Below are 43,322 nucleotides of genomic sequence, written 5' to 3' on the forward strand. Positions count from 1 at the left end.
GGCAGCGCGTCAGTGGTGTGCGGGACCGCCCTGCCGCAGGACTTCGAGGCCCTGCTCCGGGAGGACCCGGAGATCGCCGACGTGCTGCTGGGGGAGCTGCGGCGGCAGTCGGACACCCTCCAGCTGACCGCCGCCGAGAACTTCACCTCCCCCGCGGTCCTCGCCGCCCTCGGCTCGCCGCTCGCCAACAAGTACGCCGAGGGCTACCCCGGCGCCCGCCACCACGGCGGCTGCGAGCAGGCCGACGCCGCCGAGCGCATCGCCTGCCGCCGGGCCACCGCCCTCTTCGGCGCCGAGCACGCCAACGTCCAGGCGCACTCCGGCTCCTCCGCGGTCCTGGCCGCGTACGCCGCCCTGCTGCGCCCCGGTGACACGGTGCTCGCGATGGGGCTCCCGTACGGTGGACACCTCACCCACGGCTCGCCCGCCAACTTCTCCGGCCGCTGGTTCGAGTTCGTCGGCTACGGGGTGGACTCCGAGAGCGGCCTGATCGACTACGCGCAGGTGCGCGCCCTGGCCCGTACGCACCGGCCCAAGGCGATCGTGAGCGGTTCGATCTCCTACCCCCGCCATCCCGACCACGCCCTGTTCCGGGAGATCGCCGACGAGGTGGGCGCGTACCTGATCGCCGACTCCGCGCACCCGATGGGGCTGATCGCCGGGGGAGCGGCGCCGAGCCCGGTGCCGTACGCCGATGTGGTCTGCGCGACCACGCACAAGGTGCTGCGCGGGCCGCGCGGCGGGATGATCCTGTGCGGGGCGGAGCTGGCGGAGCGGATCGACCGGGCGGTCTTCCCGTTCACCCAGGGCGGTGCGCAGATGCACACGATCGCCGCGAAGGCCGTCGCGTTCGGGGAGGCGGCCACTCCGGCGTTCACGGCGTACGCCCACCGGGTGGTGGACCGTGCCCGGGTGCTGGCGGCGGGTCTGGAGGCGGAGGGCTTCGAGATCACCACGGGCGGCACGGACACCCATCTGATCGTCGCCGACCCGGCCCCGCTGGGTGTCGACGGGCCGGGCGCCCGCGCCCGGCTGGCGGCGGCGGGCGTGGTGCTGGACACCTGCGCGCTGCCCTACGGGGACGCCCGCGGCATCCGGCTCGGGACCGCGGCCGTCACCACCCAGGGCATGGACGAGACCGACATGGCGCGGCTCGCGGTGCTCCTCGGAACGGCGGTGCGGCAGGAGGGCGACGTCCGTGACGAGGTCCGGGAACTGGTCGGCGGGCATCCGCCCTACCCCGGGTAGGGCGGCCCGTCCGGACCGGCCGGGTCCGGACGGAAACCCCCTGGTCGCCCTCCGTGCAACCGTTCGGCCCGGTCTCCGTGTCCTCACCTGTGAGGCCGACGCAGCGCGGCCGTCCGCAACCGCCGGACGGTCTAAGGTGTGGGCTGAGATGGCCGGCGAAATCTATGGGGCAGCCCGTGCGTGATTACCTGCTGACGCTCTGTGTCACGGCTGCGGTGACCTACCTGCTGACCGGCCCGGTGCGCAAGTTCGCCATCGCGATCGGGGCGATGCCCGCGATCCGTGCGCGTGACGTCCACCGGGAACCGACACCGAGGCTCGGCGGCATCGCCATGTTCGGCGGGCTGTGCGCCGGGCTGATCGTCGCGGCCCACCTCCACAACCTCGACTGGGTCTTCCAGCTCTCCAACGAACCGCGGGCACTGCTCTCCGGGGCCGCGCTGATCTGGCTGATCGGGGTGCTGGACGACAAGTTCGAGATAGACGCCCTGATCAAGCTCGGCGCCCAGATGATCGCCGCCGCGGTCATGGTCATCCAGGGTCTGACGATCCTGTGGCTGCCGATCCCCGGCGTCGGCACCGTGGCGCTCACCCAGTGGCAGGGCACGCTGCTCACGGTCGCCCTGGTCGTCATCACCATCAACGCGGTCAACTTCGTCGACGGCCTGGACGGCCTCGCGGCCGGCACCGTCTGCATCGCCGCCGCCGCGTTCTTCCTGTACACGTACCGGCTCTGGTACGGGCACACGATCGAGGCCGCGGCCCCGGCGACGCTCTTCATGGCGATCCTGATGGGCATGTGCCTGGGTTTCCTGCCGCACAACATGCACCCGGCCCGGATCTTCATGGGCGACTCGGGCTCGATGCTGATCGGCCTGGTGCTGGCGGCCGGGGCGATCTCCGTCACGGGGCAGGTCGACCCGGACACGATGAAGCTCTTCACGGGCAGCGAGCGCGAGGCCACGCACGCGATGCTGCCGGTCTTCATCCCGCTGCTGCTGCCGCTGACGATCATCGCGATCCCGGCCGCGGACCTGGTGCTGGCGATCGTGCGCCGCACCTGGAACGGGCAGTCGCCGTTCGCCGCGGACCGCGGCCATCTGCACCACCGGTTGCTGGAGATCGGCCACTCGCACAGCCGGTCGGTGCTGATCATGTACTTCTGGTCGGCCCTGATCGCCTTCGGGGCGGTCGGTTATTCGGTGCATTCGACGTCGCTGTGGATCGTCCTGGTCGTCATGGGACTGAGCGCGCTGGGCCTCGTACTGCTGCTGATGCCCCGCTTCACACCGAAGGCGCCGTACTGGGCGGAACGCTTCCTGCCGCCCCGCTACCGCCGTCGGCGTCGCGGGGGAGACGGTGATCCCCAGGCGTCCCTCCCGGCGGCCTCCGAAGCCCAACAGGGGGCCGCGGCGGGCGAGATGGGGCAGGGCGAGGCGCCGGGGCCGATGGAGCGGACCCCGGTCGTGGTGGGAGTTTCCGGCGTCAACGGAGCGACTGCGATCGGCGATCGAACTCGTTTTTCGGACAGAGGCAAGGCTGAATCCGCACGTTGATGATTCGGTCACAGAGGGCAATACCAGGCAAGATATTGAGTTGTCTTGCTCACATGCGCGGATTCACTCTCACGTGTGACTGTGAGCACACTTTCTTGGTAAAGACCTCATCAAATAGTTTGTGATACCGTTCACGAAGCCCGGTGACGGAGCCGAAGGACTTGTAGTAGCGCGGTCCATCGGCCCGAGGCATCGACTCGGACCGGGCCTACGATCGTCCATGACGACACCCTGCCCACCCCCTGCAAGCGGAGCTGCCGCCATGCCGTCCAACGACGCCCGGACTCTCCTCCAGACCGCCGTACCCACCGCTGTCGCCGGCGCCGTCGCCGTCGCTGTCAGCGCTGGTGTCGCGGGCGGCAAGGGAGCCATCGGCGCGCTCGTCGCGACGCTCGTCGTGGTCCTCTTCATGGGGATCGGCCTGGTGGTCCTGCAGCGGACCGCGCGGTCCCTGCCCCAGCTTTTCCAGGCAATGGGCCTGATGCTCTACACGACGCAACTTCTGCTGTTGTTCGTCTTCGTCGCCGCCTTCAAGGACACGACGATGTTCAACCCGAAGGCGTTCGCGATCACTCTGGTCGCACTGACCCTCGTGTGGATCGGCGCGCAGACGCGCGCGCACATGAAGGCCAAGATCCTTTACGTCGAACCCGAGTCCGACAAGGCGGAGAAGCCCAAGAACACGGGCTCGAAGTCGTGAAGGGTAGGGGCGGGATAAGTGCGGGTTCAAGACCCTGCTATCGTCCGGTTCCAACTGCGGCACTGCGGGCGCGGGCATGTGAGCTGACGCCTGCTCGATCGCGAGGCTCAATGCCTGACTGCCGCTCACACATCCGTAACACCAGTCCAGTGCCGAACCGCGGCTGCGCGCCGCGCCGACACAACGAGGTTGCCGTACCTATGCGCCACGCTGAAGGAGCCCGCGGTGAGTGCTGACCCGACGCAGGTGCTCGCCTTCGAGACCGATTGCCACATCTTCGACGGTTGTGGTTTCCCGGGTCCCGGCTTGCACTCTTTTCTGTTCGAGCCGATCTTCGGTGACGCGGACAGCAACGTCTACTTCAACAAGACGATGCTGCTGGCGCTCCTCGGTACGGTCATCATCGTCGGCTTCTTCTGGGCCGCCTTCCGTAAGCCGAAGATCGTTCCGGGCAAGCTGCAGATGGTGGCCGAGGCCGGCTACGACTTCGTCCGCCGCGGCATCGTCTACGAGACGCTCGGCAAGCGCGAGGGCGAGAAGTACGTCCCGCTGATGGTCTCGATCTTCTTCTTCGTGTGGATGATGAACCTCTGGTCGATCATCCCGCTCGCCCAGTTCCCGGTGACGTCGATCATCGCGTACCCGGCCGCCCTGGCGCTGATCGTCTACGTCCTCTGGATGAGCCTCACCTTCAAGCGGCACGGCTTCGTCGGCGGCTTCAAGAACCTGACCGGCTACGACAAGTCGCTCGGCCCGGTCCTGCCGCTGATCATGGTCATCGAGTTCTTCTCGAACACCCTGGTCCGTCCCTTCACGCACGCGGTCCGACTCTTCGCGAACATGTTCGCGGGTCACACGCTGCTGCTGCTCTTCACCATCGCCAGCTGGTACCTGCTCAACGGCATCGGCATCGCCTACGCGGGTGTGTCGTTCGTGATGGTCATCGTGATGACGGCTTTCGAGCTCTTCATCCAGGCCGTTCAGGCGTACGTCTTCGTGCTCCTGGCGTGCACCTACATCCAGGGCGCTGTCGCCGAGCACCACTGATCGCGCCTGCCCTACCCCCAGTCGTCCGGTGGCCAACCCCCGCCGGTCCGTGAAAGAGAAGGAAGAACTGGCATGTCCCAGACCCTTGCCGCCGTCACCGGTTCCCTCAGCTCCGTCGGCTATGGCCTGTCCGCCATCGGCCCCGGCGTCGGCGTCGGCATCATCTTCGGTAACGGCACCCAGGCCCTCGCCCGTCAGCCCGAGGCTGCCGGCCTGATCCGCGCCAACCAGATCCTCGGCTTCGCCTTCTGTGAGGCGCTCGCCCTGATCGGTCTGGTCATGCCGTTCGTTTACCCGACCTCCTGACCTGGTCGCGAACAGCCCATTCGACGGAAGGCACTGATGTGAACCACCTGGTTCAGCTCGCATCGGAGGGAGCGGAAAACCCGCTCGTCCCGCCGATCCCCGAGCTCGTCATCGGCCTCATCGCCTTTGTCATCGTCTTCGGTTTCCTCGCCAAGAAGCTCCTCCCGAACATCAACAAGGTTCTGGAAGAGCGCCGCGAGGCCATCGAAGGCGGTATCGAGAAGGCCGATGCGGCCCAGACCGAGGCCCAGAGCGTGCTCGAGCAGTACAAGGCTCAGCTCGCCGAGGCCCGTCACGAGGCCGCGCGCCTGCGCCAGGAGGCACAGGAGCAGGGCGCCGTGATCCTGCAGGAGATGCGGGCGGAAGGCCAGCGGCAGCGCGAGGAGATCATCGCTGCCGGCCACGCCCAGATCGAGGCCGACCGCAAGGCCGCGGCCGCCGCGCTGCGTCAGGACGTGGGCAAGCTCGCCACCGACCTGGCCGGCAAGCTCGTCGGTGAGTCCCTCGAGGACCACGCCCGGCAGAGCGGCACCGTCGACCGTTTCCTCGACGAGCTCGAGGCGAAGGCCGAGGCCGTCCGATGAACGGCTCGAGCCGCGAGGCACTGGCTGCCGCACGTGAGCGTCTCGACGCGCTGACCGACAGCACGTCGGTCGACGCGGCGAAGCTCGCCGAGGAGCTGGCCGCCGTCACGGCGCTGCTCCAGCGCGAGGTGTCGCTGCGGCGGGTCCTGACCGACCCGTCGCAGGCCGGCGAGGCCAAGGCGGAGCTGGCAGGACGACTGCTGGGCGGGCAGGTGGGCGGCGAGACCGTCGACCTGGTCTCCGGCATGGTCCGCTCCCGCTGGTCGCAGTCGCGCGACCTGGTCGACTCGGTCGAGGAGCTGGCGAACATCGCCGACCTCACCGCCGCCCAGCGCAGCGGTGACCTCGACGACGTCGAGGACGAGCTGTTCCGGTTCGGCCGGATCGTGGCCTCCGACAAGGAGCTCCGCGCCGCGCTCACCGACCGGTCCGCGTCCACCGCCGCCAAGGGACAGCTGCTGCGCAGCCTGCTCGGCGGCAAGGCGCGGCCCGCCACCGAGCGCGTCATCGTCCGCCTCGTCACCCAGCCGCGTGGACGTAGCCTGGAAGCGGGACTCGAGTCCCTCTCCAAGCTCGCCGCGGAGCGCCGGGACCGCATGGTCGCGGTGGTCACCTCGGCGGTGCCGCTGAGCGATCGGCAGAAGCAGCGCCTCGGCGCCGCGCTGACGAAGATCTACGGCCGCCCGATGCACCTGAACCTCGACGTGGACCCCGCGGTCCTCGGCGGGATCGCGGTGCGGGTCGGCGACGAGGTCATCGACGGCACCATCGCGGAGCGCCTCGAAGAGGCGACCCGTCGCATGGCCGGCTGACCGACGCAGCAAGCAAAGACAGAGCAAGACCAGCGGCCCGGTTGGGCCGTGCAGAAATTGCAGAAGATTCCTGGGGGTCGGCCCCCAGACCCCCTTAAGAAACTTCGGGCCCAACAAGGAGAGCAGGGAACCCAGATGGCGGAGCTCACGATCCGGCCGGAGGAGATCCGGGACGCGCTGGAGAACTTTGTCCAGGCGTACAAGCCGGACGCGGCCTCGCGCGAGGAGGTCGGTACGGTCAGCGTTGCCGGCGACGGCATCGCGAAGGTCGAGGGTCTTCCCTCGGCCATGGCGAACGAGCTGCTGAAGTTCGAGGACGGCACCCTCGGTCTCGCCCTCAACCTCGAGGAGCGCGAGATCGGTGCGATCGTCCTCGGCGAGTTCAGCGGCATCGAAGAGGGCCAGCCGGTGCAGCGCACCGGTGAGGTGCTCTCCGTCGGCGTCGGCGAGGGTTACCTCGGCCGCGTCGTCGACCCGCTCGGCAACCCGATCGACGGTCTCGGCGAGATCGCGACCGACAGCCGCCGCGCCCTCGAGCTGCAGGCCCCTGGCGTCATGGTCCGCAAGTCGGTGCACGAGCCGATGCAGACCGGCTACAAGGCCGTCGACGCCATGGTGCCGATCGGCCGCGGCCAGCGTCAGCTGATCATCGGCGACCGCCAGACGGGCAAGACCGCCCTGGCCGTCGACACGATCATCAACCAGCGCGACAACTGGCGCTCGGGCGACGTGAACAAGCAGGTGCGCTGCATCTACGTCGCCATCGGTCAGAAGGGCTCCACCATCGCCTCCGTGCGCGGTGCCCTCGAAGAGGCCGGCGCGCTCGAGTACACGACCATCGTCGCCGCCCCGGCGTCCGACCCGGCCGGCTTCAAGTACCTGGCGCCGTACACCGGTTCGGCCATCGGCCAGCACTGGATGTACCAGGGCAAGCACGTCCTGATCATCTTCGACGACCTCTCGAAGCAGGCCGACGCCTACCGCGCCGTGTCGCTGCTGCTGCGCCGTCCGCCGGGCCGTGAGGCCTACCCGGGCGACGTCTTCTACCTCCACTCGCGTCTGCTGGAGCGCTGCGCGAAGCTCTCCGACGAGATGGGCGCCGGTTCGATGACGGGCCTCCCGATCGTCGAGACCAAGGCGAACGACGTGTCGGCGTTCATCCCGACCAACGTCATCTCCATCACCGACGGCCAGTGCTTCCTGGAGTCCGACCTGTTCAACGCCGGTCAGCGTCCGGCCCTGAACGTCGGTATCTCGGTCTCCCGCGTCGGTGGTTCCGCCCAGCACAAGGCGATGCGCCAGGTCTCCGGCCGTCTGCGCGTGGACCTCGCCCAGTACCGCGAGCTGGAGGCGTTCGCCGCCTTCGGTTCCGACCTGGACGCGGCCTCGAAGGCTTCGCTGGAGCGCGGCAAGCGCATGGTCGAGCTGCTGAAGCAGCCGCAGTACGCCCCGTTCCCGGTCGAGGAGCAGGTCATCTCCATCTGGGCCGGCACCAACGGCAAGATGGACGACGTGCCGGTCGAGGACATCCGCCGCTTCGAGACGGAGCTGCTGGAGTACCTGCGCCGCGAGCGCAAGGACCTCCTCACCAGCATCCGCGAGGGCGCCAAGATGTCCGACGACACGCTGCAGGCGATCGCCGACGCCGTCGCCGCCTTCAAGCAGCAGTTCGAGACCTCGGACGGCAAGCTCCTGGGCGAGGGCTGATCGATGGGCGCTCAGCTTCGCGTTTACAAGCGCCGCATTCGCTCCGTCACCGCCACGAAGAAGATCACCAAGGCGATGGAGATGATCGCCGCCTCGCGCATCGTCAAGGCGCAGCGCCAGGTGGCGGCATCGACGCCGTACGCCAGCGAGCTCACCCGCGCGGTGACCGCGGTGGCGACCGGCTCCACCACCAAGCACCCGCTGACCACCGAGGCCGAGACCCCGGCACGGGCCGCGATCCTGCTCGTCACGAGCGACCGCGGCCTGGCCGGCGGTTACTCCTCCAACGCCATCAAGGCCGCGGAGCGACTGACCGAGCGGCTCCGGGGCGAGGGCAAGGAGGTCGTCACCTACGTGATCGGCCGCAAGGGCGTCGCCTACTACGGCTTCCGCGAGCGGAAGATCGAGGACTCGTGGACGGGCTTCACCGACAGCCCGTCGTACGAGGATGCCAAGCGGGCCGCGGCCCCGCTGATCGAGGCGGTCACCCAGGAGACCGCCGAGGGCGGCGTGGACGAGCTGCACATCGTCTACACGGAGTTCGTGTCGATGATGACGCAGAACCCGGTGGACAACCGGATGCTGCCGCTCAGTCTCGATGCCACGAAGGAGGAGGGCGGCAAGGGCGAGATCCTGCCGCTGTTCGACTTCGAGCCGTCGGCGGAGGACGTCCTCGACGCCCTGCTTCCGCGATACGTCGAGAGCCGGATCTACAACGCGCTGCTGCAGGCCGCTGCTTCCGAGCACGCCGCCCGCCGCCGTGCGATGAAGTCGGCCACCGACAACGCCGGTGAGCTCATCAAGACGCTCTCCAGGCTTGCCAACGCGGCCCGCCAGGCCGAAATCACCCAGGAAATCAGCGAGATCGTCGGTGGTGCCAGTGCGCTGGCCGACGCGACCGCGGGGAGTGACAAGTAATGACGACGACAGTTGAGACGGCCGTTGCCACGGGCCGCGTCGCCCGGGTCATCGGCCCGGTCGTCGACGTGGAGTTCCCCGTCGACGCGATGCCGGACATCTACAACGCGCTGAACGTCCAGGTGGCCGACCCGGCCGAGGACGGCAAGCTCAAGACGCTGACCCTGGAAGTCGCCCAGCACCTCGGCGACGGCCTGGTCCGCGCGATCTCGATGCAGCCCACCGACGGTCTGGTCCGCCAGGCCCCGGTGACCGACACGGGCACCGGCATCACGGTCCCGGTCGGCGACATCACCAAGGGCAAGGTGTTCAACACCCTCGGTGAGATCCTGAACAAGCCCGAGGCCGAGGCCGAGGTCACCGAGCGCTGGGCGATCCACCGCAAGGCGCCCAACTTCGACCAGCTCGAGTCCAAGACCGAGATGTTCGAGACCGGCGTCAAGGTCATCGACCTCCTCACCCCGTACGTCAAGGGTGGAAAGATCGGTCTGTTCGGTGGTGCCGGTGTCGGCAAGACCGTTCTGATCCAGGAAATGATCTACCGCGTGGCCAACAACCACGACGGTGTGTCGGTGTTCGCCGGTGTCGGCGAGCGCACCCGTGAGGGCAACGACCTCATCGAGGAAATGGCCGACTCGGGCGTCATCGACAAGACCGCCCTGGTCTTCGGTCAGATGGACGAGCCGCCGGGCACGCGTCTTCGCGTCGCGCTGGCCGGTCTGACCATGGCGGAGTACTTCCGCGATGTGCAGAAGCAGGACGTGCTCTTCTTCATCGACAACATCTTCCGGTACACCCAGGCCGGCTCCGAGGTGTCCACCCTGCTCGGCCGCATGCCGTCCGCGGTGGGTTACCAGCCGAACCTGGCCGACGAGATGGGTCTGCTGCAGGAGCGCATCACCTCGACCCGCGGTCACTCGATCACCTCGATGCAGGCGATCTACGTCCCCGCGGACGACCTGACCGACCCGGCCCCGGCCACCACCTTCGCCCACCTCGACGCGACGACGGTTCTCTCCCGTCCGATCTCCGAGAAGGGCATCTACCCGGCCGTGGACCCGCTGGACTCCACGTCCCGCATCCTGGACCCGCGCTACATCGCGGAGGACCACTACTCGGCCGCCATGCGCGTCAAGGGGATCCTCCAGAAGTACAAGGACCTCCAGGACATCATCGCGATCCTCGGTATCGACGAGCTGGGCGAGGAGGACAAGCTCGTCGTCCACCGTGCCCGTCGCGTCGAGCGCTTCCTGTCGCAGAACACCCACGTCGCCAAGCAGTTCACCGGCGTGGACGGTTCGGACGTCCCGCTCGACGAGTCGATCGCCGCGTTCAACGCGATCTGCGACGGCGAGTACGACCACTTCCCCGAGCAGGCGTTCTTCATGTGCGGTGGCATCGAGGACCTCAAGGCCAACGCCAAGGAGCTCGGCGTCTCCTGAGCCCATGGCTCACCGAGGGGGGCGGGTGTGTCCCGTCCCCCTCATCACGCCCCGTAGAATTGACCCAACACCCGGCTCGAACGGCCGGGTGGTGACCCGAGGAGCCACCCTTGGCTGCTGAGCTGCACGTCGAGCTGGTCGCCGCGGACCGCAGTGTCTGGTCCGGCGAGGCCACCCTGGTCGTCGCGCGCACCACGTCCGGCGACATCGGCGTCATGCCCGGTCACCAGCCGCTTCTGGGTGTGCTGGAGTCGGGCCCGGTGACGATCCGTACGAGCGACGGCCGGACCGTGGTCGCCGCTGTGCACGGCGGTTTCATCTCGTTCGCGGACGACAAGCTCTCGCTGCTCGCCGAGATCGCGGAGCTGGCGGACGAGATCGACGTCCAGCGCGCCGAGCGTGCGCTGGAGCGTGCGAAGTCGGACACGGACGCCGCTTCCGAGCGGCGCGCCGAAGTGCGACTGCGTGCGGTGGCGGTGCGCTAGCGCTCCGCGACCACGTAGCTTTACCCTCAGCCGCGGCCCGAGCTGGAGAACCCTCCAGACCGTGTCGCGGCTGAGGCGATGCAGGTGCGGTTGTATTCCTGGTGGTATCCGTTACTCGACGACGCGAGGAGGTCGGTGGAGATGTTCCTCGCGCTGTGGGTGGGCGCCCTGGTCGTCGCACTGATTCTGATCGGACTCTTCGTCTTCGGTCTGCGCCGGCGGCTGATTCAGCGCTCCGGCGGGACCTTCGACTGCAGTCTGCGGTGGAACGTGCCGGAGGAGCCCGATCTCTCGGGCAAGGGCTGGGTGTACGGGGTCGCCCGGTACAGCGAGGACCGGATCGACTGGTTCCGGGTCTTCTCGTACTCGCCCCGTCCGCGCCGCGGCCTGGAGCGTTCCGCGATCGAGGTGGTCGCGCGCCGGATGCCCGAGGGCGAGGAGGAGCTGGCGCTCCTGTCCGACGCCGTGGTGCTCGGCTGTCTCCACCGGGAGACCCGCCTGGAGCTGGCCATGAGCGAGGACGCGCTGACCGGTTTCCTCGCCTGGCTGGAGGCGGCCCCGCCCGGCCAGCGGGTCAACGTGGCCTGAGGACATGAGGGCCTGAGGGCCTGTACGGGGCGGGCCGTTCGGCCCCGTACGACGAATGACGGATCGCCCACGGGGCCCCGGATGCGACGAGCGATCGCACCCGGGGCCGGTCCGCCCCCTGTCTCCCCGGCTTTCGCGTGCCCGCGTGCCCGCGGGGGAGTGCGGATGTGCGGGAGCCCGGGCACGGGGGAGCGCGGGCACGCGGGCACGCGAAAGCCGGGGAGACAGGGGGCGGACCTGTCTCCCCGGCTGCTTCGCGGGGTGTTGCGCGGTGCCGTACGGACTACTTCAGGCCGTTGTGGATGGCACCCACGAGTTCACCGTTGGCGGTGTCACCGCTGAACTCCCAGAAGAACGCGCCTCCCAGGCCCTGGTTCTTCGCCCAGGTCATCTTGGACGTGATGGTGGCCGGGGTGTCGTAGCTCCACCAGTTGGTGCCGCAGTGGGCGTAGGCGGTGCCGGCGACCGTGCCGGTCGAGGGGCAGCTGTTCTTGAGGACCTTGTAGTCCTCGATGCCCGCCTCGTAGGTGCCGGAGGCCGCGCCCGTGGCGGTGCCGCCGGGGGCGTCCTGGGTCACACCGGTCCAGCCGCGGCCGTAGAAGCCGATGCCGAGCAGCAGCTTGGAGGCGGGGACGCCCTTGGCCTTCAGCTTGGAGATGGCGTCGGCGGAGCTGAAGCCGGCCTTCGGGATGCCCTCGTAGGAGGTCAGCGGGGAGTGCGGGGCCGTCGGGCCCTTCGCGTCCCAGGCGCCGAAGAAGTCGTACGTCATCACGTTGTACCAGTCCAGGGACTGGGCGGCGCCGGCGTAGTCGGCGGCGTCGATCTTGCCGCCCTCGGAGCCGTCGGCGGTGATGGCGGCGGTCACCAGGTAGTCCTTGCCGAACTTGGCGCGCAGGGCCGAGGTGAGGCCCTTCAGCGCGTCCGGACCGCTGGTGTCGCAGGTCAGGCCGCAGGCGTTGGGGTACTCCCAGTCGATGTCGATGCCGTCGAAGACATCGGCCCAGCGCGGGTCCTCGACCAGGCCGTAGCAGGACTCGGCGAACGCGGCCGGGTTCTTCGCGGCGTCACCGAAGCCGCCGGACCAGGTCCAGCCGCCGAACGACCACAGGATCTTGATGTGCGGGTACTTCGCCTTCAGCTTGCGCAGCTGGTTGAAGTTGCCGCGCAGCGGCTGGTCCCAGGTGTCGGCCACGCCGTCGACCGACTGGTCGGCGGTGTACGCCTTGTCGTAGTCGGCGTACGAGTCGCCGATCGTGCACTTGCCGCCCTGGACGTTGCCGAAGGCGTAGTTGATGTGCGTGATCTTCGCGGCGGAACCCGAGGTGTCCAGGTTCTTGACGTGGTAGTTGCGGCCGTAGACGCCCCAGTTGGCGAAGTAGCCGAGGTTGACCTTGTCACCCGTGCCCGGGGTGCCGCCGCCACCGGTGGTGTGCACCTTGACCGCACCGCTGACCGGGCCGGTCTGGTCGGCGGTGTCACGGGCCCGCACGGTGTACGAGTAGTCGGTGCCGGCCGTGAGGCCGGAGTCCGAGTACGTGGTGCCGGTGACCGTCGAGACGACCGCGCCGTCCCGCAGGACGTCGTAGTTCTTGATGCCGTTGTCGTCGGTCGCGGCGGACCAGCTCAGCTTGACCGAGGTGTCGGTGACGGCGCTCGCGGTGGGGGTGCCCGGTGCCGAGGGGGCGTTGTCGCCGGGGACGCTGCCGCCGTCGCAGGAGGCGCCGTTCAGCTTGCAGCCGGTGGGGGCGCCGGGGCCGGTGCCGTTGAAGCCGAAGCTGACGGAGGCGCCGGGGGCGACCGTGCCGTTCCAGCCGAGGTTCTTGGCGGTCCAGTGGGTTCCGGAGCTGGTGACGGTGGCGTCCCAGGCGGAGCCGACCGCGGTGCCGGAGGGGAAGTCCCACTCGATGGTCCAGGAGGACAGGGCGGTGGTGCCGGTGTTCTTCACCGTCCACTGGCCCTCGAAGCCGCTGCCCCAGTCGGATTTCTTGGTGAAGGAGGCGGTTGCCGAAGTGGCGGCCTCGGCGGGGGAGGCCAGGCCGACCAGCGCGGCGAGCGGAAGGATCAGGGCGGTGAGGCCCGCGACCGCTCTGGATCTGTTGGCTCTTCCGTGCCCGAATCTGAGTCGGGTACGGCGTAGGGGGGTTTCAGTGCTCAACGGTGCTCCTCGGGTGAGGTCCGGACAAACGGGGGTGGTCCGTGGACTGCAAACCCTGCGCCGCCCTGAGCGCGCCTTGTCATGGCGTACTCACCGCAGTGTGTCCGGTGAGATTAGGAAGGTCTGGACCAATCGTCAAGAGGTCCAGACCAAAGATCGCTTCGCGACCGTTCGCTCAGAGAACGCCCAACTCCTGTGCCAGCACCGCCGCCTGGACCCGGCTGCGCAGCTCCAGTTTGCCCAGCAGCCTGCTGACGTGCGTCTTCACCGTCGCCTCCGCCATGGAGAGCCGTACCGCGATCTCGGCGTTCGACAAGCCCTCGCCGAGGCAGCCGAGGACCTCCCGTTCCCGCCGGGTGAGCGCGTCCAGCACCGAGGGGTCGGGCGTCCTCGCCGGCCGTACGGGAGCGGTTCCGGCGAACTCCGCGATCAGACGCCGCGTCACGGCCGGGGCGATCAGCCCCTCGCCGCGCGCCACCGTGCGCACCGCCTCGATCAGGTCGTGTGCGTCGGTGTCCTTCAGCAGGAAGCCCGCGGCCCCCGCGCGCAGTGCCCCGAAGACGTACTCGTCCAGGTCGAACGTGGTCAGCACCAGGACGTCCGCGAGCTGCCCGGACACCACCTGACCGGTCGCCGACACCCCGTCCAGCCGCGGCATCTGAATGTCCATCAGCACCAGGTCCGGACGCAGTTCGCGGGCCAGGCGCACCGCCTCCTCGCCGTCCCCGGCCTCGCCGACGACCTCGATGTCGGGCGCACTGCGCAGGATGAGCACCAGCCCGGCACGGACGGCCGACTGGTCCTCGGCGACCACCACCCGGATCGTCATGTTCTCGATGTCCCTTCCGTCACGGGCAGTTCGGCCCGTACCCGCCATATTCTCGCCCCGTCGCCGGTGACCGAGGGACCCGCCTCGATGGTGCCGCCCAGCAGCGCCACCCGTTCCCGCATCCCCACCAGACCGGCCCCCGATCCGGGCGCGCGGGGCCCGGGGTGTTCCCCGATCACACTGCTGACCTCGATCGTGAGCACCTGCCCGGCCCGATCGAGCCGCACCTCGACCGGGCCCGGCGCGGCATGCTTGAGCGCGTTGGTCAAGGACTCCTGGACGATCCGGTACGCGGCCAGCTCGACCGGTGCGGGCAGTGGTTCCCGCTCCTCCCGGGTGTCCTCGAACGTGCAGGTCAGCCCGCTCGAAGCGGCGTTCGTACGGGCCTGCTCCACCAGGGCGTCCAGCGAGGCGAGGGTGGGCGATGCGGCCGGTTCCGAGGAGCCCCCGGCGCGCAGCAGCTTGATCAGCCGGCGCATCTCGGCGAGGCCGGCGACGCTGTTCTCCCGGATCACGCCCAGCGCGTCGCGCGAGGTGGCCGGCTTGTCGATGGAGAGGGCGGCGGTGGAGTGGACGGCGATCGCCGACAGGTGGTTGGCCACCACGTCGTGCAACTCGCGGGCCATCCGGGTGCGTTCGGCGGTCACCGCCTGCGCCCGGTCCATCTCGGCCAGCAGCGCGGTCTGTTCGGCGTGCAGCCGGGCCGTCTCGGCGGCGTCGCGGTGGTTGCGGACGCTCGCCCCGGTGAGGGCGGGGCCGAAGGAGATCATGCCGGTGGCGACGCCGATGAGCAGGGACTGCGGGGTGCGGAACCAGGCCAGGAAGCCGATCGTGACCACGACCATGATCAGGAACGTGGTCACCGGGATGCGGCGGGCGGCGGACGGCTTCCCGTACAGCACGGCCGAGTACACGAGGTCCGTGAACATCAGGATCGTCGCCAGGTTCCCGACCGTGAGCTGGTCCGCGATCAGGGCGAGCGTGCCGACGACCAGTCCCGTCTGCGGTGAGGTCCTGCGCAGCAGTTCGAGCCCGGAGGCGACGACGAGCGGCACCAGGCTGACCCAGGGGGCGGTGAAGACCCGGTGGGTCTGGAGGTGCAGTCCGAGCAGCCACAGGAGCATGCCGCCGGACAGCCCGACGACGGCCAGGAGCACGTCGTGGCGGTGCGGGCGGAAGGAGGAGAACACCCTCCCATCCAACACGGCCCCGGGGCCCGGATCGCCCTGCCGGGCCGGGGCCCCGGTACATCGAAGGATGAGACGCCAATACATCGAAGGATGCAGGCCGGGTTCATCATCGCCGACGACGAGTGCGCCCCGGACCGCTGGAAAACTGAAGTGGACCGAAGGGGGAAGTGCCGTGATCGCCGTACTGATCGTGCTCTGCGAAGTCGCCTTCTGGGTGCTGCTGGCCGCGGGACTCGCGCTGCGGTACCTGGCGAAGAAGCCGCGACTGGGTGCCGCCGTGCTGCTGTGCGAGCCGCTGCTGGAGGTGGTGCTGCTGGTGGTGACGGCGATCGACCTGAAGAACGGCACGCCGCCCGACTGGAAGCACGGTCTGGCCGCGGTCTACATCGGCTTCACGGTCGGCCTCGGCCACTCGACGATCCGCTGGGTCGACGCCCGGGTGGCCCACCGCTTCGCGGGCGGTCCGCCGCCGGTGAAGCCGCCGAAGTACGGCATGGCGCGCGCGGCGCACGAGTGGCGGGTCGCGGCGCGGTGGATCGTCGCGGCGGTGACGGCGCTGGCGCTGCTCCAGCTGGCGATCTGGTACGTCGGCGGGAACGGGGACGCGTCGACGCTGCAGGGGTGGCAGCAGAAGATGCTGCTCGTGATCGGGATCAACGTGGTCATCGCGGGGAGCTACACACTGTTCCCGAAGACGGATCCGAGGGCGGAGGCGGAGGCGGAACCGAAGCCGGAGTCGGAGCCGAAGCCGGAGTCGAAGACGTTGAGCTGACATCCGCCCCGACCCCCCGGTTCCCCGGGCCCCGGCAGCCGACTGCCGGGGCCCGGGGTGTTCGCCGTGCGTACGGACGGGCGGGTACCGGTGGGCTACCGCTCGCCGCCCGGCACCCACAGCACGTCCCCGAGTTCCTTGTTCGCCGTCCGCGCGAGGATGAACAGCAGGTCGGAGAGGCGGTTGAGGTACGTGGCCGTCAGCGTGTTCATCGTGTCGCCGTGCACCTCCAGCGCCGCCCAGGTGGACCGCTCCGCGCGCCGGACCACCGTGCACGCCTGGTGCAGCAGCGCCGCCCCCGGCGTACCGCCCGGCAGGATGAAGCTGCGCAGCTTCTCCAGCTGCTCCAGGAAGTGGTCGCAGTCCGCCTCCAGCTTGTCGACGTAGCTCTGCTCGACCCGCAGCGGCGGGTACTCCGGGTTCTCGACGACCGGTGTCGACAGGTCCGCGCCCACGTCGAAGAGGTCGTTCTGCACGCGGACGAGGACCTTCACGACGTCCTCGGAGAGCTGTCCGAGCGCGATCGCGGTGCCGATGACGGCATTGGCCTCGTTGGCGTCGGCGTACGCGGAGATCCGCAGGTCCGTCTTGGCGGTCCGGCTCATGTCGCCGAGGGCCGTGGTGCCCCGGTCGCCGGTGCGCGTGTAGATACGTGTCAGGTTGACCATGCCGTCAGGCTAGTGCCATGCCCCGGCGGGCCCGGCCGGGGCACGGCACGGCTCAGGCCCCGGCCCGGTGGAAGGCCCGGGCGCCCACCGCCACGGCCCCGGCCGCGAGGGCGACCGCGACCAGTGCCCCGTACAGCATGTCCGCGGTGGCGTACGCGCCCACGTACGCGTCCCGCACCGCGTCCACGAGGTGACGCAACGGGGTGAGGCGCGAGACGACGTCGAGCCAGGCCGGTCCCAGGGTCATCGGCAGCATCAGGCCGGAGAGCAGCATCACCGGCATGGTGACCGCGTTGATGACGGGGCCGAACTCCTGCGGTGTCGCGACCTTCATGGCCAGCGCGTAGGACAGCGAGGCCAGCGCGACCGTCAGCAGCCCGACGAACGCGAAGCCGATCAGGACCCCGGGCAGCGGTGCGCGCAACCCCATGACCAGGGCGGCCAGCACCAGCAGCACCGCCTGGAACACGAAGAGCACGGCGTCCCGCAGGACCCGGCCCAGCAGCAGCGCCAGTCTGCTGACCGGGGTCACCCGCATCCGTTCCACCACCCCCGAGGACTTCTCGACGATGATCGAGAAACCGGAGAACGAGGCGCCGAACAGGGCGAGTTGGAGCAGCAGACCGGGGACCAGGACCTGCCAGGAATCACCGGTCGAGCCGAGCGGCAGACCGCTCAGGAGCGGGCCGAAGAAGAGCAGGTACAGCAGCGGCATCAGCACGCCGAAGAGCATCTGGAAACGGGAGCGCAGGGTCTGGCGGGCGTACCGCCCGAAGACGAGCGCGGTGTCGTGCAGGAGCATCGGCGGTCCTAGACGCTAGACGGAGAGGGGCGCGGTGTCGGCGGGCGCGGGGGCGCGGCCGGTGATCGCGAGGAAGGTGTCCTGGAGCGAGGTGGTGGGGGAGCCGGTGTACTCGGTCCGCAGCGCGGCCGGGGTGCCCTCGGCGGCCACCGTTCCTTGGTCGATCACGATCAGCCGGTCGGCGAGCGCGTCGGCCTCGTCCAGGTAGTGGGTGGTGAGGACGACCGTCGTGCCGGAGCCGTCGCGCAGTCCGCGCACCAGCTCCCACAGGTCGGCGCGGCCGGCCGGGTCGAGCCCGGTGGTGGGCTCGTCGAGGAAGAGGACGGGCGGGCGGTGGGTGAGGGCCATCGCGATGTCCAGGCGCCGCCGTTGACCGCCGGAGAGCGTGACGGCCTTCCGGTCGAGCAGCCCGCCGAGGCCGAGCCCGTGCGCCAGTTCCGCGGCCCGTGCGGTCGCCTCCCGCTTGCCCAGCCGGTACAGCCGTCCCTGGGTGACCAGCTCCTCCCGGACGGTGAGGTGCGGGTCGACGCCGCCGGACTGGGCGACGTATCCGCACTTCGCGCGGACCCCGGCCGGGTCGTCGGCCAGGTCGTGCCCGGCGACGGCAGCCGTGCCGCCGGTGGGGGAGAGCAGTGTGGTGAGCATCCGCAGGGTGGTGGTCTTGCCCGCCCCGTTGGGGCCGAGGAGGCCGACGATCTCGCCGGCCGCGACCGTCAGGTCGACGGACCGCACGGCGTGCACCGGCCCGCTCCTGCTGTCGAAGGACCGGGCGAGCCCGGTCGCGCTGATGATTGACATAGTGACCACAAAAACAGAGAGACCCAAAAAATGCAATGACACCAATTTTTCATCGGCTCATGCCCGGCGCCTACGATGGGGAGATGACCGAGGGACTCAGGGAGCGCAAGAAGCGCCAGGCCAGGCAGCACATCTCGGACCTCGCGACCGGGCTGTTCCTGGAGCGCGGTTTCGTGACGGTGACCGTCGCCGAGATCGCCGAGCTGGCGGACGTCTCCGTGAACACGGTGTACAACTACTTCCCCGCCAAGGAGGACCTCTTCCTCGACCGGATGAAGGGCGTCACCCAGCGGGTGGCCCGGTTCGTCCGCGCCCGCGACAAGGGGGAGTCGGCGGCCGAGGCGGTCCTGCGGGAGCTGCGGGCCCTGGTCGTCGCGGTCTCGCCGGAGCTCGGACTGATGGACGGTTACGCCGACTTCATGCGGGTCATCGAGGAGGCGCCCACCCTCCAGGCCCGTCTCGCCCGGCTCCAGGGCGAGGTGCTGGACGCCGTCGTCACCACCCTGCGCGAGGAGACCGGCGCGGCGGCGGACGATCCGCTGCCGGGGCTGGTCGGCGGTCAGCTCGCCTGGATCGAGGGGGCCCTGGTCGGTCACATCGGCCAGGAGATGCTGGCCGGGCGCAAGGCGGCCGAGGTCTCCCGCGACGCGCTCGTCCTGCTCGACGAGATCGAGGAGCTCCTCGGCGAAAAGGTCCTCAACTACGCCCGGCGTGCCGCCGGATGACGGGTCCCGGTGTGATGTCCGTCATTTGAGACGTGACGCGCATCTCTTCGGGGCCCCAGCGCCCCTCACGGGTACTAATCTCCGCCGGAGAGCATGTGAACAACCGTTGAGACCGGCCGTGCAGGGACCAGCTGCAGAGGCGAACAGAAACCAAGGGGTGCAGACGTGGCCAGGAAGCTCGCCGTCATCGGAGCCGGACTCATGGGGTCCGGCATCGCGCAGGTCTCCGCCCAGGCGGGCTGGGACGTGGTGCTGCGCGACGTCACCGACGAGGCCCTGACCCGCGGACGCGACGGCATCAAGGCCTCGTACGACAAGTTCGTCTCCAAGGGCAAGCTGGCGGCGGACGACGCCGAGGCCGCGCTCGCCCGCATCACCACCACCACCGACCTCGACGCGGTCGCCGACGCGGACGTCGTCGTCGAGGCCGTCTTCGAGAAGCTGGAGGTCAAGCACGAGATCTTCCGGGCGCTCGACAAGATCGTCCGCGAGGACACCGTGCTCGCCTCCAACACCTCCGCCATCCCGATCACCAAGATCGCGGCCGTGACGGAGCGCCCCGAGCGCGTCGTCGGCGTGCACTTCTTCTCGCCGGTCCCGATGATGCAGCTCTGCGAGCTCGTGCGCGGCTACAAGACCAGCGACGAAACCCTCGCCACCGCGCGGGAGTTCGCCGAGTCCGTCGGCAAGACCTGCATCGTCGTCAACCGCGACGTCGCGGGCTTCGTCACCACCCGGCTGATCTCGGCGCTCGTCGTCGAGGCCGCCAAGCTGTACGAGTCGGGCGTCGCCTCGGCCGAGGACATCGACATCGCCTGCAAGCTGGGCTTCGGCCACGCCATGGGCCCGCTCGCCACGGCGGACCTGACCGGCGTCGACATCCTGCTGCACGCCACGAGCAACATCTACACCGAGTCCCAGGACGAGAAGTTCGCCGCCCCGGAGCTGATGCGCCGGATGGTGGACGCAGGTGACATCGGCCGCAAGAGCGGGCAGGGCTTCTACACGTACTGATCGTTTTCGGTCCCCCGGGCGCCCGATCCGCCGTCGATCGGGCCCGGGGGCCCGGGGGGCGCCTTCCGGAGACCGTGGATCCACGCGGATCCTGGCCGGGCCTTGGTCACTCCACAGAGTGAATTCGGTATCGGTTCGCTTACAGACGGCAACCTCTCCGTCTCCGCCGCAGTCAGTTGTGGGAGAGACGGAACAGACAGACGAACCTTGCTACGGAGCATTCCGGGGAGCGCATATGCACATCAGGGGCGACCACGCCGAGCTGGTCGTCGGGGGCCGCCTCGACGTCCGAAGCGCGGCGGACGCCCGTACGGCCCTGCACTCGGCCCTCGACGACGGAGTCGGCGACCTGGTGCTCGACCTGACCGAGCTGGATTCCTGGGACGCCACCGGGCTCGGCGTCATCATGGGCGCACACCGCCGCGCCGGACGCGCCGGCCGGCGGCTGGTGCTCCGCGGCGTGCCGCCGCAGATGCAGCGCCTGCTGGTGGCAACCCGGCTGCATCGCATTCTGGCCATCGAGGGCGGAATCGCTGCGGACTCGCTGCCGCGCGTGTAGGACCCGCGCGGACCTCACGTCGGGTGTCGTGTTCACCGCCGTGCGCGGTGGGCCCGCGCCGGACGGACCGTCCGGCGCCCGGCAACCGGTGTGCTCCGCCCCGGCTCCGCGGTCGGTTCCTGCCCCGCGCCCGGCCGTACGGATCCCGGTGCCGCGCCCGGCCCGGAACCGTTGCGAACGAAAGCGTGCAATCCGCATGAGAGCACGCGCTTCGGGCGGCACCACCCCCCGACTGTGCGGGGACCCCGTCCGACGGTCTAGGGTTCGGCCGTCCGCCGATTGACGAACCCACCCGGCGGAAACCGGACCGGAAGCGACAGCGGGGCGTGCGAGGCCGGAGGGGCAATCGTGCGCGACGCGTCTGGGGGCTTTGACGATGGACCCGACACACCGGGAGCCGGAAGAGTTCGGCCGGGACCACGACGGACCCGGTGACGGACCGGACCGCGGCCGTTCCCAGGGCTCCCGGCCCCGCTCGGCCAAGGGTGCCCCGGGGGCTCCGGATTTCGGTCGGCAAACGCCGCAACAGGCCCGCTTCGTCCGCCTCATATCGGGCGACTACCTCCTCACCGTCAACCCGGTCGACGGCAGCGAGGTCGAACTGTGCCCGCCGGGGGAGCAGCCCGCCGCCCCGGTCCGGCGCACCGCGGCCGGGCGCGCCGACCACGAACGCGCCCTCGCCCCGCCCGTGCCGCCGGGGCCGCCCGCCCCGCAGCTCCCGCTCCTGGAGCGCACCGAGGAACGCGAACGACTGGTGCGCCTGCTGTCCAGGGGGCGCTCGGTGCGGCTCACCGGACCGGCCGGATCGGGCCGCACGACCCTGCTGGACGCCGTCGCCGCAGACTGCGCGGACCTCGCGCCGGACGGAGTGGTGCGGCTCTCCGGCTACCGGAGGACCGCCACCGACCTGCTGCACGGGCTCTTCGAGGCCGTGAACGAGGCGCCGCTGTACCGTCCCGACCGCACCGCCCTGCTCGAAGAGGTCCGGCGCATCGGCGCCGTCGTCCTGCTCGACGACCTGGAACTCGGCGGGGCCGCGCTGGAGGAGCTGCTCGACGCCACCCCCGAGTGCGCCTTCCTGCTCGCGACGGCGCCGGACGTCGTCGTGTCCGGCGCGGACCCGTACCTCGAAGAGGTCCTCCTCGCCGGCCTCGGCCGCGAGGCCTCGGTCGAACTGCTGGAGCAGGTCGTCGAACGCCCCCTCACCGAGGAGGAGCGGAACTGGGCGGGCGACCTCTGGTTCGAGTCCGAGGGACTGCCGCTGCGCTTCGTCCAGGCGGGCGCCCTGCTGCGCCAGCGCGACCTGCTGGGCGCCGCCCCCGAGGCGTACGGTGCCGGGGACCGGCCCGCGGGCCCGTTCGGGTCCGACGGGGGCCGCGCACCGCTGCCCGGCCTCGGCGACGGCGCGGCCCCCGCCGCCCTGCTCGCCTCACGGCTGAGCGGACCGGCCCGCGACACCCTGCGCTTCGCCGTGGCGCTCGGCGGCGAGGTGCCGCACCAGGCCCATCTGCCGGCGCTCGTCGGCGACACCCACGCGGACGCCGCGCTCGGCGAGCTGGCCGGCTGCGGACTGCTCTCCCCGGCCGGTCCCCGCTACCGGCTGGCCGCCGGGGTCGTCGCCCAGCTGGAGGCCGCCGGATACGGCGAGGACGCCACCGACCGGGCCCGGACCGCGGCCCAGCACTACGCCTGGTGGGCCGGCCACCCCTCCGTCACCCCCGAGCGGGCGGCGGCCGAGGCCGACGCCGTCGTCGCGGCGATGGCACAGCTGGTGCCCGGCGACGGCGCGGGACAGACCAGCGCGGCCGTGCTGCTGGCCCGCAGCGCCGCCCCGGCCTTCGCGGCGGGACTGCACTGGGGGGCCTGGGAGCGGGCGCTGCGGATCGGCCAGGAGGCGGCCAGGATCGCCGGGGAGGTCGCCGAGGAGGCGTACTTCCACCACGAACTGGGCGTCCTCGCGCTCCTCTCCGGCAACCCGGACCGGGCCCGCGCCGAGCTGGAGACCTCGATCGGCATGCGCGGGGCGCTCGCCGACAAGTCGGGCGCGGTGGCCGGACGGCGCGCGCTCGCCCTGGTCGCCGACCGTTCCGGCGGACCGCTGCCCGGCGCCCTCGCGCAGGTGGGCGAGGACGTGCCGTTCGCGGAACCGGTGGAGCAGGCCCAGCCGCCCGCCCGCCCGATGGCGGCCACGACACAGCCGCTGTCGCCGTCGCGGCCGGACGAGGGCCCCACCACGGTGATGGCGCGCCAGAGCGCCCCCGCGGCCGCGCCCGCAGGGCGGGGCGGCCGGCTCTCGGTGCTGGGCCTCGCCCGGCGCAACCTGGTCGCGACGGCCGCGGGCGTGCTCCTGGCCGGTGTGCTCGGCACCGTCGTGGTGCTGGGCATGACGTCCGGCAGCGACGACGTACCGGCGAACCGGGGCGTCACGAACGAGCAGTCGTCCGGCGAGCAGGACGGCGGCGCGGAGGAGGACCCGGCCGGCGACCCGTCGGACGACTCGGCCTCCGGCTCCACCGCCTCCGGCGGCGGCGGGGCGACGCCCGGCCCGTCGGGCAGCGAGATCACGCCGAGCGGGAGCGGCTCGCCGTCCACCGGATCGACGGGGCCGAGCGACAGCCCGTCCTCGGACCGGCCCACCAGCGGCGAACCGTCCTCGGACCGGCCCACCAAGTCGTCGAGCCCCACCAAGTCCTCCTCCCCGACGAAGTCGGAGAGCCCCAGCCCGACCCCCACGGAGACCGAGACCCCGGAACCGACGGACACGGCCACCGAACCCGAGCCGACCTCGCCCGACACCTCCGACTCGGCGAGCGGACCCTCCTCCTCGCCGGCCTCGGCCGCGGCGGGTCCGGACGGCGGCCCGGTGGCGGCCTGAACCCACCCCGGAACGGGCGGACGCCGGACGCGATGCACACGTCCGGCGTCCGGGAAGACGGGCGGGAAGGGAACCCGCGGGGTCAGAACAGCCGCAGCTTGTCGTCCTCGATGCCGCGCAGCGCGTCGTAGTCCAGGACGACGCAGTCGATCCCGCGGTCCGTCGCCAGCACCCGGGCCTGCGGCTTGATCTCCTGGGCCGCGAAGACGCCCTTCACCGGGGCGAGATGGGGGTCGCGGTTGAGCAGATCCAGATAACGGGTCAGCTGCTCCACGCCGTCGATGTCGCCGCGCCGCTTCAGCTCCACGGCGACGGTCCCCCCGTCGGCGTCCCGGCACAGGATGTCCACCGGCCCGATGGCGGTGAAGTACTCACGGCGGATCAGGGTGTAGCCCTCGCCGAGGGTCTCGATCCGGTCAGCGAGGAGTTCCTGCAGGTGCGCTTCGACGCCGTCCTTGATGAGGCCCGGGTCGACGCCCAGTTCGTGGGACGAGTCGTGGAGGATCTCCTCCATCGTGATGATGAGTTTCTCGCCCGCCTTGTTCACCACGGTCCAGACGTCCGCGGTGTCGCCGGTGCCCTCCTTCAGGGTGCAGGGCGGTGACATCCAGTTGAGGGGTTTGTACGCCCTGTCGTCGGCGTGGATCGACACGCTCCCGTCCGCCTTCACCAGGATCAGACGGGGAGCGGAGGGCAGATGGGCCGTGAGCCGGCCGGCGTAGTCCACGGAACAGCGGGCGATGACGAGACGCATGGTCGGCAACGCTACTCGACGAGGGGCGCTCCACGCGATTCTCCCCCGTCACCCCCATCACTCCGCCCGCACGTTGACGGCCCTCGACGGGGCTTGCCCCTCTTTGGACCCGTTCGTCAATGGCCGGTTGTGTTCCCAATCTCCTGGTGCGGCCAGGACTGCGCCCGTACCGTGTAAGCAGGAGGTCGTCGTCCGTGTACGCTGCGTCGCCGTCCTCCTTCCCTGCCCGTAAGGCCCCGGCCAAGGCGTCGGGGTCGCGAGAGGAGAACCCATGTCGCTCGACGTCTCACCGGCGCTGTTGGAACAGGCCGAGCGAGGCGAGGTCGACGAAGCGGACTTCGTCGACTGCGTCCGGACCTCCCTGCCCTACGCATGGGAGATGATCAGCTCTCTGGTGGCCCAGCTGAAGGTGGACGGCGGAGAGTTCGCCGACAACCAGACGCCCCCGCCGGACGAGCAGACACGTGGTCAACTGCTGCGCGCGCTCGCGAGTGATGCGATCCGCGGCGCGCTCCAACGGCACTTCGGGGTGCGTCTGGCATTCCAGAACTGCCACCGCGTCGCGGTGTTCCCGCTGGACGCCTCGGCCGACGAGCGGCTGGCCCGCTTCACCTCGGTGCGGGGCCAACTGCTCAACCAGTCCCCCGAGTTGCGGGACTGCTAGGGCCTTTCGTCCGGATCGGGCCGGATCGGTGAGCGGGGTCCGGTGCGTGCGCCCGCAAGGCGGAGGAGGGAGCCGGATGGGGCTTCCCCCGCTTCGAGCGGAGCCGACAGCTCGGGGAAGGAGCCCTGGCGACCGACGTCAACGCGGCGGGCGATGGGGGCTCCCCTGCTCGAACGCAGCCGGGGGCTCGGGGAAGTGCCGGGGCACGCGAGCCCGGCATGATCCGGACGAAAGGCCCTGGGGCGTGTTCCGGAAGCTCCGTCGGGCCGGATGCCACCGGCCCGCCCGCGGGCGGACGACGTCGCTTCCGCAGCACGCCCCGGGCCCCGTCCGGCCGGCCGCGGCCGTACGGGGCCCGAGTGCTTCTGCCCGCGGTCCCGGACCGGAGGGGTCCCGGCCGGTTCCGGAGCGGGGTGCGCGTGCTCCTGGCGGGGTGCCGTGCGAGCGCGGGGTGTCATGCGAGCAGCGGGAGCACTTCGGTGCCCAGCCGCGCCACGTTCTCCTCCGTGGCCGCCAGATCCCCCGAGCCCTCCGCCAGGAGCGCGAAGCGGGTGATGCCCGTCCGCTCGGCGGTGGCGGCGAGCCGGTCGGCGGCGAGCCGGGGCGGGCCCACCGGATGGAGGCCGCACAGGAATTCCGTGTACGCGACCGGGTCGCGCATCACCCGGTGCCGTCCGTCGACCGTCACATGGGCGTCCAGTCCCTGTCGCAGCCAGCCGGGCATCGTCTTCACGAGCGTCTCCACGGCGTCCTCGCGCCGGTCGGCGATCTGGACCACCCCGGCGGAGACGTGCCCGGCGGCGCGGACGCTCTCGGGCGAACGGCCCGCAGCGAGGGCGGTGGAGCGCCACAGGGCGACCATGTCGGCCTTCTCCCCGTCCTCGCAGTGCATCCCGAGCAGCATCGGCAGCCCGTTCTCCGCCGCGAGTCGCACCGTCTTCGGCGAGGTGCACGCGACGATCACCTCGGGACCGCCGAGGCCGTCGCCGTTCTCGTCGGCCAGTTCGTCGGCCCGGGGGACCACCGCGACCTCGCGGAAGCCGTACCGCTCCCCGCGCCCGGCCACCCGCGGCTCGCGCAGCCAGTCGAGCAGCAGCCCCAGGGACTCCGGGAAGCCCTTCTCGTACGCCGTCAGGCCGCTCCCGAACACCTCCAGGTCGACCCACGGTCCGCCCCGGCCGACGCCGAGGGTGAACCGGCCGCCGCTGGTGAGGTGGAGCAGCGCGGCCTGTTCGCCGAGCGCGACCGGGTGCTGGGTGGGCAGCACGCTGACCGCCGTGCCCACCCGGATCCTGCGGGTGCGGCCGAGCAGCAGCGCGGCCAGGGTGACGGCGGACGGGCAGACCCCGTACGGCACGAAGTGATGTTCCGCCAGCCAGACCGAGTCGAGCCCGGATTCCTCCGCGACCTCGGCGGACCGGACCGCGCGGTGCAGCGCTTCCCCCGGTCCCTGCCCCGGAAACTGGGCTGCCAGTACGAACGTTCCCACACGCATCGCCAATTGCCTCCTTGCGGCCGACGCGGCTCTCCCCTACAGGCAACAACGTCTGACACGTGCCAAGGGCACGGGCCGGAGGCAGGTTGTTGCGATTTTCCGGTAACTCACCCCCTTCGGGGTGACGCCCCGGAGGGTGCCGGGCACCGCCGTCGGCCGAATGGCCCTACGCTTGGACGGGAACTGCCCGGCCTGTTTTGTGAGGTGTCACGTGTCCCCGCGCCGAAACCGCCCCCGAGGCGGCGAGAGTCCCCACGACAGCGCGGCGGAACCGGGAGCCCGGTACGGCGGCGGCGGACGCACGGAGGAGTGGCGGGGCGAGCAGTGGTCGGTCCGCCCGGTGAGCGGGGCGAGCGCGGCGGGCAAGCACTACCGCTGCCCCGGCTGCGACCAGGAGATCCCGTCCGGCGTCCCGCACCTGGTGGCCTGGTCCGAGTACGGCGGCATCGACGACCGCAGGCACTGGCACAAGGCCTGCTGGAACGCGAAGGACCGCCGCACCACGCAGGTGCAGCGGTCCAGGAACGCCCCCCGTCACTGATGACGCCCCGTCACGGGGGAGGGGCGGAGCCGCTCAGACGTCCCGGCGGTCCATGGAGAGGCAGGCGCAGAACAGCGCCACGGCCGAGACGCCGAGCATGATCCACAGCGGATCCCAGCCGGACGGCCCCGAATCGGTCACCGGGGCCGAGTAGAACGCGCTGAGCTGGTTGGGGATCGAGTACTCGAAGAGCAGCATCCGCAGGTCGGAGAGCGACGACGAGAACATGAACATGCCCAGCACGAGCGGCAGCAGCACCAGGCCGATCATGATCGTGATCGCCCCGGCGGAGTGCCGGATGAGGGCGCCGACCGCGAGCGAGAGCAGGCCCAGCGTCGCGGTGTAGAGACCGACGCCGACCGTCGCGCGCAGCCAGTCGTCGCCGGAGGGCGCCTCGCCGCCGACGATGGCGGTCTGCGCCGCCGCGACCAGGGCGGTGGTCACGGTCGTGATGACGAAGGTGAGGAGGAAGAAGACGATCGCCTTCGCGCACAGCACCCGGTAGCGGCTGGGGCAGGCGGTCAGCGTCGTGCGGATCATGCCCGTGCCGTACTCCGAGGCGATGGTCAGCACGCCGAGCGTGATCACGCAGAGCGAGCCGAGCAGCACCCCGTAGAAGCCGAGGCTGAGCACCGGCATCGAGCCCATGTCGGCATCGGCGGCGTTGACCGCGACCGCGGTCAGCAGCCCGATCCCGACCAGCAGCACAACCATGACGCCGAGCGTCCAGATCGTGGAGCGCACCGAACGGATCTTGGTCCACTCGGAGGCGAGCGCGTCGCCGAGGGTCGCGGCGCGCACCGGGATGGGCGAGGTGTAGGAGCCGAGCGCGGCCGACAGGTCCTGCTCTCGGTACGGTGCCTGCGGGGGCGGCGGCGTGGTCATCGGGCGTCCTCGCTGGTGTCGTGCTTGGTCAGGTCCGCGGGAGCGGCGGGAGCCGGGGGAGCGGTAGTGCTTGCCCGCCGCGCTCGCCCCGCTCACCGGGCTGTCCGGGCGGCGGCGGGGCGTACCAGTTGTGCTGCGGGGCCTCCGGAACCGGCGGCTGCGCGGCCCCGTACCCGTTGTGCGCCGGCTGCTGGAGGCCGGCCCGCTCGTCCGCCGTCGAACGGTAGTCCACGACGCCCTGCGTCATCCGCATGTACGCCTCCTCCAGCGACGCCTGGTGCGGCGAGAGCTCCCACAGCCGGACGTCCGCCCCGTGCGCCAGATCGCTGATCCGGGGCAGCGGGAGGCCGGTGACCCGCAGGGCCCCGTCCGGCTCGGGCATGACCTGCCCGCCCGCCCCGGTGAGCGCGGCGGTCAGCTTCTCGCGGTGCCCGGCGGCCCCGTCCGGAACCCGGACCCGGGCGAAGTCGGCGGAGTTTGCGGAGATGAAGTCGGTGACGCTCATGTCGGCGAGCAGCTGCCCGCGGCCGATCACGATCAGGTGGTCGGCGGTGAGCGCCATCTCGCTCATCAGGTGGCTGGAGACGAAGACCGTGCGGCCCTCGGCCGCCAGCATCTTCATCAGGTTGCGGACCCAGAGGATGCCCTCGGGGTCGAGGCCGTTGACCGGCTCGTCGAAGAGCAGCACCTGGGGGTCGCCGAGCAGCGCCGCCGCGATGCCGAGCCGCTGGCCCATGCCGAGCGAGAAGCCCTTGGACCGCTTGCGCGCCACGTCCTGGAGGCCGACGACACCGAGCACCTCGTCGACCCGGGGGGCCGGGATGCCGGCCAGCTGGGCGAGCGAGAGGAGGTGGTTGCGGGCGCTGCGCCCGCCGTGCACGGCCTTCGCGTCCAGCAGCGCGCCCACCAGCCGCGGCGCGTTCGGCAGACTGCGGTAGGGGTGGCCGCCGATCGTGACATGACCGGAGGTCGGCCGGTCCAGGCCCAGCATCATGCGCATGGTGGTGGACTTGCCCGACCCGTTGGGACCGAGGAATCCGGTGACGGCGCCCGGCCGCACCTGGAAGGAAAGGTTGTGCACGGCCGTCTTCGCGCCATAGCGCTTGGTCAGGCCGACTGCCTCGATCATGCTTCAGCCCCATCGACTCACGTCTGTCGTCGGGGCCGGGCCGAGCGGCCGCACACCCCCGTAAGAGTTAGGAGGATAACCAGCCCCTGACGGTTCCGGCCAAGTCGTTCCGGGGCGTGCCTCCCCCGCGGACCCGGCGGACCGGCGGCAGCCGGCCCCGTACCGACGGCCCCGGCCCTTCGTCAGGCGTCCCGCTTCTTGAGCACGAGATAGCCGCCGAGCAGCGCCGCCGCCACCCAGGCGACCAGGATGCCGAGCCCGCCCCACGGCCCGTACGGCGCCGGATCGCTGTTCAGCGCGTCCGGGACCACCTGCATGATCTTGGAACCGGCCTGGTCGGGGAAGTACCGGGCGACCTTCTTCGCCCCCGGCACCACCGACAGGATCTGGGAGACCAGGAAGAAGAACGGCATCAGGATGCCGAGCGACAGCATGGAACTGCGCAGCATCGTCGCCACGCCCATGGAGAAGATCCCGATCAGCCCCATGTACAGGCCGCCGCCGACGACCGCGCGCAGGACGTTGTCCGCGCCGATGCCGGTGCGGTGCTCGCCCAGCAGGGCCTGGCCGAGGAAGAACGAGGCGAAGCTGGTCGTGATGCCCACCGCCAGGGCCAGCAGACCGGCCACCACGACCTTGCTGAACAGGAACGAACCGCGCTGGGGCACCGCCGCCAGCGAGGTCCGGATCATGCCCGAGCTGTACTCCGTACCGACCACCAGCACACCGAAGACCACCATGGCCAACTGGCCGAGGACCATGCCGGAGAAGCTGATGAGGGTCGGGTCGAAGGTGGCCCGCTCCATCACGGGGAGGTCGTCGAACTGGGCGTTCATCAGGGCGCAGAGCGCCGCGCTCATCGCGACGGTGACGACGAACGCGGAGATCAGCGTCCAGACGGTCGAGGAGACCGTACGGATCTTGGTCCACTCGGAAGCCAGGACCGCGGGTACCGATGCCATCGCCGTCACCCCTCCCCGCCGTCGGTCCCGGCGGGTCCGCCACCGGTCCGCCGGTCCCACTGATCGCCCCAGCCCGGACCCGCGGGCGGTGGCGCCGGGCTGTGGTCCGCGTGCGCGTGGTACTCCACCGACTCCGCCGTCATCCGCATGAACGCCTCCTCCAGGGAGGCCCGCTGGGAGCTCAGCTCGTGCAGCACGATCTGGTGCCGCGCGGCGAGCTCGCCCAGCGCCTCGGTGGTGGCGCCGTCGATCTCCAGCGTGCCGCCGCCCGCCTCGACCACGATCAGCCCCTCCCCGTGCAGCACGTCCAGCAGCCGTTCCCGCTGCGGGGAGCGCAGCCGCACGTAGCTGCGGGAGTTGCGGTGGATGAAGTCGGCCATCGACGTGTCGGCGAGCAGCTTGCCCTGGCCGATCACGATCAGGTGGTCGGCGGTGAGCGCCATCTCGCTCATCAGGTGGCTGGAGACGAAGACCGTGCGGCCCTCCACGGCGAGCGTCTTCATCAGGTTGCGGATCCAGTGGATGCCCTCGGGGTCGAGGCCGTTGACCGGCTCGTCGAAGAGCAGCACCTGGGGGTCGCCGAGCAGCGCCGCCGCGATGCCGAGCCGCTGGCTCATGCCGAGCGAGAAGCCCTTCGACTTCTTCCGCGCCACCGCGGTCAGCCCCACGGTGTCCAGCACCTCCGCCACCCGGCTCTCCGGGATGCGATTGCTCTGCGCGAGACAGAGCAGGTTGTTGTACGCGCTGCGCCCGCCGTGCATCGACTTCGCGTCCAGCAGCGCCCCGATGTACTTGAGGGGCTCCTCCAGCTCGCGGTAGTGCTTGCCGTCGATGCGGACCGAACCACCGGTCGGGTTGTCGAGATCGAGCATCATCCGCATCGTCGTGGACTTGCCCGCCCCGTTGGGCCCCAGAAAGCCCGTCACCATCCCGGGCCTGACCCGGAACGAGAGCCGGTCGACGGCAACCTTGTTGCCGAAGCGCTTGGTGAGGCCATCGAGCTCGATCATGCGTTCACGCTAGAACGGCCGCGCGCCCGGCGCCACAGGGGCGGCACCGGGCACACGAAGAGGGCGTCGAAGATCCCGGCCGAGGGCCGGCCGGGATCTTCGACGCCCTCACTCACACGTGCGGACCCGCCGCAGGGGCGGCCGGGTCAGTGGGTCTGCTGGGCCGGGACACCACGGGTGACCGGCTCGTCGTCGGCGGGGGAGCCGGCGGCGGCCACCGCGGCGCCGGTCAGCGTCGCCAGCATCTCGCGGACGTTGGTGAGCTGGGCGTTGATCGAGTCGCGGCGGTTGGTGAGCGCCGCCAGCTCGCGCTCCGATTCGCTGCGGATCCGGTCGGCCTTCGCGTTCGCGTCGGCCACGATGTCCTCGGACTGGCGCTGCGCGGTCTCCACCGTCTGACGGGCCCGGCGCTCGGCGTCCGTACGGAGCTTCTCGGCCTCCAGGCGGAGCTGCTCGGCGCGGTGCTCGATCTCGGCGAGGCGCTTCTCGGCCTTGGCCTGACGGGACGCGAGGTCGCGCTCCGACTGGTCGCGGCGCTTGGCCAGGTTGGTCTCGAAGTCCGCGGCGGCCTGGGCGGCCTTGGCGCGGGTCTCCTCGAAGAGGGCGTCGGCCTCCTCGCGCTTCTGCGCGGCGTCCTTCTGGGCATCCGTACGCAGCGAGCCGGCCTCCCCCTTGGCCTTCTCGATGATGCGGACGCCCTCGTCCTCGGCCTTCGCCTTGCGCTCGGCGGCGAACGTCTCGGCGTCGTTGCGCACCTGCTGGGCGGCGGACTCGGCCAGCTCGCGGTGCTGCTCGGCGGCGCGACGGGCCTCCTCTCGCAGGTCCTTCGCCTCCTCCTCGGCCAGGCGGAGGATCTTCTCCACACGCGCGCCGAGACCGGCGTACGACGGCTCCGCGTCGTTCACCTGGGCCTGGGCGTTCTGGGTTTCGAGGTGGAGCTCCTCGATGCGCTTTTCCAGAGAGGTGATGCGGGCGAGAGCACTATCACGGTCGGCGACGAGCTTGGTAATGCGGTCATCCACCTGACCGCGGTCGTATCCACGTCGCACGAGCTCGAAGCCGAAGGGGGAGGAAGGGTCGCTCATGGGGTTCCTGTCGAATGAGACCGGTGAGGTGTTAGAGGGAATCCTAGGGGCCCGGACGGCGTGTCACCGAGCGGATGCCCTTTTGATCTGGAGAATGACCCTCCTTTTGAGTGGCTAACCCCCGCAACTCTTGCCACTCGGAGGGTTGAACGTTCCTGACGAAGCACGGGACACGGCAAGGCGACTACCCCTCGGACGACTTGCCACCCGATCGAGTGCCCGCGGAGGCCCCGGCTTTGACACCGCCCGAGGAGCCGCCCCCGCCCTTGCCGCCCGTCGGCGTCTCGAAGGACTCCAGCGCCTCCAGCACGTCCTGGACACGGGAGATCTCGGTGTTGATGTCCGCCCGGCGCCGCACCAGCAGATCGAGTTCGCGCTGCCCCTCGTCCACCATGCGCTTCGCCTCGGCCTCGGCCTCGGTCCGCAGCTTCTCGGCCTCGCGGACCACCGTGGTCTTCTTCTGCTCGGCCTCCTTCAGCAGCGACTCGGCCCGCTTCACCGCGGCGATCCGGACCTTGCTCGCCTCCGAGTTGGCGTCCGCCAGCAGCTCCTTGGCCTTGGCCTCCGCCTCGTCGCGCTGCTCGGTCGCCGCCTTCATCAGGTTGTCGACGCGCTCGCCCGCCGTCTTCATCTGCTCGGCGGTCTCCCGCCGGGCCCGGTCGTGCAGTTCCTCGATCTCGCCCTCGATCCGGGCCCGCAGCTCCTCGGCCCGCTCCCGGCTCGCCGTGGCGTCCCGGCGCGCGCCGACCAGCAGCTCGTCCGCGTCCGTACGGGCCCGCTCCACCAGGGAATTGCCCTCCACGGTCGCCTCCGAGGTGATCCGCGTGGCCTCCTTGCGGGCCGCGCCGACCATCGTGTCGGCCTGCTTCTCGGCCTCGGTGGCGGTGCGCAGCGCCTCCTCCCGGGCCTTGTCGATGAGCTGGTCGGCCTGCTCCGCCGCGTCGGCCCGGCGCTTGGCCGCGGCCTCCCGCGCCTCGTCGAGCAGCCGGTCCGCCTCCTGACGGGCCTCCGCGCGCATCTGCTCGGCCGCCGCCTCGGCGTCCGCGCGCACCCGCTCGGACTCCTCACGGGTACGGGCCGCGTGCTCCTGCGCCGCCCCGACGGCGGCCGCCGCCTCGGCCCGCAGCCGCTCGGCCTCGTCCGCGGCCTCGCCCGTCACCCGGGCCGCCTGCTGGGTGGCCTCCTCGACCAGCGTGGTCGCCTGCTGCGTCGACTCCGTACGGACCCGTTCGGCCTCGTCCGTCGCCTCGCCCACCAGCCGGTCGGCCTGGGTCGCCGCGTCCGAACGCATCCGGTTGGCGTCCTCGCGGGCCTCGGCACGGCTGCGCGCCGCGTCCTGCTCCGCGGAGGCCAGCGCGTCGGACGCCTCGGTGCGCATCCGCTGGACGTACTCCGCGGTGTCCGCGCGCAGCCGCTCCGCCTCGGCGGTCGCGTCGGCCACGGTCCGCTCGGCCAGCTCCTTCGCGGCCTCGGACGCCTCCTGCGCCTCCTGACGGGCCCGCGCCGCGTCCTCGCCGGCCCGCTCCCGCTCCGCGTACGCGTCGGTGCGGACCCGGTCCGCCTCCTCCTGCGCCTCGGCCTTCGTGCGCTCCGCGACGTGCTCGGCGGTCGAACGCAGCCCGGCGATCTCCTCCTCGGCCTGCTCCTGGAGCCCACTGACCGAGTCCCGCACCTGCTGGGCGGTCTGCTCGGCCGCGGAGACCAGCTCGGTCGCCCGGCCGTCCGCCTCCTCGACCAGCCGCTGGGCCTCGGCCTGGGCCTCCTCGACCCGCTTGCGGGCGGAGGCGAGGAGGTCCTCGCTCTGCTCGCGGGCCCGCTCGCGCTCCTGGTTCGCCTCGGTGCGCGCCGCCTCAAGAGTCTCCTCCGACTCCCGGCGGCGCCGCTTGGCCTCCTCCTGGGCGGCGGCCAGCGCCTCCGCGGCCTCCGTACCCACCCGCTCCGCGGCGGCGGCGGCCTCGGAACGCAGCCGGCCGGCGCTCTCCTGCGCCTCCGACTTGAGCCGCTCCGCCTCGGCGGCGGCCTCCGTGCGCAGCCGCACGGCCACCGACTCGCCCTCGGCCCGCGACTGCGAGGCGTCCGCCGCGGCCTCGTCGCGCAGCCGCTCCGCCTCGGTCTCGGCCTGCTCCCGCAGCGCCCGCAGCCGCTCGGCGGCCTCCGTGCGCAGCCGCTCGGACTCCTCGTTCGTCTCCCGCCGGATGCGCTCCGCCTCGGCGCGCGCGTCCGTGAGCTCCTGCTCGGCGGTGGTGACCCTGGTCTCGGCCTCCGTGTGCAGCCGGGACAGCTCCTCGGCCGCCTCCGCATGCCGGGCCGCGACCGCGCGCTCGGTCTCCTCGCGCAGCTCCGCCGCGGCCCGCTCGGCCGCCCCGGTGGTCGAACCGGCCTGCTCCTCGGCGTCGGCGCGCAGCTGCTCGGCCTCGGCGCGGGCGCGCTCCAGCGCCTCCTCGGCCTGCTTGCGCAGCGCGGCGGCGCGCTCGGCGGCCTCGGTGCGGACCCGCTCGCTCTCGGTGCCCGCGGTGCCGCGCAGCTCCTCCGCGTCGGCCTTCGCCCTGGCGAGCAGCTCCTCGGCGGTCTTCGCGCCCTCCTCCAGCTGCTGGACGGCCTCGCGGCGCGCCTCGCCCCGGATCCGCTCGCCCTCGGCGACCGCCTCGGAACGCAGCTGCTCGGCCTCGCCGCGCAGCCTGCGCGCCTCCTCCTGCAGCTCGACCGTCTTGGCGCGGTACTCCTTGGTGTCGTCCTTGGCCGCGCCCTTGAGCTGGTCGGCCTGCTCGGCGGCCTCGCCGCGCAGCCGGTCCGCCTCGGCCTCCGCCTCGCGGCGGATCCGCTCGGCCTCCTCGGCGGCCGACCTGGTGGTGGACTTCGCGTCCTCGGACGCCTTGGACAGCACCTCCTCGGCGGTCCTGGCGGCCTTGGCGAGCTGGGCCGCGGTGTCCTCGGCGGCGGCCGTGCGGGCCTTCTCGGTCGCCTCGGACTTCAGCCGGTCCGCCTCGCCGCGGGCGTCGGCGAGGGCCTGCTCGGCCTCCGCCTTCAGGACCTCGGCCTCCTTGGTGGCCTCGCCGACCAGCCGCGCGATCTCGGACCTGGCCGTACGGGTGCGCTGCTCGTTCTCCGACTCGGCGGAGGCCAGCCGCTTGGCCGCGGCCTCCTTCGCCTCGGAGGTGACCTTCTCGGCCGCCAGCCGGGCCTCGCGCAGCTGGGTCTCGGCCTCCTGCATGCGCTGCTCGGCGGCCCGGCTCAGCTCGGCGGTCTGCTGGCGGGCCTGCTCGGTCTCGGCCGTGGTGGTCGTGCGCAGCCGCTCGGCGTGGCTGGTGGCCTCCTGCGCCTGGCTGGAGGCCGCGTTCAGCATCCGCTCGGCGTCCTTGCGGGCGCGCAGCAGGAGCGCCTCGGCCTCGGCACGGGCCGACTCCGCCTCGGAACCGAGCCGCTGCCGGGTCTCCTCCGCGACCCGCTCCGCCTCGGTGCGCGCGGTCGTCAGGGCCTGCTCGGCCTCCGCCCGCGACTCCTCCAGCAGCCGACGGGCCTGGGACTCCGTCCGGGCCCTGAGCTGCTCGGCCCAGGCGACGTTCTCGTTGACGTGGGACTCGACGGTCCGGCGGCGCTCCGCCAGTTCCTGGTCGAGCTGCTGACGCCGCTGCACCGCCTCGTTGTGCAGCTCGGCCTGGAGCCGCGCCTGGTGCTCGGCGTGCTCCTGCAGGATGCGCTGCGTCTGCGCGCGGGCGTCCCGCAGCTCCCGCTCGGCGTCGGTCCGCAACTGCTCCGCCTGGACCTGGGCGTTGCGGAGCAACTGCTCGGCCTGATAGCCGATGTCCGCGCTGTCATAGGCGGGACGGGTCGCGAGATTGCGCCGAGCCTCGTGCAGCTTGGCGCGCAAGACCTCGACCTGGTAACCGAGGTCCTCGGCGTGCTGGACGGCCTTCTCCCGGTCGGTCTTCAGCCGGTCCATCTCGGCCTCGAACCGCGAGAGATGGTCGTCTTCAGCCCGGTGGCTCTCCTGGCGTTCGTAGCCCCGCACTGCGCGGTCCCATCCTTCCCCGAGCTCTCAACCTCGTTCGAGCGGGGGAGACCCCAACCCTGGTCGCAACTCTCCTGCAAGTTACGAGTACCGTTCGCCGGTGAACGGCCTCCCGGGGAATGGTGACAGATCAACGGCTGAGGACGCGGCGCGGCCCCGACCCGGCCCCGGCCCGGAACCGCCCACTCTACCGGGCCAGGTATCCGGAGGTCAGTGCTCCGCTGAGGACGTGACCAGTTCGGTGAGGACGCCGTGGCAGTCCTTGGGGTGCAGGAAGGTGATCCTGGACCCCATGGAACCCTTCCTGGGCTCGTCGTACAGCACCCGGACGCCCTTCTCCCGGATGTCCGCCGCGTCGGCGTCGACGTCCGCGGTCCCGAAGGCGATGTGATGGACCCCTTCCCCGTTCTTGGCCAGCCATTTGCCCACGGCGGAGTCCTCCCGGGTCGGCTCCAGGAGCTGGAGGTAGGAGGCGCCGCCGTCGGACGTACCGTTGATCCTGAGCATGGCCTCGCGCACGCCCTGCTCCTCGTTGACCTCGGAGTGGTACACCTCGAAGCCGTAGGTCGAGCGATAGAACTCGACGGTCTCGTCAAGGTTGAAACAGGCGATCCCGATGTGGTCGATTCGCGTCAGCATGCCACCAGTGCAGCGCCACACGGATGGTTACGCAACGTGCGCGCCGTCACACCCGCTGCCGGATGACGGGCGCGGTACCGCTCAGTACATTCGAGTAAACCCTCGTTCACTTCTCATCCCAAGGGGCTGCGCCTCATGTCTGGAACGACCGGTAACACCTCAGTGATCGTCGCGGGCGCGCGTACGCCCATGGGACGTCTGCTCGGCTCGCTGAAGAGCTTCTCCGGAGCCGACCTGGGCGGCATCGCCATCAAGGCCGCGCTGGACCGGGCCGGCATCGGCGGCGACCAGGTCGAGTACGTGATCATGGGCCAGGTGCTCCAGGCCGGCGCGGGCCAGCTCCCGGCCCGCCAGGCCGCCGTCAAGGCGGGCATCCCGATGAACGTCCCCGCGCTCACCGTCAACAAGGTGTGCCTGTCCGGGCTCGACGCGATCGCGCTCGCCGACCAGCTGATCCGCGCCGGGGAGTTCGACGTCGTCGTCGCCGGCGGCCAGGAGTCCATGACGAACGCCCCGCACCTGCTCCCGAAGTCCCGCGAGGGCCACAAGTACGGCGCGATCGAGATGCTCGACGCGATGGCGTACGACGGTCTGACCGACGCCTTCGAGAACATCGCGATGGGCGAGTCCACCGAGAAGCACAACGCCCGCCTGGGCCTGACCCGCGCGGACCAGGACGAGATCGCCGCGCTCTCCCACCAGCGCGCCGCCGCCGCCCAGAAGAACGGCATCTTCGAGGCCGAGATCACCCCGGTCGAGATCCCGCAGCGCAAGGGCGAGCCGGTCCTCTTCGCCAAGGACGAGGGCATCCGCCCGGAGACCACCGTCGAGTCCCTCGGCAAGCTGCGCCCCGCGTTCGCCAAGGACGGCACGATCACCGCGGGCACCTCCTCGCAGATCTCCGACGGCGCGGCCGCGGTCGTCGTGATGAGCAGGACCAAGGCCGAGGAGCTGGGCCTGGACTGGATCGCCGAGATCGGCGCCCACGGCAACGTGGCGGGCCCGGACAACTCGCTCCAGTCGCAGCCGTCCAACGCCATCGCGCACGCCGTGAAGAAGGCCGGCATCCAGGTCGAGGACCTCGACCTGATCGAGATCAACGAGGCGTTCGCCGCCGTCGCCGTCCAGTCCATGAAGGACCTGGGCGTCACCCCGGACAAGGTGAACGTCAACGGCGGCGCCATCGCGCTCGGCCACCCGATCGGGATGTCCGGCGCCCGTCTGGTGCTCCACCTGGCGCTGGAGCTGAAGCGGCGCGGCGGCGGCACCGGCGCGGCGGCGCTGTGCGGCGGCGGCGGCCAGGGCGACGCGCTGATCATCCGGGTCCCGGGCAAGTAGCACCCCGGCGGCGCCCCGCCGGTACTCCGGGCGAGCAGGACGCGGTACACGTAGAGCACGCAGCACGCAGCGAGTGAACGGAGCGGTGATGGTGGACGTCCCCACCCTGGTCGAGCAGGCACGCGCGGGTCGGCCGCGGGCCGTGGCCCGGCTCATCTCCCTGGTCGAGGGGGCGTCGCCGCAGCTGCGCGAGGTGATGGCGGCCCTGGCGCCGCTGACGGGCAACGCGTACGTCGTCGGGCTGACCGGTTCGCCCGGTGTCGGCAAGTCGACGTCGACGTCGGCGCTCGTCGCGGCGTACCGGCGGGCCGGCAAGCGGGTCGGCGTCCTGGCCGTCGACCCGTCCTCGCCGTTCTCCGGCGGGGCGCTGCTCGGCGACCGGGTCCGGATGTCGGAGCACGCCTCCGACCCGGGCGTCTACATCCGCTCCATGGCCACCCGCGGCCATCTGGGCGGCCTCGCCTGGTCGGCGCCGCAGGCGATCCGGGTGCTGGACGCGGCGGGCTGCGACGTGATCCTGGTGGAGACGGTCGGCGTCGGCCAGTCGGAGGTGGAGATCGCCTCCCAGGCCGACACCTCCGTCGTCCTGCTGGCGCCCGGCATGGGCGACGGCATCCAGGCGGCGAAGGCCGGAATCCTGGAGATCGGCGACGTGTACGTGGTCAACAAGGCCGACCGGGACGGCGCGGACGCCACCGCGCGCGAGCTCAACCACATGCTGGGCCTCGGCGAGGCGCGCGGTCCCGGTGACTGGCGGCCGCCGATCGTGAAGACGGTCGCCGCCCGGGGCGAGGGCATCGACGAGGTCGTCGAGGCGCTGGAGAAGCACCGGGCGTGGATGGAGGAGCACGGGGTGCTCGCCGAGCGGCGCACGGCCCGTGCGGCCCGCGAGGTCGAGACGATCGCCGTCACCCGGCTGCGCGAACGCATCGGCGACCTGCACGGCGACCGCCACATCGGCGCGCTCGCCGAGCGGATCGTGGCGGGCGGCCTCGACCCGTACGCGGCGGCGGACGAGCTGGTGGCGGGACTCACCGGCGGGGCGTGACCGGCGCGCGGGGAGGCGGACCGGGCGGGAACCGGGACGCGGAGCCGAGTGCGGGCCGGGCGCGGACCTGGATGTCGACCGGGTGCGAGCCGGGTGCGGACCCGGATGTGAACCGGGTGCGGACTTGGGTGCGGGCCGGTGGACGAACCTGGATGTGAACCGGGCGGACGGTCCCGGTCGCGGCGTGCGGGCCGCGACCGGGACCGTTCCGCGTGGCGGCGCGGGCCGGTGTGCCCGGTGCGGTTCCCGGGCGATTGCCGGTCGTGCGTCGGGCGGAGGGCGTCTCCCGGCGTCCGACGCTGTGACCGGTGACATGTCCGTGGCAGGATGACCGCCGGATACGTGCACGGGGTGTCCGACGATCCATGGCTACGACGGGGGGAGTGGCGCATGCTGGGTCCGCTGCGGGAGGACTCGCCGGAACGGATCGGGCCGTACGGGGTACGGGCCCGGCTCGGCGCGGGCGGCATGGGGGAGGTCTTCCTCGGCGTCCGGGACGACGGCGGCGAGCCCGTCGCCGTCAAGACGGTCCGCCGCGACGTGGCCCAGAACCCCGGCTTCCGCACCCGCTTCCGCCGCGAGATCGACGTCGCCCGGTCCGTCGCCGACCCCCACCTCGCCCCGCTGCTCGACGGGGACGCCGACGCCGAGGTCCCCTGGCTCGCCACCGGGTACGTGGCGGGCCCCACCCTGTCCGCCGCCGTCCGCCGGGCCGGTGCCATGGCCGAGGCCGAGGTGCGGATGCTCGGCGCCGGGCTGGCCCGCGCGCTGGCCGCCGTCCACGGGGCCGGGATCGTCCACCGCGACGTGAAGCCCGGCAACGTGATGCTCGCGGCGGACGGGCCGCGCCTCATCGACTTCGGGATCGCCCGGGACGCCGCCGCGACCGCGCTCACCACCACCAGCCGCATGGTCGGCAGCCCCTCCTTCATGTCCCCGGAGCACGTGGCGGGCAGCGGACGCGTCGTGCCCGCGTCCGACGTCTTCTGCCTCGCCTCCCTGCTCTGCTTCGCCGTCACGGGCCGCGAGCCCTTCGGGGACGGCCCGGTCGCCGCCGTGCTCTACCGGGTCAAGTACGTCGAGGCCGACCTCGACGGCGTTCCGGACGCGCTGCGGGCCGTACTGGAACGCTGCCTGGTGGCCGAACCGGCCGACCGGCCGGGCGCCGCCGCGCTCGCGGAACTGCTCGACCCCGGCGCCGCCGACCGGTGGCCGCAGGAAGTGGCGCGGCAGATCGCCGAGCACGAGCGCGAACTGGCCCGGGTCGTGGCCCTGGACGGCCCGCTGCTGCCCGGATACACCCCGACCGAGATGGCCGCGGGAAGCAGCCCGGCACCCCACCAACTGCCCACCCGGAGAACGGACTTCACCCCCGGCCTGCACATCGCGCCCACCCAGGGTCCCGGCCTCGCCGCCCCGCCCCGGCGCCGCTCCCGGCGCACCCTGGCCATCGCGCTGGCCGCGCTGATCGTGGCGGGCGCGGCCACCGGGGGCGTCCTGGCCTGGCGGGACAGGAACAACACCCCCAACGAGGCGGCTCCCGGCGGTGGTTCGTCCTCCGGCGGCCCGTCCCGGGACGGCGGCCGGGCCGAGGGCCCCCGGATCGTGGCGGGCGTGGACGAGAACGGCGGCCCGGACGCCTCGGGCACCGTCCCCTACGGCCGCGACGTCCGTCCGGCGGGGTGGAAGAAGTCCTGGAAGGGCAAGTTCTCCGGCAAGCCGATCGGCTGCTCCGCGGGCCGCGACGTGATCGCCTGCCGGCTCACCGACGGCACGTACGAGGGACTGTCGGCGGCCGACGGCCACCGGCTGTGGACGTTCGACACCGGGCAGACGTCACGGGCCGCGGGCTGGGGGCCCACCGGCCAGTTCTTCATGCCGGCCTCCGCCACCCGCCCCACCGTGCACGACGACTCCGTCCTGCTCGCCGCGGGCGGCCAGTTGCGGTCGCTGGACGCCAGGACCGGGGCGGTGCGCTGGGAGACCCGGGGCGGTGGCGCGCACAACCTGGGCAGCGCCCCGATGGTCCTGGACGGCCTGGTCTTCGCCGCCACCACGTCGGCGCCCGACGGCGCGCAGCTCGCCGCGTACGACGTGAGGACCGGCGCCGAGAAGTGGCGCGAGCCGCTGGCGTCGGAGGGCCTCTCCCAGGCCCAGCGGGGCAATTTCTGGCCGGTCGCCATGGGCGGCGACGTGGTCTACGCGGCCGGCGAGGACGGGCCGAAGGCGTTCCGGCCGAAGGACGGCACGCTGCTGGGCACGACCCAGGACTGCGGCGGCCTCCGGCTGCGCGGCGAATCCGTCTACTGCTCCGCCTACACCTCCAACGGCAGCGATTCGGGCTTCGGCACCGACATGAGCGTGCTGCGGCTGGAGGCGGGGACGCTCAAGACGCGGGGGAAGGTGCCGCTGGACTCCGGGATCGCCGCCGAGGCGACCCCCGTCGCGGTCGACGACCGGGTGATGGTCATCCGCCGGAGCAGCGAGCACGCCTCCGACGTGCCCGACGAGTTCGTCGTCGTCGGCCGCGACACCGGCCGCCTCCTCGGCCGGTTCCCGCTCCCCGGAGCGAAGGAGGAGGGCATGAGCAACCCGGCCTCCGGCGCGCTGATCGTCGCCGACACCTTGGTCTGGGCGGACACCGCGATGCTGTACACCGCCCCGATCCGCCCCGACGGCACGCTGGGCGAGCTGGCCGGGACCCGGCTGCCGGGCGCCCCGGGCCCGAGCCCCACGCCGGAGTACGACATGGCCGACGGCATCCAGCTGGACAAGGAACTGAACGCCCCGCAGATGCTGCCGGCCGGCGGCGTCGTGCACGTCGTGTACGACGACGGCACCACGGTCTCCGTGCCGCTGCCCGGGTGAACCACCGCACGGACGAGGGGATCGCACAGTGATCGAGCCGTTGCCGGCCGGCCGGGCCCGGCTGATCGGCCCGTACCAGCTGCTCGGACTGCTGGGCGCGGGCGGCATGGGCGAGGTGTACCTGGCCAGGCCCGCGGGCGGCACGGGGATGCCGGACGGCCTGGTCGCGCTGAAGACCATCCGCGCCGACCTCGACCTCGACGAGGGTTTCCGGATCCGCTTCCGCCGCGAGATCGACGCGGCGGGTGCCGTGCGCAGCGCGCACACCGCGGCCCTCGTCGGCGGCGACGCGAACGGCCGGCCGCCCTGGCTGGCGACCGAGTACGTCCCCGGTCCCTCGCTGGCCGAGGCGGTGACCCGCGGCGGACCGCTTCCCGAGCCTGTGGTCCGCGCGATGGGCGCCGGACTGGCCCGCGCGCTCGCCGACATGCACGCGGTGCGCGTGCTGCACCGCGACCTCAAGCCCGGCAACGTGCTGCTCGGCGCCGACGGGCCCAAGGTGATCGACTTCGGGATCGCCCAGGCCTTCGACGCCACCCAGCTCACCCGGACCGGTGTGGTCGTGGGCAGCCCCGGCTACATCTCGCCCGAGCACGTCAACGGATCGCGCTCGCTGGTGCCGGCCTCCGACGTGTTCTGCCTCGGGGCGGTGCTCGCCTTCGCGGCGACCGGGCGGGGCCCGTTCGACGACTCCGACATGGCGGCCGTGATCTTCCGGATCGCGCAGGGCGAGGCCGAACTGTCCGGCGTGCCACCGAGGTTGCGGGCGGTGATCGAGGAGTGCCTGCGCAGCGACGCCGGGGCCCGCCCGACCCCGCAGCAGCTGGCCGGGATGCTCCTGCCGGACGACCCGAGGAGCGACGGCCCGGGGGGCGGTCGATCCGGGGACGCGGCGGGACCGTTCCCCTGGACGGACGCGGTACGGGGACAGCTCGCCGGGTACGCGGCGCAGGCACGCACCGCCGCCGGGGCCGCGGTGGTCCCGGCCGCCGCGCCGCCGCTGCCGTCCGGCCCCCCGGCCCCCGCCGCCGCCGTCGAGGAGCCCCGGCAGCAGCACCGCGCCGAGCGCCACGCACACCACGGCGGCGGCCGCCGCGAGGCCGACGCGCAGCCCC

The 43,322-nt window shown here is 71.7% G+C and carries 37 protein-coding genes and 1 pseudogene; 23 read left to right on the forward strand and 15 right to left on the reverse strand.

The window, feature by feature from the left end; translation table 11 throughout:
* Positions 1 to 12: 12 nt before the first annotated feature.
* From glyA to EAO76_RS31295, 12 genes are all read left to right on the forward strand, one after another.
* Positions 13 to 1,248, forward strand: a complete 1,236-nt coding sequence (glyA, locus tag EAO76_RS31240) for a serine hydroxymethyltransferase (RefSeq protein ID WP_148839230.1) — start codon at positions 13 to 15, stop codon at positions 1,246 to 1,248.
* A 164-nt stretch (positions 1,249 to 1,412) separates the two neighbouring features.
* Positions 1,413 to 2,804, forward strand: a complete 1,392-nt coding sequence (locus EAO76_RS31245; RefSeq protein WP_148839231.1) for an MraY family glycosyltransferase — start codon at positions 1,413 to 1,415, stop codon at positions 2,802 to 2,804.
* A gap of 262 nt (positions 2,805 to 3,066) precedes the next feature.
* Positions 3,067 to 3,504, forward strand: coding sequence for a hypothetical protein (locus EAO76_RS31250; RefSeq protein WP_148839232.1), 438 nt, complete (start codon positions 3,067 to 3,069; stop codon positions 3,502 to 3,504).
* 210 nt (positions 3,505 to 3,714) lie between these two features.
* Positions 3,715 to 4,551 (forward strand): F0F1 ATP synthase subunit A, encoded by an 837-nt coding sequence (gene atpB / locus EAO76_RS31255; RefSeq protein ID WP_187438910.1) that lies wholly within the window; start codon positions 3,715 to 3,717, stop codon positions 4,549 to 4,551.
* Positions 4,552 to 4,623: 72 nt separating this feature from the next.
* Positions 4,624 to 4,857, forward strand: a complete 234-nt coding sequence (locus tag EAO76_RS31260; protein WP_072483720.1) for a F0F1 ATP synthase subunit C — start codon at positions 4,624 to 4,626, stop codon at positions 4,855 to 4,857.
* A gap of 38 nt (positions 4,858 to 4,895) precedes the next feature.
* Positions 4,896 to 5,441: a F0F1 ATP synthase subunit B gene (locus tag EAO76_RS31265; RefSeq protein ID WP_148839234.1), complete on the forward strand. Its 546-nt coding sequence runs from the start codon at positions 4,896 to 4,898 to the stop codon at positions 5,439 to 5,441.
* The gene (locus EAO76_RS31270; protein WP_148839235.1) at positions 5,438 to 6,253 is read left to right on the forward strand and encodes a F0F1 ATP synthase subunit delta; all 816 of its coding nucleotides are present in this window, start codon (positions 5,438 to 5,440) and stop codon (positions 6,251 to 6,253) included. Before EAO76_RS31265 ends, EAO76_RS31270 begins: the two co-directional genes overlap by 4 nt.
* Positions 6,254 to 6,388: 135 nt before the next feature.
* Entirely contained in the window at positions 6,389 to 7,960 is a 1,572-nt protein-coding gene (gene atpA, locus EAO76_RS31275; RefSeq protein WP_148839236.1) for a F0F1 ATP synthase subunit alpha, read from the forward strand.
* Positions 7,961 to 7,963: 3 nt separating this feature from the next.
* Positions 7,964 to 8,878: a F0F1 ATP synthase subunit gamma gene (locus tag EAO76_RS31280; protein ID WP_148839237.1), complete on the forward strand. Its 915-nt coding sequence runs from the start codon at positions 7,964 to 7,966 to the stop codon at positions 8,876 to 8,878.
* Positions 8,878 to 10,320, forward strand: a complete 1,443-nt coding sequence (gene atpD / locus EAO76_RS31285; protein WP_148839238.1) for a F0F1 ATP synthase subunit beta — start codon at positions 8,878 to 8,880, stop codon at positions 10,318 to 10,320. Before EAO76_RS31280 ends, atpD begins: the two co-directional genes overlap by 1 nt.
* Before the next feature lie 110 nt (positions 10,321 to 10,430).
* A complete protein-coding gene (locus EAO76_RS31290; RefSeq protein WP_148839239.1) occupies positions 10,431 to 10,805 on the forward strand; it encodes a F0F1 ATP synthase subunit epsilon in 375 nt (124 codons plus the stop codon).
* Between the two features lie 141 nt (positions 10,806 to 10,946).
* Positions 10,947 to 11,393: a DUF2550 domain-containing protein gene (locus EAO76_RS31295; protein ID WP_148840410.1), complete on the forward strand. Its 447-nt coding sequence runs from the start codon at positions 10,947 to 10,949 to the stop codon at positions 11,391 to 11,393.
* Between the two features lie 283 nt (positions 11,394 to 11,676).
* On the opposite strand, the gene EAO76_RS31300 is transcribed toward EAO76_RS31295, so the two are convergent.
* The 3 genes from EAO76_RS31300 to EAO76_RS31310 all read right to left on the reverse strand — a co-directional run bounded on the left by EAO76_RS31300 (position 11,677) and on the right by EAO76_RS31310 (position 15,567).
* Complete coding sequence (locus EAO76_RS31300; protein ID WP_148839240.1) at positions 11,677 to 13,548, reverse strand: glycoside hydrolase family 18 chitinase; 1,872 nt, start codon at positions 13,546 to 13,548, stop codon at positions 11,677 to 11,679.
* A 175-nt stretch (positions 13,549 to 13,723) separates the two neighbouring features.
* Positions 13,724 to 14,377 (reverse strand): response regulator transcription factor, encoded by a 654-nt coding sequence (locus EAO76_RS31305; protein WP_148839241.1) that lies wholly within the window; start codon positions 14,375 to 14,377, stop codon positions 13,724 to 13,726.
* Complete coding sequence (locus tag EAO76_RS31310) at positions 14,374 to 15,567, reverse strand: sensor histidine kinase (RefSeq protein ID WP_148839242.1); 1,194 nt, start codon at positions 15,565 to 15,567, stop codon at positions 14,374 to 14,376. Before EAO76_RS31310 ends, EAO76_RS31305 begins: the two co-directional genes overlap by 4 nt.
* A 172-nt stretch (positions 15,568 to 15,739) precedes the next feature.
* On the opposite strand from EAO76_RS31310, the gene EAO76_RS31315 reads away from it, so the two are divergent.
* Complete coding sequence (locus EAO76_RS31315) at positions 15,740 to 16,339, forward strand: hypothetical protein (RefSeq protein WP_148839243.1); 600 nt, start codon at positions 15,740 to 15,742, stop codon at positions 16,337 to 16,339.
* Between the two features lie 95 nt (positions 16,340 to 16,434).
* Here EAO76_RS31315 and EAO76_RS31320 read toward each other — a convergent pair whose 3' ends face one another.
* Genes EAO76_RS31320 through EAO76_RS31330 form a run of 3 tightly spaced genes read right to left on the reverse strand, consistent with a single transcriptional unit; the run spans position 16,435 to position 18,607 of the window.
* Positions 16,435 to 17,007 (reverse strand): cob(I)yrinic acid a,c-diamide adenosyltransferase, encoded by a 573-nt coding sequence (locus EAO76_RS31320; protein ID WP_148839244.1) that lies wholly within the window; start codon positions 17,005 to 17,007, stop codon positions 16,435 to 16,437.
* A gap of 52 nt (positions 17,008 to 17,059) precedes the next feature.
* Positions 17,060 to 17,809, reverse strand: coding sequence for an ABC transporter permease (locus tag EAO76_RS31325; protein ID WP_148839245.1), 750 nt, complete (start codon positions 17,807 to 17,809; stop codon positions 17,060 to 17,062).
* 15 nt (positions 17,810 to 17,824) lie between these two features.
* Entirely contained in the window at positions 17,825 to 18,607 is a 783-nt protein-coding gene (locus tag EAO76_RS31330) for an ABC transporter ATP-binding protein (RefSeq protein WP_148839246.1), read from the reverse strand.
* Between the two features lie 83 nt (positions 18,608 to 18,690).
* Between EAO76_RS31330 and EAO76_RS31335 the strand changes: the two genes are divergently transcribed.
* From EAO76_RS31335 to EAO76_RS31350, 4 genes are all read left to right on the forward strand, one after another.
* Positions 18,691 to 19,332: a TetR/AcrR family transcriptional regulator gene (locus EAO76_RS31335; RefSeq protein WP_148839247.1), complete on the forward strand. Its 642-nt coding sequence runs from the start codon at positions 18,691 to 18,693 to the stop codon at positions 19,330 to 19,332.
* 165 nt (positions 19,333 to 19,497) lie between these two features.
* Complete coding sequence (locus EAO76_RS31340; RefSeq protein WP_148839248.1) at positions 19,498 to 20,346, forward strand: 3-hydroxyacyl-CoA dehydrogenase family protein; 849 nt, start codon at positions 19,498 to 19,500, stop codon at positions 20,344 to 20,346.
* A 235-nt stretch (positions 20,347 to 20,581) separates the two neighbouring features.
* The gene (locus tag EAO76_RS31345) at positions 20,582 to 20,905 is read left to right on the forward strand and encodes an STAS domain-containing protein (RefSeq protein WP_072486732.1); all 324 of its coding nucleotides are present in this window, start codon (positions 20,582 to 20,584) and stop codon (positions 20,903 to 20,905) included.
* Between the two features lie 376 nt (positions 20,906 to 21,281).
* On the forward strand, positions 21,282 to 23,780 hold the full coding sequence (locus tag EAO76_RS31350; protein WP_148839249.1) for an ATP-binding protein: 2,499 nt from the start codon (positions 21,282 to 21,284) through the stop codon (positions 23,778 to 23,780).
* Positions 23,781 to 23,862: 82 nt separating this feature from the next.
* On the opposite strand, the gene nucS is transcribed toward EAO76_RS31350, so the two are convergent.
* A complete protein-coding gene (nucS, locus tag EAO76_RS31355) occupies positions 23,863 to 24,534 on the reverse strand; it encodes an endonuclease NucS (protein WP_148839250.1) in 672 nt (223 codons plus the stop codon).
* 271 nt (positions 24,535 to 24,805) lie between these two features.
* On the opposite strand from nucS, the gene EAO76_RS31360 reads away from it, so the two are divergent.
* Entirely contained in the window at positions 24,806 to 25,198 is a 393-nt protein-coding gene (locus EAO76_RS31360) for an SCO5389 family protein (RefSeq protein ID WP_148839251.1), read from the forward strand.
* Positions 25,199 to 25,652: 454 nt separating this feature from the next.
* Here EAO76_RS31360 and EAO76_RS31365 read toward each other — a convergent pair whose 3' ends face one another.
* The gene (locus EAO76_RS31365) at positions 25,653 to 26,693 is read right to left on the reverse strand and encodes an LLM class flavin-dependent oxidoreductase (protein ID WP_148839252.1); all 1,041 of its coding nucleotides are present in this window, start codon (positions 26,691 to 26,693) and stop codon (positions 25,653 to 25,655) included.
* A 211-nt stretch (positions 26,694 to 26,904) separates the two neighbouring features.
* On the opposite strand from EAO76_RS31365, the gene EAO76_RS31370 reads away from it, so the two are divergent.
* The gene (locus tag EAO76_RS31370; RefSeq protein ID WP_148839253.1) at positions 26,905 to 27,234 is read left to right on the forward strand and encodes an ATP/GTP-binding protein; all 330 of its coding nucleotides are present in this window, start codon (positions 26,905 to 26,907) and stop codon (positions 27,232 to 27,234) included.
* 33 nt (positions 27,235 to 27,267) lie between these two features.
* Here EAO76_RS31370 and EAO76_RS31375 read toward each other — a convergent pair whose 3' ends face one another.
* The 7 genes and pseudogenes from EAO76_RS31375 to mce form a co-directional block, all read right to left on the reverse strand.
* Positions 27,268 to 28,119, reverse strand: coding sequence for an ABC transporter permease subunit (locus EAO76_RS31375; RefSeq protein ID WP_148839254.1), 852 nt, complete (start codon positions 28,117 to 28,119; stop codon positions 27,268 to 27,270).
* Positions 28,116 to 29,248 (reverse strand): annotated as a pseudogene (locus tag EAO76_RS31380) (ABC transporter ATP-binding protein). Before EAO76_RS31380 ends, EAO76_RS31375 begins: the two are co-directional and overlap by 4 nt.
* Before the next feature lie 182 nt (positions 29,249 to 29,430).
* Positions 29,431 to 30,210, reverse strand: a complete 780-nt coding sequence (locus EAO76_RS31385; protein WP_148839255.1) for an ABC transporter permease subunit — start codon at positions 30,208 to 30,210, stop codon at positions 29,431 to 29,433.
* Positions 30,211 to 30,215: 5 nt separating this feature from the next.
* Entirely contained in the window at positions 30,216 to 31,220 is a 1,005-nt protein-coding gene (locus EAO76_RS31390) for an ABC transporter ATP-binding protein (RefSeq protein ID WP_148839256.1), read from the reverse strand.
* Positions 31,221 to 31,366: 146 nt separating this feature from the next.
* Positions 31,367 to 32,305: a cellulose-binding protein gene (locus EAO76_RS31395; RefSeq protein WP_148839257.1), complete on the reverse strand. Its 939-nt coding sequence runs from the start codon at positions 32,303 to 32,305 to the stop codon at positions 31,367 to 31,369.
* Between the two features lie 184 nt (positions 32,306 to 32,489).
* Positions 32,490 to 36,314, reverse strand: a complete 3,825-nt coding sequence (scy, locus tag EAO76_RS31400; protein ID WP_148839258.1) for a polarized growth protein Scy — start codon at positions 36,312 to 36,314, stop codon at positions 32,490 to 32,492.
* Between the two features lie 210 nt (positions 36,315 to 36,524).
* The gene (gene mce, locus EAO76_RS31405) at positions 36,525 to 36,953 is read right to left on the reverse strand and encodes a methylmalonyl-CoA epimerase (protein WP_148839259.1); all 429 of its coding nucleotides are present in this window, start codon (positions 36,951 to 36,953) and stop codon (positions 36,525 to 36,527) included.
* Positions 36,954 to 37,088: 135 nt separating this feature from the next.
* On the opposite strand from mce, the gene EAO76_RS31410 reads away from it, so the two are divergent.
* From EAO76_RS31410 to EAO76_RS31425, 4 genes are all read left to right on the forward strand, one after another.
* Positions 37,089 to 38,291 carry an acetyl-CoA C-acetyltransferase gene (locus EAO76_RS31410; protein ID WP_148839260.1) on the forward strand — a complete coding sequence of 401 codons (1,203 nt, stop codon included), beginning with the start codon at positions 37,089 to 37,091 and terminating at the stop codon, positions 38,289 to 38,291.
* 88 nt (positions 38,292 to 38,379) lie between these two features.
* Positions 38,380 to 39,339 carry a methylmalonyl Co-A mutase-associated GTPase MeaB gene (gene meaB, locus EAO76_RS31415; RefSeq protein ID WP_187438850.1) on the forward strand — a complete coding sequence of 320 codons (960 nt, stop codon included), beginning with the start codon at positions 38,380 to 38,382 and terminating at the stop codon, positions 39,337 to 39,339.
* Positions 39,340 to 39,729: 390 nt separating this feature from the next.
* Positions 39,730 to 42,207, forward strand: a complete 2,478-nt coding sequence (locus EAO76_RS31420; protein WP_148839261.1) for a protein kinase domain-containing protein — start codon at positions 39,730 to 39,732, stop codon at positions 42,205 to 42,207.
* 28 nt (positions 42,208 to 42,235) lie between these two features.
* Positions 42,236 to 43,322: serine/threonine-protein kinase (locus EAO76_RS31425; RefSeq protein WP_148840412.1), on the forward strand; the 1,087-nt coding region annotated here is incomplete at its 3' end.

It is taken from the genome of Streptomyces sp. sk2.1, from assembly GCF_008120935.1.
In the GTDB taxonomy this organism is placed as follows: Bacteria; Actinomycetota; Actinomycetes; order Streptomycetales; family Streptomycetaceae; genus Streptomyces.

Excerpts from the sequence above, each read along its gene's own strand:
- meaB (WP_187438850.1), top strand. The coding sequence starts at position 38,380 with ATGGTGGACGTCCCCACCCTGGTCGAGCAGGCACGCGCGGGTCGGCCG.
- EAO76_RS31245 (WP_148839231.1), top strand. The coding sequence starts at position 1,413 with ATGGGGCAGCCCGTGCGTGATTACCTGCTGACGCTCTGTGTCACGGCT.
- EAO76_RS31345 (WP_072486732.1), top strand. The coding sequence starts at position 20,582 with ATGCACATCAGGGGCGACCACGCCGAGCTGGTCGTCGGGGGCCGCCTC.
- EAO76_RS31295 (WP_148840410.1), top strand. The coding sequence starts at position 10,947 with ATGTTCCTCGCGCTGTGGGTGGGCGCCCTGGTCGTCGCACTGATTCTG.
- atpA (WP_148839236.1), top strand. The coding sequence starts at position 6,389 with ATGGCGGAGCTCACGATCCGGCCGGAGGAGATCCGGGACGCGCTGGAG.
- EAO76_RS31350 (WP_148839249.1), top strand. The coding sequence starts at position 21,282 with ATGGACCCGACACACCGGGAGCCGGAAGAGTTCGGCCGGGACCACGAC.
- EAO76_RS31335 (WP_148839247.1), top strand. The coding sequence starts at position 18,691 with ATGACCGAGGGACTCAGGGAGCGCAAGAAGCGCCAGGCCAGGCAGCAC.
- EAO76_RS31410 (WP_148839260.1), top strand. The coding sequence starts at position 37,089 with ATGTCTGGAACGACCGGTAACACCTCAGTGATCGTCGCGGGCGCGCGT.
- EAO76_RS31325 (WP_148839245.1), bottom strand. The coding sequence starts at position 17,809 with ATGCTCCTGCACGACACCGCGCTCGTCTTCGGGCGGTACGCCCGCCAG.
- EAO76_RS31360 (WP_148839251.1), top strand. The coding sequence starts at position 24,806 with ATGTCGCTCGACGTCTCACCGGCGCTGTTGGAACAGGCCGAGCGAGGC.
- EAO76_RS31320 (WP_148839244.1), bottom strand. The coding sequence starts at position 17,007 with ATGGTCAACCTGACACGTATCTACACGCGCACCGGCGACCGGGGCACC.
- EAO76_RS31375 (WP_148839254.1), bottom strand. The coding sequence starts at position 28,119 with ATGACCACGCCGCCGCCCCCGCAGGCACCGTACCGAGAGCAGGACCTG.
- EAO76_RS31260 (WP_072483720.1), top strand. The coding sequence starts at position 4,624 with ATGTCCCAGACCCTTGCCGCCGTCACCGGTTCCCTCAGCTCCGTCGGC.
- EAO76_RS31330 (WP_148839246.1), bottom strand. The coding sequence starts at position 18,607 with ATGTCAATCATCAGCGCGACCGGGCTCGCCCGGTCCTTCGACAGCAGG.
- EAO76_RS31280 (WP_148839237.1), top strand. The coding sequence starts at position 7,964 with ATGGGCGCTCAGCTTCGCGTTTACAAGCGCCGCATTCGCTCCGTCACC.
- EAO76_RS31385 (WP_148839255.1), bottom strand. The coding sequence starts at position 30,210 with ATGGCATCGGTACCCGCGGTCCTGGCTTCCGAGTGGACCAAGATCCGT.
- EAO76_RS31420 (WP_148839261.1), top strand. The coding sequence starts at position 39,730 with ATGCTGGGTCCGCTGCGGGAGGACTCGCCGGAACGGATCGGGCCGTAC.
- EAO76_RS31305 (WP_148839241.1), bottom strand. The coding sequence starts at position 14,377 with ATGACGATCCGGGTGGTGGTCGCCGAGGACCAGTCGGCCGTCCGTGCC.
- EAO76_RS31250 (WP_148839232.1), top strand. The coding sequence starts at position 3,067 with ATGCCGTCCAACGACGCCCGGACTCTCCTCCAGACCGCCGTACCCACC.
- mce (WP_148839259.1), bottom strand. The coding sequence starts at position 36,953 with ATGCTGACGCGAATCGACCACATCGGGATCGCCTGTTTCAACCTTGAC.
- EAO76_RS31270 (WP_148839235.1), top strand. The coding sequence starts at position 5,438 with ATGAACGGCTCGAGCCGCGAGGCACTGGCTGCCGCACGTGAGCGTCTC.
- atpD (WP_148839238.1), top strand. The coding sequence starts at position 8,878 with ATGACGACGACAGTTGAGACGGCCGTTGCCACGGGCCGCGTCGCCCGG.
- EAO76_RS31390 (WP_148839256.1), bottom strand. The coding sequence starts at position 31,220 with ATGATCGAGCTCGATGGCCTCACCAAGCGCTTCGGCAACAAGGTTGCC.
- nucS (WP_148839250.1), bottom strand. The coding sequence starts at position 24,534 with ATGCGTCTCGTCATCGCCCGCTGTTCCGTGGACTACGCCGGCCGGCTC.
- EAO76_RS31365 (WP_148839252.1), bottom strand. The coding sequence starts at position 26,693 with ATGCGTGTGGGAACGTTCGTACTGGCAGCCCAGTTTCCGGGGCAGGGA.
- EAO76_RS31395 (WP_148839257.1), bottom strand. The coding sequence starts at position 32,305 with ATGAGCGACCCTTCCTCCCCCTTCGGCTTCGAGCTCGTGCGACGTGGA.